The sequence below is a fragment of the Pseudarthrobacter sp. Hb11 genome, assembly GCF_059383655.1.
In genome coordinates, this window is record NZ_JBWZCM010000001.1 from 633,297 (window position 1) to 690,967 (window position 57,671).

Genomic DNA, 57,671 nt, shown 5'->3' on the forward strand with positions numbered 1-57,671 from the left:
CCAGAAGGATTTACCAACCCCATGGCCCGCCGCCAAAGTTCTGCCCCCGCTGTGGATGACAGCTCCCCCTACACGGAGAACATCGTGGACATCGATGTCACCTCCGAAATGGAAGGCTCGTTCCTGGAGTACGCGTACTCGGTGATCTACTCCCGTGCACTTCCGGACGCGAGGGACGGACTCAAGCCCGTGCAGCGGCGCATCCTCTACATGATGAGCGACATGGGTTTGCGGCCGGACCGCGGCCACGTGAAAAGCGCCCGTGTGGTGGGCGAGGTCATGGGCAAGCTGCACCCGCACGGTGACACTGCCATCTATGACGCCATGGTGCGCATGGCACAGGACTTCTCGCTGCGGCTGCCGCTGATTGACGGGCATGGAAACTTCGGCTCGCTCGACGACGGCCCGGCGGCCCCGCGGTACACGGAGGCACGCCTCGCGGCTGCTGCCCTCACCCTCACCAACCACCTCGATGAAGACGTGGTGGACTTTGTCCCCAACTACGACAACCAGCTGACCCAGCCGGACGTCCTGCCGGCGGCGTTCCCCAACCTGCTCGTCAACGGCGCCACCGGGATCGCCGTCGGCATGGCCACCAACATGGCCCCGCACAACCTGGTGGAGGTCATCTCCGCCGCCCGGCACCTGATCGCCAACCCGGACGCCACACTGGATGACCTCATGCGCTTCGTCCCCGGTCCGGACCTGCCCAGCGGCGGGCGGATTGTGGGGCTGGACGGCATACGTGATGCGTACGCCACCGGACGCGGTTCCTTCAAGACGCGGGCCAAGGTGGAGGTGGAACAGCTTTCAGCGCGCCGGACCGGCCTGGTGGTCACCGAACTCCCCTACATGGTGGGCCCGGAAAAGGTCATCGAGAAGATCAAGGATGCCGTCAACGCGAAAAAGCTGACGGGCATCAGCGACATCGTGGACCTGACGGACCGCAAGCATGGCCTGCGCCTGGTCATCGAACTCAAAAACGGCTTTAACCCCAACGCGGTGCTCCAGCAGCTCTACCGCTACTCGCCGATGGAGGACTCCTTCGGCATCAACAACGTCACCCTGGTGGACGGCCAGCCGCAGACACTGGGCCTGGTGCAGTTGCTGACCGTGTACGTGAACCACCGGATCGACGTGGTGCGCCGCCGCACCGTGTTCCGGCTGGGAAAGAAAAAGGACCGCCTGCACCTGGTGGAGGGCCTCCTGATCGCCATCGTGGACATTGACGAGGTCATCCAGATCATCCGGTCCTCCGACGAGGCCTCGGCCGCCCGGGCCCGGCTGATGTCCATCTACGACCTCACCGAAATCCAGGCGAACTACATCCTGGAGCTGCGGCTCCGCCAGCTGACCAAGTACTCGCGGATTGAGCTGGAGAAGGAACAGGACGAGCTGCGCCGGGAAATTGCGGAGCTGGAGGCCATCCTCGGCTCCGAGGAGCGGCTGCGCAACCTGGTATCCGACGAACTGGGCGCCATCGCCGAAGAGCACGGCACCCCGCGGCGGACCGTATTGCTCGAATCCGAAGCAGTGTCCCCCACCATCGCCGCCGACCTAGCCTTGACCGCCGGGAAGAAGGGCAAGGCCGCCCCGCTGGCTCTGGAAATCGCCGACGATCCCTGCTGGGCCATCCTCACCACATCCGGGCAAATAGCGCGCACCAGCAACAGGGAACCGCTGGCCGAGGCGGGGCCCAGGGCCAAGCATGACGTGTACACCTCGGTGGTCAAGACCTCCGCGAGGGGCGAGATTGCCGCTGTTACCTCCCAGGGGCGAATGCTCCGCCTGCAGGTGATGGACATGCCGGTCCTGCCGCCGGTCTCGGGCCTGCCAAACCTTGCCGGCGGCGTTCCTGCCAGGGACTTCATCACCCTGCTGAAGGGGGAAACCCTGGTGGCCTTCGCCCCGCTCGACGAGGTCCTCGCCATCGGCACAGCCCAGGGAGTGGTGAAGCGGGTCCAGCCGGACTACCCGCTGAACCGGGAGGACTGGGAAGTCATTGCGCTGAAGGACAAGGACGTTGTGGTGGGAGTGGCCCCCGCGGGAGCGGACGACGCCGAACTGGTATTCCTCACCAGCCAGGCCCAGCTGCTGAAGTTCGGGGCTGCCGTTGTGCGGCCGCAGGGACGCACGGCCGGCGGCATGGCAGGGATCAAGCTTGCTGCCGATGACCGCGTGCTCTTCTTCGGGGCCGTCCAGCCCAAGGATGAGGCTGCAGTGGTGGTGACGATCGCCGGCACCACGGGCGCCCTGCCCGGCACGGCGCCGGGTACCGCCAAGGTGACGGCGTTCTCCGAGTACCCGGCGAAGGGACGCGCCACCGCGGGAGTCCGGGCACACCGGTTCCTGAAGGGCGAGGACACCCTGCTGCTGGCCTGGGCCGGCCACGGCCCGGCGAAGGCGTCATCTGCCGCCGGGGTGGCGCGGTCCCTCCCCCAGGAGCACGGCCGGCGTGACGGTTCGGGTGTCCCGCTGTCCCAGCCGGTCGAAGTGGTGGGCCCTGCCATGGCCTGGCCTGATCCCGCTTAGACTGCTTCCATGCCTATCGTTCCTGATGAAAAGGACTGGACCTGGGTCCTGACCCGTCCATGCCCGGAATGCTCCTTCGACGCCTCCACCGTGACGCCTTCAACAGTCCCCGGCACCATCGACAGCATGCTCCCACGCTGGCGCGCAGTACTCCGGCGTCCTAACGCCGCCGAGCGCCCGGACGACCACACCTGGTCCGCCCTGGAGTACGCCTGCCACGTCAGGGATGTGTTCAGCCTCTTTGACCAGCGGCTTAACCTCATGCTGGATTCAGACGACGCCCGGTTCGACAACTGGGACCAGGACCAGACGGCTGTGGACAAGGACTACGCCAATGCGGACACCGCTGTGGTCAGCGCCGAATTGACGGCTGAAGGGAAACAGGCGGCGGAGTCCTTTGCCGCCGTCCGCGAAGCAGAGTGGGGACGCAAGGGGCTGCGCAGCAACGGCTCGGAATTCACCGTCCTGACGCTGTCCCAGTACTTCCTGCACGACGTCATCCACCATCTTCACGACGTGGACGGCTGATCCCATGCTCTGAACCCGCACGCCTGGGCTCTGCTCCGAACAAGCGAGCTCTCAGTAGGCGTGTTCCATGGCCGGCGCCAGCACCAATCGCGCATCCTCGGGCTGGATGTCGGCCGGGTTGTGGGTCACGAGTACCACGGTGCGGCTGCGCAACCCCTGCCGCAGGTCCGCCAGCATGGCCCGTGCCGATTCCGCGTCCAGGTGGGCCGTTGGCTCGTCCAGCAGGATCACCTCGGCCCCGGTCATGAGGGTGCGGGCCACCGCCAGGCGCTGACGCTCCCCGCCGCTGAGGAACGCTCCGCCCGGGCCGATCCGGGTGTCCAGGCCCGCCGGCAGCCGCTCCAGCAGGCCGGTCAGGCCTACCGACGCAAGAGCAGCCAGCATGTCGTCGTCGGTGATTCTTCCCCGGCCGGCTGTTCCGGGGGCAGGCCGGCCCAGCTGCAGGTTCCCACGGATCGTTGAATCAAAGAGGTGGGCTTCCTGCGGGCACCAGGTGGCCCGGCCGGTGACGCCGATCCGGCCCGCGGCAACCGGCAGGAAGCCGAGCAGGACCGACAGCAGGGTCGACTTCCCCGAACCCGAGGGACCCGTGATGGCGAGCCACCGCCCGGGCTCCGCCATGGCGTTCAGCCCGGAAAACACCGGAGCACCCCCGGGCCAGGCCGCTGAAAGGCCGTGCAGTTCGACGCCGGGAAGGCCGCCCGGGCGGGCAGGAACGGTCTGGAGACCATCACCGTCGGCCGAGCCGGAAACATCGCGTACGCCTGCCTCCCGCTTGCTTTCCGCCAGAGCCCCGGACTCAGCGACGCGCTGCATGACTGTCCGCAGCGCAGGAAACTGGCGCACCGCCGTCGTCATCGCTGCGAAGGGTTCCACCAACGCCAGGAGCAGCAGGACCACTACGGCAGCCGTCGCCGGGGCGAGCTGGCCTGCGAGCACCGCAGGGCCCGCCAGCGAGGCGGATGCCAGGGCCGCGGCTCCGCAGGCTGCGGTGGTGAGTGCCTGGCCCAACCCGTCAGCCCAGGCCGAACGCTGGGAAGCCCTGGTGGCTTGACGGTCCTCGGCGCGCAGCTCGTCCAGAACGCGGGCAGCGGCGCCGTTGGCATGCAGTTCTGCCCGGGCGTCGAGGGCAGCCGACACGCGGCGCAGGACCCCCGAGCGCAGCAACTGCTCCGCCGTCGCGGACCTGCGGTCGCCCCAAAGGGCCACTGCCGGGGCGATCAGGAGGCCCGCAACGCTGGCGGCGATCACGGCAGGAAGCGCGGCCGGGACCAGCAGTGACGTGGCTACCAAAGCCACTGCGGAAACCGCGAGCGCTGTGACCGGCGGCAGGACAACGCGAGGCAGGAGGTCGCGCACGGTATCGACGTCGTCAATCACCGTTCCGAGGACGTTGCCGCCCTGCAACAGGCGGCGGAGCGGCAGTGCGCGCCGGCTCAACGCCTCCCACAGCCTGCCGCGCAGGCGGGTCAGTGCCGCGAACACGGCGTCGTGCAGGAGGAGGCGCTCACAGTACCGGAGAACAGCCCGGCCGATCCCGAAGAACCGGACGCCAACAATCGCGGTCAGCAGGTACAGGATGGGCGGCTGCTCGCTGGCGCGGATGATGAGCCAGCCGGACAGCCCGGACAGGGCGACGGCGAAGACTGCCGCCAGCGTACCTACCAGGGCCGCGGCCGCGAACTTGCCCTTCACCGGCGCCAGGAGGGCTGCGAGCAGGTGTGCTGGGCTGGATTTCCTGACGCCAGCCATGGCGCCGCCATCCGCGGCAGCCATTGCATTGGCGGTTATGTCCGGCTTGCCGGCAGTCGTCGGACTGCTGGAGGGGGCGACACCAGCATCCGAGGCCGCAGCTGCGTAAGGCTGAACAGTATCCGCGGGCTGTGCAGCCGTGGCGGTCAGGCCGTGTCCATCCACGGGTACCAGGTGTTCCGCGAGGGCGCGGGTGCGTTCCTCATGAGCCACCAGGATGACCGTCACCTGTCCCCGGAGTTTCGCGATGGCGTCTTCCACCAAGGCTGCCGACTCGTCATCCAGGTGTGCCGTAGGCTCATCCAGCAGCAGGACGGTGGCGCCGGCCGCGATCCTTGCCAAGCCGCGGGCCAGGGCAACGCGGCGCAACTCCCCCGGGCTCAGCTCTGCGGGGTGCTTCGCGGCCAGGTGTCCGGCTGCAGCGCGGAACAGGCAAGCCCGGGCAACAGCTTCCATCTCCTGGGGCCGGTGTTCAGTGGATTCCGTGGCGGAGTGGCCGCCCAGGTAGAGCACGATCTCATCGAGGACCGTCTCCGCCACCATGACCGGATGCTGCGGAACCCAAGCGATCCTGCTGCGGTCCATACCGGTGATGGTGCCGCTGACCGTTGTGCCTGCACCGTGACCGATAGTCCCGGCGAGAACCCCCAGCACCGTGCTTTTGCCGGCGCCGCTAGGCCCGTCCAGGGCAGTGATCCTGCCCTGGGGCGCGCTGAAGGTGAGGGGGCCGACGGCGGGCCGGGACCTGCCGTCGTAGCGCACCGTCAGCCCGCTGACAGTAATGGGAGCACCGGGCTTGCCCGCCTTCGCAGCGGGAAGCGGCTGCGGCTCAGGCGCCTCCGTGACTGCCGTCGTCTCGGCGAGCGCCACCCGGCCGTCGTCGCTGGCATGGTGTGCGGTCCCCATTTCACGCAACGGAAGGTAGCAGTCCGGCGCCAGGATCAGGGCCAGGAGGCCTGCCTCCAGCGGCATGTCTCCGTGGACCAGGCGGACACCGATGAAGACAGCCACCACGGCCACGGAGATGGTGGCAATGAGCTCAAGGGCCAGCGCCGAAAGGAACGCGGTCCGCAATGTTCCCATGGTGCGCGCGCGGTACTCCTCTGAGATTTCCTCAAGTGCCCTCCGCTGGGCAGTGGCGCGCCCCAGGCCCACCAGGACCGGCAATCCCTTGGCGAGCTCCAGCATGTGGGTGGAGAGCCTGGCGAGGGAGGCCTGCGCGTGGCGGACATTGTCCTCGGTGTACCGGCCGATCAGCACCATGAACAGCGGCACCAGCGGGACAGTCAGGACCACGACGACTGCACTGACCCAGTCTGCAAAGAGGATCCGCACCCCCACCAGGAGCGGGATGGCGGCGCAGTTCACCAGCGCGGGCAGGAACTGGGTGTAGTAGCTGTCCAGCGCATCCAGTCCGCGGGTGGCCAGTACGGCCAGTCCGCCGTCGGCCGGACCCGTGCCGCGGACACCGTTGCGAAGCGCCCTTTCCAGCAAGCCGGAGCGCAGTTCCTCCTTGATGCCCAGCGCGGCCCGGCGGGCCGCGACTGCCTGCCCCCAGACGGTCAGGGACCTCAGCACCACGCCGGCCATGCCAACGGTAATCTGGTCCGCCCAGCCCGGGTTGCCCGCCGCGAGTCCGGCCAGTACCGAGGCCACAGCCTGGCCGATCAGGACCAACGACAATGCCTTGAGGGCTGCGAGGAGCCCCAGCCAGTAGATGGCTGAACGCGTTGCCGGGCCAGCCGGGAAAGTTGGACGCATGTCAGCCCTTGGTGGTGAAGGCCCTGGCGGCGATGGCCGGCAGGAAGCTGTGGGCTTCCGGAATGTGTGCAGCACTGACCCGCCGGCGGAACACCCAGTAGGTCCAGGCCTGGTACGCGATGACCAGGGGCAGGCCGAACGCCGCCACAACACTCATAAGCCCCAGAGTGTAGTCCGAGGACGAGGCATTGGAAACGGTGAGATCGAAGGCCTCGTTCAGCGTGGAGGGCAGTACCACCGGGAACACGGCGCCGAAGATGGATGCCATGCCCAATGCAAGGAAGGCTCCCAGCGCGATAAATGCCTTGCCCTCCGCCCCCTTTCGCCCCATGGTCCAGGCGGCAGCTGCCGCGGCAACCGCCAGCAGGACCAGCGCCCAGGTCCACGGCTTGCCTTCAAGGAACTGGATGCTGAGTGCCCAGCCGGCAATCGGCAGGAGAAGGGCGGGGAGCAGCCGGACGAACCCCTTCCGCGCGCGGTGCCGCACGTCGCCGTCGGTCTTTAATGCCAGGAAGGCGAGTGCGTGCACCAGCGAGAACCCCACCACGGCCAGCCCGCCCAGCACGGCGTAGCCGCTGAACCAGGCAAGCGGCCCGCCTTCACGGTCCCCGTTGGCGTTCAGCGGAAGGCCGGTGGTGGTCAGGGCCAGCGCCGCGCCCACGCCGAAGGCCGCGAAAAAGGACCCCAGGGCAATGGCCCAGTCCCACCGGGTCCGCCACTGGTCCGTGTCCACCTTGCCGCGGTACTCGAAGGCCACGGCCCGGAAAATCAGGGCAACCAGGACCACCAGCAGCGGCAGGTATAGGGCGGAGAACAGCGAGGCATACCAGAGCGGGAAGGCGGCAAAGGTTGCTCCGGCGGCGGTCAGGAGCCACACTTCGTTGCCGTCCCAGACCGGGCCCACGGTGTTGAGCAGGACGCGGCGCTCGGTATTGTTTCGGGCGAACAGCTTCATCAGCATCCCGACGCCCAGGTCAAAGCCCTCAAGGAAGAGGTAGCCGGTCCACAGCACCGCGATGGCGATGAACCAGATGGTTGGCAGCAGTTCCATTCTTCGTTTCCTCTGCTCTTCGTTGGCGCGGACTAGTAGGCGAAGGCGAGGACGTCGTCGGCGGGTTTTCCGCCGCCCTGGCCTCCCTGGCCGGGGGTGGCGTCCTCGTTTTCGTCAACGGGTGCGTGAACCAGTTCAGGCATGGCGGACACCACGCCGCCCCGGATGTACTTGACCAGCAGTTTCACTTCCACCACGAGCAGTACGCCGTAGATGATTGCCAGCGTGACGAGGGACGCCAGCAGCTCCCCTGCGGTGACGCCCGGCGACACCGCCGCGGCGGTAAACATAAACACCTGGTCGATGCCGTTGGGATCAGGGTTGGGCGCCACCACAAAGGGCTGGCGGCCCATCTCGGTGAAGATCCAGCCGGCAGCGTTGGCTCCGAACGGGGCAAGGATTCCGAAGACGGCGAGGCGCATCAGCCACCTGGATTCGGGCACGGTTCCCTTGCGGGTCAACCACAGTGCCACCAGGGCCGCCAGGGCGGCGATCCCGCCGAAACCGATCATCATGCGGAAGCCCCAGTAGGTGACCTCCATAACGGGAAGGTAGTCGATTTCCTGGCCGGCGCGCTCGCCGTAGATGGGGTTGTCCGGCAGATGGGTTCCGTAGGCCTCCTTGTACTGGGGCAGGAGGCTGTTGACGCCCTGGACCTCGGTGGTGAAGTCGCCCTTCGCAAGGTAGGACAGGATGCCGGGGACCTCGATCAGCGCCACGATGTCGTCGCAGTTCTGCGAGCCCAGGTTGCCGATGCTCAGGACCGAGAAGCCGGTGCCATCGTGGCAGGCAGCTTCTGCGGCCGCCATCTTCATGGGCTGCTGCTCGAACATCAGCTTGCCCTGAAGGTCTCCGGTAAGGGCGGTACCGGCAAAAGAGATCATGGCCACCACGGCGCCGATGCGCAGGGACCGGATCCAGACTTTGTAGTCGTTTCTGTCCCGGCCGGGGACGTCCGCTGCCTCACCTGCGATTACTTTGCCGTCGGCACCCACGGTATCGACGCCGTCGCGCCGCCTGCGCCACAGGTGGTACCAGGCGATGCCAAGCAGGAAACCGCCTGCAACGGCGAGGGCGCCGAACAGTGTGTGGGGAACTGCGACGAGTGCGGTGTTGTTGGTGAAGACTGCCCAGGCGTCGGTCATGACGGGCCGGCCATCGATCATCTCCACCCCTACCGGGTGCTGCATCCAGCTGTTGGCCACGATAATGAAGTACGCGGAAAACACGGAACCTATAACGGCGATCCAGAGGCAAGCGAGGTGGATGCCCGGCTTCAGCTGCTTCCAGCCGAAGATCCACAGGCCCAGGAAGGTGGACTCCACAAAGAAGGCCAGGAGCGCCTCGAGTGCGAGCGGGGCCCCGAAGACATCGCCCACGAAGCGGCTGTATTCGCTCCAGGCCATTCCGAACTGGAACTCCTGCACGATGCCGGTGGCCACGCCCATGATGAAGTTGATTAGGAAGAGCTTTCCCCAGAACTTGGTCATCCGGAGATATTCAGGTTTTCCGGTGCGGTGCCAGGCAGTCTGGATCACTGCCACTACCAGCCCCAGTCCGATGGTCAGCGGGACCATCATGAAGTGGTAAACGGTGGTGATGCCGAATTGCCAGCGTGCGATTTCCAGAGCGTCCAAAGCGTCCAAGGCGGTCCCTACTGTCAGCCGATGCAGGTTTTCTACGTTCTGTAGAAACCCTAACTTCTACAAAGTGTAGAACAACGCGGGGGCGGTGTAAAAACGTGCTGCTTCTCCCTCGACGGATGCCTTCCGGGCCGCGGCCGCTCCTGTTCTACCCAATGTAGAAAGTGAGGCGGAATCGAGGTAAATTGGTTCCTGTAGGTGAAACACACGCATGGAGTCACCGCCGCCTTGCGGCTGCGGTGCGGGGAAACAAAGGAAAAGTGCAATGGCGAGTCTTGGTGAACTGGAACGGGCAGTGATGGATCTGCTCTGGGCGGGCCATGAAGCAGCCACCGCGAACACTTTGCGGGACCGGCTCGCTCAGACGTCGGCGGGCCAGGACGGGGCTGCCGGGCACGAAGGCAAGGAACTCGCCGTCACCACGGTGCTCACCGTGCTGTCCCGGCTGGAGAAAAAGGGTCTGGTGGAACGCGAACGCGGCACCCGTCCGCACCGTTACCAGGCAGTGTCCAGCCGCGAGGACCACACGGCCGAACTGATGCACGAGGTACTGGGGTCGGCCCCGGACCGCGAGGCCGTGCTGGCACGATTCATCGGATCCGTTTCCGAAGGTGAAGCCGAGACTCTGCGCAAACTGCTTGGCCACCTCTAACGGACCATGTTCTGGGCCTCATACCTGCTGGCGGTCCTTGCGATAGTCCTGGCGTGGCCGGTACCTATCCTCCTCTCGAGGGCGCAGTGGCCCGCGCGCTCCCCTTTCACGGCCATGGTGCTGTGGCAGGCCATTGCACTGGCCGGCGGGCTGTCCATGATCGGGGCCATGTTGGTGTACGGACTGGAACCCATCGGCGACAACCTCCTCGCCGGCCTCCGGTCCCTTGCGGGGATGGTGCTGTATAACGCGCCGACTACTGCACTGGGCTTCTGGCACATCTTCGCGCTGTCCGCCGCGGCCCTGCTGACGGCCCACCTGGTATTCACTCTCTTGCTGACGTATTACAAGATCGAACGCCAGCGGCGGCGCCACCGCGAACTCCTCGCGCTCCTGGCTTCACCATCCGCCGAAGGGACCGGGACACTGGTCATCAACCACGATTCGCCCGTGGCGTACTGCCTTCCCGGCGGCGCGCGGTCAGTGACGGTGCTGTCCGACGGCCTCATGGCAGCGCTTGAGCCGGCCGAACTCCGGGCTGTCCTGATCCATGAAAATGCACACCTGAGCCAGCGGCATCACCTGCTGCTGTGGGCCTTCGCCGCCTGGCGCCAGGCGCTCCCCTGGCTGCCCACCACCCGCCTCGCCCAGGAGTCCGTCAACTCCCTGATTGAGATGCTTGCGGACGACGTCGCCCTCAGGACCGAAAGCAAGGCCACGCTTATCAAGGCCATCGCTATTGTGGCCAGCGGATCCCCCGGGGCTGCCCGTGACGCCGAGCTTCAGTCCGGCGGGCCAGGCCTTCCCCTTGCCGGCATCGACTATGCGGCAGGAACGTCCGGCTCGGACTCGGCCCGCACCACAGCCTCGCGCGTCAGCCGGCTGCTCTCCCCCCAGCCGCAGCTGCCCTCCCCGGTCCGCAGCCTGGTGCTGGGCGGCTGCGTCCTCCTGCTGGCGCTGCCCACAGCCCTGCTCGTGGTGCCGGGCCTGCTGGGCTGACACCCGGCGTCGACCGCCAGCCTCTCCGCGTCCCGCCGGCGTTCTGCGGGGCCCTTTTCCCCGCTGCCGTCCCCGTACTTCCGCGGTCAGGCGTCGATGCGTTCCCGGTCCAGGCTGGCTGCGCCGGCGATGATGAAATCCTTGCGCGGCGAAACGTCCGAACCCATCAGCAGGTCGAAGATCTCCTCCGCCTGCTTCGCGTTCTCGATCCCCACCTTGCGGAGGGTGCGGTGCCGCGGGTCCATGGTGGTCTCGGCCAGCTGCTCAGCGTCCATCTCGCCCAGACCCTTGTAGCGCTGGATGGGCTCCTTGTACCGTTTGCCCTCCTTCGCCAGCCGGGCGAGCAGCACGTGAAGCTCGGCCTCGGAGTAGGTGTAGATCATTTCGTTGGCCTTCTGGCCGGCGTTGATCACTTCCACCCGGTGCAGCGGCGGCACGGCGGCAAACACCCTGCCCTCCTCGATCATGGGACGCATGTAGCGGAAGAAGAGGGTGAGGAGGAGCGTGCGGATGTGCGCGCCATCCACGTCTGCGTCCGTCATCAGAATGACCTTGCCGTACCGGGCGGCGGAGATATCGAAGCTGCGGCCTGATCCGGCGCCCACCACCTGGATGAGGGCAGCGCATTCGGCGTTCGAGAGCATGTCCCCCACCGAGGCCTTCTGGACGTTGAGGATCTTGCCGCGGATGGGCAGCAGGGCCTGGAAGTCCGAGGACCTTGCCAGCTTGGCGGTTCCCAGCGCCGAGTCGCCTTCCACAATGAAAAGTTCGGAACGTTCGACGTCGTCCGTGCGGCAGTCAGCGAGCTTGGTAGGCATCGAGGAAGTTTCCAGGGCATTCTTGCGCCGTTGGGTTTCCTTGTGCACGCGGGCCGAGATGCGCGATTTCATCTCGCTGACGATTTTTTCCAGGAGCAGCGCGGACTGCGCTTTGTCGTTCCGGTTGGCGGACGTGAGCTTGGCGTTGACCTCCCGTTCCACCACCCTGGACACAATGGCGCGCACGGCTGACGTGCCGAGGATCTCCTTGGTCTGGCCTTCAAACTGCGGCTCGGCCAGGCGTACGGTCAGGACGGCGGTGAGGCCGGCGAAGATGTCGTCCTTTTCGATCTTGTCGTTGCCGGCCTTGAGCTTGCGGGCGTTGTTCTCCACCGCTTTGCGGAAAGTCTTGACCAGGGCCTGCTCAAAGCCCGACTGGTGGGTTCCGCCCTTGGGCGTGGAGATGATGTTGACGAAGCTGCGGACCGTGCTGTCGTAGCCGATCCCCCAGCGCAGCGCCACATCAACTTCGCAGTCGCGCTCCACCTCGGCGAGCTGGCTGTGCCCCCGTTCGTCGAGTACGGGAACCGTCTCCTTGAACTTTCCGGAACCGTGCAGCCGCCACACATCGGTGACGGCGGGATCGGCAGCAAGGAATTCGACGAACTCGGAGATGCCACCGTCGTGATGGAAGACCTCCTCATGGGGGCCGGCTTCGCCGGGTGTTCCCGGGACCTTGCGCTCGTCGCGGACGGTCAGCTTGAGGCCGGGCACCAGGAAGGACGTCTGGCGGGCGCGGGCGGCGAGTTCCTCATACGAGAACTTGGCATCCGGGGTGAAGATTTGCCGGTCTGCCCAGTAGCGGATCCTGGTCCCCGTGACGCCCCGCTTGGCCTTGCCCACCACGTCCAGCACCGAGTCGTCCACGAACGGGGTGAACGGCGCGGCCGGATCAGCCTTTGAGCCCGTGTCCTTGAAACGGCCCGGCTCGCCGCGGCGGAAGGACATCTTGTACGTCTTGCCGCCGCGGTCCACCTCGACGTCGAGGCGGGAGGACAGCGCGTTGACCACGGAGGCGCCCACGCCGTGCAGACCGCCTGAAGCGGTGTAGGAGCCGCCGCCGAACTTGCCGCCGGCGTGGAGCTTGGTGAAAACCACCTCAACGCCGGTAAGGCCCGTCTTCGGCTCCTTGTCGATGGGGATGCCGCGGCCGTCGTCGTGGATTTCCACAGAGTTGTCCGCGTGGAGGATGATCTTGATGTCGTGGCCGAATCCGGCAAGTGCCTCGTCCACCGAGTTGTCAATGATTTCCCATAGGCAGTGCATCAGGCCGCGGGAGTCAGTGGAACCGATGTACATGCCGGGGCGCTTGCGGACGGCTTCGAGGCCCTCCAGCACAGACAGGTGCCGGGCAGTGTAATCAGAGCTTGGTGCCACTGGTGATGAACTCCTTCAGGGACGGAAAAAGCGGGCTGAGGTCGCTCCTCCAAGGGTAGTCGGCCCGGCATGGCAGCTCCGACTGCCACACCCGGGGCAGGGTGTGCCCCGCGCCACTGGCGCGCTTTCCGGGGGACGTGCGCCTGTCTTGATTCATTCTTGCGGCTACGCGCACAGCGAACTTGCCCCATCCTTGCGATGGTTTTGTTACGAATGCTGGTTATATAGACGTACTGATCTACTAAGGAGGCCGACATGACAACAGCAGTGGCAGACCGCACACTCGACGCACTGGACCGGTGCGATCGTTGCGGAGCCCAGGCATATGTCCGGGTTGTACTGGAGTCCTCCGGCGGTGAGCTGCTTTTCTGCGGCCACCACGCCCGTGCCGTTGAGGCAACGCTCAAGCCTTTGAGCTCCGACTGGCACGATGAGACGGGGAAGCTTCACGAGAAGGCTGCCGTAGAAATCGACTAGCTTTTAGTGAAGTTGTTGGGACCCTGCCGGAAGGCGGGGTCCCAATCTCTTTAAGCAGACCGAACAATTGAGGGCACCAGCCAAAAAGCGGCCCGCCGGCTACCGTGCCCGTCATGGGCGCGGCGGCGGGCGGGCCGCTTTTGTTCTGTCCTGCTTCTAGTCCAGGTAATCCCGCAGCACCTGCGACCGCGAGGGGTGGCGGAGCTTGGACATGGTCTTGGATTCGATCTGGCGGATACGCTCGCGCGTCACTCCGTAGACCTTGCCGATTTCGTCTAAAGTCTTCGGCTGTCCGTCGGTCAGGCCGAACCGCATGGCCACAACTCCGGCCTCGCGCTCCGAAAGCGTATCCAGCACGGAGTGGAGCTGCTCCTGGAGGAGCGTAAAGCTCACGGCGTCAGCCGGAACCACTGCCTCGGAGTCCTCGATGAGGTCGCCGAACTCAGAGTCGCCGTCCTCGCCCAGAGGCGTGTGGAGCGAAATGGGCTCGCGGCCGTACTTCTGGACTTCCACGACCTTCTCGGGAGTCATGTCCAGTTCGAGCGCCAGTTCTTCGGGCGTGGGTTCGCGGCCGAGGTCCTGCAGCATCTGGCGCTGGACGCGGGCCAGCTTGTTGATGACTTCAACCATGTGCACCGGAATACGGATGGTGCGCGCCTGGTCAGCCATGGCACGGGTGATTGCCTGGCGGATCCACCAGGTGGCGTATGTGGAGAACTTGAAGCCCTTGGTGTAGTCGAACTTCTCCACTGCACGGATGAGGCCGAGGTTGCCTTCCTGGATCAGGTCCAGGAACAGCATGCCGCGGCCGGTGTAGCGCTTGGCCAGGGAGACCACCAGGCGGAGGTTGGCCTCCAGCAGGTGGTTCTTGGCGCGCTTGCCGTCGTGGATGATGAACTCAAGCTCGCGCTTGTACTTCGGATCCATGGACCCGTCGTCGGCGTTGATCTTTTCTTCGGCAAACAGTCCGGCTTCGATCCGGAGTGCAAGGTCCACTTCCTGCTCGGCGTTGAGCAGGGCAACCTTACCGATCTGCTTCAGGTAGTCCTTAACGGGGTCGGCCGTAGCTCCGGCGGACATGACCTGCTGGACAGGTGCGTCGTCGTCGTCAGCGTCCGAGTAGACGAAGCCTTTGCCCGAACCGGTTGCTCCCTTGACGGGATCAGCTTCGGCGTCCTCTTCAACGACGTCGGGTCCGTCGAGGGCGCTATCGTCGGGCTCCTCCTCGACGTCTTCTACTTCGTCGGCGTCCGATTTCCCGGCGGCCTCAGCGGCGGCCTTGGCGCCAGGCTTTGGTCCGCGCTTCTTGGGCGCGGGCTTGCCGTCCGCACCAGCTTCACCGGCAGAAGCCTTGTTGGCTGCCCGCGTGGCGGCCCGCTTGGCGTTTGTTGCCGCCTGCTTCTCCTCGGCGGACAGTTCGTCCTGGGCGGCGGGGTCCTTCTTCGTGGAAGACGGGGTCACAGAAAACCTTTCTAGCGGTGGTCTGTGGAATCGCCATACGGGCAACACCACTATGACCCTGTCAAGTCCGTGGTGAAAACCAAGCGCCACCACGGCCGGCAGAGTCTATAAATAGAACTGCCGGAGCGGCCGCAATGTTCCCGGAAAGGGTTCATTACCAGCACTTGATACACGGACCCAACCGGGTCTCGGCAACCATTGTCTCACGGTTTCCCCAAATACGGCCTAACCGGCCGTTCCTGCCGCCCTCACTTCAGGCCGCGTCCGGTCCGAACTTCTGCCAGGCAGCCTCCTTCCGCGCCGCCCAGCCGCACAGCGTACCCCGGCGGACCAACTCGAGCAGCAGCTCCGCAAGCCGGTAGCCGGGCTCTATTTCAAGCGCCTCCCCCAAGTACGCGGCCGAGTACGAGCCCCGCCCGCGGCACCAGGCAATCCAGCCCCTCCCCGTCAGGGCAGCCGCTGCCGAGGGTCCGCCAAGCAGGGCGAGGTGCTCCAGGACGAGATCGAGGGCATCAAGACTGGGCCATTGCGGAACTGCAGGATCATGCCCCATCAGGACGTTTCCGTAGCCAGGAGTTCCAGCCTGATGGCCGGACATCAGCAGGCCTTCGGTGCAGAAGTCAGCTGCCGCGAAGGACAGGGCATCAGGCGCGTCCGCCGCTGATGGCACTTCATCCGGCCCAATCTGTTCCGCCGCAGGCGTCATTGGCTCCAGCCGCGCGTCATCACTGAAGGTCCCGAACTCTTCGGCCCCGGCTGCTGCCGCGGCTCTGCCGGCCGCCGCCATCACCAGGACAGCGTCGCGCCAGGCGGGCACCAGGAGCGTTGCCCGAAGGAAAGCGTCACGGTGCACCGAGAGCCGTTGCAGGTGCTCGGCCGGCCGGGCGAGCATCGCCTCCCACTGTCCCAGCACCGCGGCGAACTGAGCCCGGCTCTGCCGCCGAGGGTCCAGCCGGGCCGACCACACGGCCTCCGCCTCCAGCACAGCCGCGCCGTGGAGTCCCGGAACGGGGCCGGCCGGGTGCCGCTGGTCGGGGGCTGGTCCTACGCTGCTTCCCCGGAACACCATCTCAGTGTTGAGCAGGCTGTCCCGGATTTCCTGGATGGGACGCGCCGGCGGGCAGCCGGCGGAGCCGGTGCAACGGGCGTCCCGCCAGTACTGGTCCCCCACATACCAGGCGTCCCTGACCGGCATTCCTGCCTCACCCAGGGCCAGTTCCAAACCGTCGAGCAGTGCGTCGTAGCAGCCCGGCCCCGCCAGCCAGCCATTGTTCGTAAAGAGGGCCAGCAGGGTGCCGTCAGCATTTTCGTCTGCCTCCAGGTACCCGCACACTGTCCGGGCGAAGATGGTGGGATCGGCAAGGACATCCTGCCCGGGAAGATCCAGCCGCAGCGTGGCGCCGAGCCTTTTGCCCTGCAGCGTCATGGCCACAAGGCTCCGCGACGGCCAGTATCCCAGCGAGTGGGGAATGAAACAGAGGATGTCTTCCGGGCCGCGGACTGTGAGGCGTTCTGGAGGTGTCATGGCTCCAGCATTCGCCGAAGACGGGCTCTTCGACAGCGCTGAATGCGCTAAGTGGACAAGGTGCAGCTATGTGGATAAAGCCGGCCCGTGGAGGACCAGTCAGTCGTCCGGAGCCGCCGCACGGCTCCGCCGGGCAAGGTTCTCCCGGCGCTGGCGGGCCAGCGCGCTGCGGAGGGGCGGGACAACAACACCCTGGGCGGCCATCTGCCTCCGGACCTTGCGGCGGCAGACCAGCACGGCTGCGGTTCCGAGGCCGAGCAGCAGGAACTGGACACTCAGTGCAATCCGGAACGGGTCCAGCCCGTACAGGACTCCGTTGGAGAAGCCGCTGGCATACAGCAGGTCCAGCACCAGGCCAATCAGGAAGATCGCGATCAGCGCGGCGATGAATCCGCCCACGTTGACGATGCCCGTCGCGGTGCCGATCCGGTGCGCCGGGTTGAAGGTGCGGGCGAAATCGAAGCCGATCATTGAGCCGGGCCCGCCGATGGCCAGCACCACCACCAGTCCCGCCAGCAGCCACAATGGCGAACGCCCCGGAGTCAGCAGGACAGCGGCCCAGGCTCCGGCCGTGGCAGCGGCGATCAGCAGGACCATGGTTGAGCGCCGCAGCGGGTGGCGGGAAACGAAGCGGCCAATAAACGGTCCCACTGCCATGGCGGTGGCCACATAGAGGGCCATGAGGGCGGCCACCGTTCCGGCGTCGAGTCCCTGCCCGGAAAGAAGGAACGGGTAACCCCAGGTCATCGCGAAGACGGTGCCGCTGAACTGGATGGTGAAGTGGCTCCACAACCCCAGCCGGGTCCCCGGCTGGCGCCAGGCACGGGCGAGGGAAGCTCCGGTTGCCTTCAGCCCCTGCTGGGCCTGCGGCCGCGGGGCACCGGGCGGCACGTCCTGCAGGAGCAGCAGGACCAGGACGACGGCGAGTCCCGACATCCCGGCGAGCATCAGGAACGCGGGGGTCCAGCCGGAAGCGTGAAGGACGAAGGCGAACGGGATAACACTGAACAGCTGCCCCAGCTGGCCGGACATCCCCGTCAGCTGGGTCACCAGCGGCACCCGGGCGGGCGCAAACCAGAGCGGGATCAGGCGGATCACCGAGATGAAAGTCATGGCGTCCCCGGCGCCCACCAGGACCCTGCCGGCCACGCCGCCGGGCATACTGTCGGCGAAGGCCAGCTGGAGCTGGCCCAGCCCCATCAGCACGGCACCGCCGGCGATCATGGCCCGTGAGCCGAACCGGTCCACCAGCAGGCCCACGGGGATCTGGAGGCCGGCGTAGACCAGCAGCTGGAGGACGGTGAAGAACGAGATTGCCGACGCACTGGCGTGGAAGCGTTCGGTGGCCTCCAGGCCCACCACCCCGAAGGACGTGCGCTGCGAAACGGCTACAAGGTACCCGAAGATGCCAACGGTCCAGATCAGCCAGGCGCGGGGTGCAGTCACCTCTTCATTATGCCCGGACGGCCGTGCCGGCCCCGGCAGCAACCCATTCCACCTGCCAGCCCGCCTGCTGGCCGGGGTCCAGAACCCCCGGACCCTAGTGGCCGGGGTTCTCGCGTGCGAGGTAGGCCTCTACGGCAGCGCCCAGGACGTCCGCGTTGGGCAGCTCGTCATTTTCGTCCGCAAGGAGCGAGCGGCGGACCGTGCCTTCGGCCTTTTCGTCGTACCGGGTCTCGAGGCGGGAAACCACCTGCTGGACTTCCTCGGAGTTATCAATCTGCTCGGCAATCTGGCGGCTGACTTCCCGGCCGGCTTCGCGGAGCCGGTCCGAGGGAAGCATCAGCGACGTGGCGGCACCCAGGTATTCAAGGCCTGCGACGGCGGCAGTGGGGTATTCGGCCTCGGCAAGGTAGTGCGGCACATGAATGACGTAACCGGCCACGTTGCGGCCTGCCTCCACCAGGCGGAGCTCCAGGATGTGACCCACCGCTGCGGGGACTTCCACGGTTGGCTTCCACACGGAGATGCCCTCGATCAGTTCAGGCCTGTTACCGTGCACCGTCACACCCACCGGACGGGTGTGGGGTACCGGCATGGGGATGGAATGGATCCAGGTCACCAGGTTGACGTCCAGCTTCTCCACAATGCCCACCACGGCACGTGCAAACCGTTCCCACTGAAGGTCCGGTTCAAAACCTGCCAGCAGGAGGAAGGGATTACCCAGCCCGTCGATCAACCGGTAGAGGGCGAGCCGGGGCTCCTGGTAGTCCTGAAGGTGGTCTTCGACGAACGTCAGGTGCGGCCTGCGCGACCGGTAGTCGATCAGCTGGTCGGCATCAAAGACTGCGACCGGCTCGGCGTCGAGCGTGTCCAGCAGTTCCGCATTGATCTGCTTCACCACGTGCCCGGCGTCGGCGAATCCGGTGAAGCCCATCACCAGGTTCAGCCCACGGAGGGCAGGGCTGTGGAACAGCTCGATGTTGCTTGCATAAAGCGCATCGGGGTCCAGCAGGGAGCCGGAAAACCGTTCAAGCACGGCGTGTTCCTTTCATCGGTGCGGGGGTCATCTTTTACAACGCCGCAGGACAGCCGCACATTCCTGCCGCTGGTGTGGCGCACCTCTCAGGAAATACACCGGCTCGGGCGGGGACGGGCTACGATCGGAACTGGCCTGCCAGACGGGCTTGCAGACACCCGGACCGCGTCCCGAACGATTGCATCCGGGCATCCATGGCAGAGCGCCGAACATGCATCCCTGCCCGAACATCTCTCGAGAATTGAGGACTGATCCCTGTGGTCAAGAATACTGAAATCAACCTTAGTACCCTCTCAAGGGACCTGAAGAAGAGCCCCAGTGACGCAGTGGTCATAGGTGTGGGAAAAGGCACTGACGGGCCGGTCCTCCTGGAGAACCCCCTCACGGCCAAGTCCGCAGAGGCCCTCGCGGGCTCCCTCAAGTCCCTGGGCGTCACGGGCGCCGCCGACCAGATCGTCCGCCTCCCCGGCCTGCCGGAGACGGGCGCCGGCATCCTGGTCCTTGCGGGCACCGGCAAGGTTTCGGCAGCGGAGCCCCTCACGGGCGAGGCACTCCGCCGGGCGGCAGGTTCAGCTGTGCGCCAGCTTGCCGGCATCGCAACGGTGGTCCTGGCCCTGCCGACGGCGTCAGTTGCCGACGTGGCGGCGGTCGCCGAGGGTGCCGCCCTGGGCGCCTATTCCTTTACCGAGTTCCGGTCGTCAAAGGACGGCCTGAAGGATCCGGTTCGAAACGCAGTCATCTTCACGGAGCACGCCGACCACAACGAAACCGGCGCCGCACTGAAGCGTGCCGCGCTGATCGGCAAGGCCGTCAACGCCACCCGTTCGCTGGTGAACCAGCCGCCCAGCCACCTTTATCCGGAAACCTTCGCCGAGGCCGCGAAGGACCTGGCAAAGGGCCTGCCCGTGAAGGTTACCGTTTGGGACGAGAAGCGGCTCGAAAAGGAAGGCTTCGGCGGCATCATGGGCGTGGGCAAGGGCTCCGCCCGCCAGCCGCGGCTGGTTAAGGTGGAGTACTCCCCTGCCAAAGCGACGTCGAAGATTGCCCTCGTCGGCAAGGGCATCACGTTCGACACCGGCGGCATCTCCATCAAGCCTGCCCTCGGCATGGGCGACATGAAGAGCGACATGGCGGGCGCCGCGGTCGTCCTTAACACTGTCCTGGCCCTCGCCGGACTTGGCCTGCCGGTCAAGGCGACCGCTTGGCTCTGCATCGCCGAGAACATGCCCTCCGGCGCGGCATCCCGCCCGGCGGACGTCCTCACCATGTTCGGCGGTAAGACCGTTGAAGTCCTGAACACCGACGCTGAGGGCCGGCTGGTCATGGCGGACGGCATCGTGGCTGCCAGCCGGGAGTACCCGGACGCCATCATCGACGTCGCCACCCTCACCGGTGCGCAGCTGATCGCCCTGGGCAACCGCACCGCCGGGGTCATGGGCTCCGACAGCGTGACCGGCCCGCTCAAGGCCGCAGCCGACCGGGCAGGGGAGCTTGTGTGGCCCATGCCGCTTCCCGAGGAACTGCGTCCCAGCATCGACTCCCAGGTAGCAGACCTCGCCAACATCGGCGAACGCCACGGCGGCATGATGACGGCTGCCGTTTTCCTGCGCGAATTCGTGGGTAAGGGCAAGGACGGGGAGCAGATCCCTTGGGCCCACATAGACATCGCCGGGCCTTCCTTCAACAACGGAAGCCCCTATGGCTACACCCACAAGCAGGGCACGGGCTGCACCGTGCGGACCTTGGTGGCCTATGTAGAGGACATCCTGGCCGCAGCGGCCTGACTCTTTTGGCCGCGTCCGGTAGCCACGACGGCCCTGTGGTGTGGGGAATGTTCCCTGCACCGCAGGGCCGCGTGACACTGGACACAAGCGCTCCACAAACGCGGCGCCAAGGTGGAGCATGGATAAGTGGTTCGCTAAGGTGAACCACGGTAGTCACAAATGCAAGAGAACCGGCCTGCTGGCATAATCACGGCAGTGTAAGTTCCAAGACCAGATGATGCGCGGAGATCGCGTCATCGTTCACGCGAGGGAGCGTTTAAGTGGCCGATCAGGCAACTGCGCAAGAATTCGACATCCTGGTACTCGGCGGGGGCAGCGGCGGATACGCCGCCGCACTGCGGGCCGTACAGCTTGGCCTTACCGTCGGCCTCGTGGAGAAGGCAAAGCTGGGCGGCACCTGCCTCCACAACGGCTGCATCCCCACCAAGGCGCTGCTGCACTCTGCAGAGCTCGCCGACCACGCCCGTGACTCCGCCAAATACGGCGTGAACGTCACCCTTGACGGCATCGACATCACGGCCGTCAATGCGTACAAGGACGGCATCATCGCCGGTAAGTTCAAGGGCCTCCAGGGCCTCGTCAAGTCCAAGGGCATCACCGTCATCGAGGGTGAGGGCAAGCTCCAGGGCACCGACACCGTTGTGGTGAACGGCACCGCGTATAAGGGCAAGAACATTGTCCTGGCCACCGGCTCGTACTCACGCACCCTTCCGGGCCTGGAAATCGGCGGCAAGGTCATCACCTCCGACCAGGCCCTGACCATGGACTCCATCCCCAAGAGCGTCATCATCCTGGGCGGCGGCGTCATCGGCGTCGAGTTCGCTTCCGTTTGGAAGTCCTTCGGCGTTGACGTCACCATCGTGGAGGGCCTGCCCTCACTGGTTCCCAACGAAGACGCCACCATCGTCAAGAACTTCGAGCGTGCGTTCAAGAAGCGCGGCATCAAGTTCTCCACCGGTGTGTTCTTCCAGGGCGTTGAGCAGAACAACGACGGCGTCAAGGTCACCCTGGTGGATGGCAAGACGTTCGAAGCCGACCTGCTGCTCGTCGCCGTCGGCCGTGGCCCCGTCACCGCCAACCTGGGTTACGAGGAAGCCGGAATCACCATCGACCGCGGCTTCGTTATCACCAACGAGCGCCTCCACACCGGCGTCGGCAACATCTATGCCGTCGGCGACATCGTCCCCGGCGTGCAGCTGGCCCACCGCGGCTACCAGCAGGGCATCTTCGTGGCCGAGGAGATCGCCGGCCTGAAGCCGGTGATCGTTGAGGACATCAACATCCCCAAGGTCACGTACTCCGATCCCGAAATCGCCACCGTCGGCTATACCGAAAAGGCCGCCAAGGAGAAGTTCGGCGAGGACCAGGTCCAGACCCAGGAATACAACCTCGCCGGCAACGGCAAGAGCTCCATCCTGGGCACCTCAGGACTGGTCAAGCTGGTCCGCCAGAAGGACGGCCCCGTGGTGGGCGTCCACATGATCGGCGCCCGCATGGGCGAGCAGGTTGGCGAGGCCCAGCTGATTGTGAACTGGGAAGCCTACCCTGAGGATGTTGCCCAGCTGGTGCACGCCCACCCCACCCAGAACGAGTCCCTGGGCGAAGCCCATCTGGCACTCGCTGGCAAGCCGCTTCACGGCTAGTCTCCCCCCAGCACCACAGGGCCTGGTGCACCCGGCACGGAGTGCCGGGTGCACTAGGCTGGCCAACAAGGCAGCAATCATCCGCACTAAAGATCAATAAGGAGAACGGGGACGACATGTCTGAATCCGTTAACTTGCCCGCCCTCGGTGAGAGCGTCACCGAAGGAACCGTCACCCGCTGGCTCAAGCAGGTAGGTGACCGGGTAGAGGTGGACGAGCCGCTGCTCGAAGTCTCCACCGACAAAGTAGACACTGAAATCCCCTCTCCTGTCGCCGGCGTGATTGAGGAAATCCTGGTTGCCGAGGACGAGACCGCCGAGGTCGGCGCTCCCCTGGTCCGCATCGGCGATGGCTCCGGCGGCGGCGCACCCGCTGAAGAAGCCCCCGCAGCCGCACCCGCCGAAGAAGCCCCCGCAGCCGCGCCTGCTCCCGCACAGGAAGCACCGGCTCCCGCCCAGGAAGCGCCCGCCCAGGAAGCTCCGGCAGCCGGCGGCGAAAGCCACGAGGTCACCCTCCCGGCGCTGGGCGAAAGCGTCACCGAGGGCACCGTCACCCGCTGGCTGAAGGCCGTGGGCGATTCCGTAGAGGTTGACGAGCCGCTCCTGGAAGTCTCCACCGACAAGGTCGACACCGAAATCCCGTCGCCCGTGGCCGGCACCCTTCAGGAAATCCGCGTCAACGAGGACGAAACAGCAGAGGTCGGTTCCGTCCTCGCTGTTATCGGCTCCGGCGCAGCTGCTGCCCCGGCCGAAGCACCGTCCACCGAGGCCCCGGTCCAGGAAGCCCCCAAGGCTGAAGCGCCCGCACCGGCCCCGCAGGCCGCTCCGGCTCAGGCTGCACCGGCACAGGAAGCGCCCAAGGCAGCACCCGCTCCGCAGGCTGCTGCAGCGCCTGCCGCAACCGAGGCCGCAACGGCCAACGGCGGATCCGAGTCCGGCTACGTCACTCCCCTGGTTCGCAAGCTGGCCAACCAGCACGGCGTGGACATCGCCTCGCTTTCGGGCACTGGTGTGGGCGGACGCATCCGCAAGCAGGACGTCATCGCCGCAGCTGAAGCCAAGGCCGCACCCGCCGCAGCCCCGGCAGCAGCGCCTGCCGCATCAGCCCCGGCCGCGTCCAACGCCGCTGTTTCCTCGCTGCGCGGCACCACGCAGAAGGCTCCCCGCATCCGCCAGGTCATCGCCCGCCGCATGCGCGAATCCCTCGAGGTTTCAACGCAGCTCACGCAGGTCCACGAAGTGGACATGACCAAGGTCGCCAAGCTGCGCCTCAAGGCCAAGAACTCGTTCCAGGCCCAGAACGGCGTCAAGCTCACCTTCCTGCCGTTCATCGCCAAGGCAGTTGCCGAAGCCCTCAAGCAGCACCCGAAGCTCAACGCTGCGTACGACGAGGACAAGCAGGAGATCACGTACCACAACGCTGAGCACCTGGCGATCGCTGTCGACACCGACAAGGGCCTGCTGGTCCCGGTCATTTCCGACGCCGGCAACCTGAACCTGGCCGGACTGGCCGGCAAGATCGCCGACGTTGCAGGGCGCACCCGCGACGGAAAGATCGGCCCGGACGAGCTGTCCGGCGGAACCTTCAGCATCACCAACATCGGTTCGGTCGGGGCCCTGTTCGACACCCCGATCATCAACCAGCCGCAGGTGGGCATCCTCGGCACCGGCGCCATCGTCAAACGCCCCGTGGTTGTTGCTGACGAGAACGGTGACGACTCGATCGCCATCCGCTCCATGATGTACCTGTCCCTGACGTACGACCACCGCCTGGTGGACGGCGCCGACGCCGGCCGGTTCCTCCAGACCTTGAAGGCACGCCTTGAAGAAGGCGCCTTCGAAGCGGACCTGGGGCTGTAACAGGCTGAAACGCGCGACGGCGGTGCAGGCAGCGGTGGGAGACCACCGCAAGGCCTGCCCCGCCGTCGGCGTTTAACAGCCCGGGTGGGTCGACGAATCACCGGGATCCAAAACTACTACAAGCTGTAGAAACTCTGGCTACACTGGTCCCATGAACATCGTCTATAACATCGTGGTTTTCCTGCACATCGTTGGCGCCGCCATGATCGTCGGCATCTGGATCGGCCAGATGAAAAATCCCACCGTCCACCCCCGCCAGTTCGACGGCGCCATGCTCCAGCTCCTCAGCGGCGTCGCCCTGATGGGACTGATCCCGGCCCTTGACATGGACGCCAACTACGCGAAGCTGGGCATCAAGTTCGTCATCGCCCTCGCCGTCGGCGTGCTGGCCTTCATCGGCCGCCGGAAGTACAAGAACGGCGAGGACATCAGCAAGGGCCTGGCCCACAGCGTAGGCGGGCTCGCGCTCCTGAACATCGCCATCGCCACCATCTGGCAGTAACTGCCTACACGCTGAGGCCACGACGACGGCGACGCTCCCTTTCAGCGGGGGCGTCGCCGTCGTCATCTCATGCCCCGGTCATAATTCACCAGAAGCGGACAGCTGGTGCACACCCGGGTCGATATCCCTAGGATGGGAAACGGCGGGGCCGGGCATTGGCCTGCCCCGGTTCGAATCAATTTAAGGAGTGGTTATGGCAGCAACACGCACCGCGCACACAGTATGGAACGGCGACCTGATGTCGGGTTCCGGAAACACCACCCTGGACAGCTCCGGCCTGGGCACCTACGAGGTCACCTGGAAGGCCCGCACCGAGTCCTCGGGCGGCAAAACCAGCCCTGAGGAACTGATCGCCGCCGCCCACTCGGCCTGCTTCTCCATGGCCTTCAGCCACGCCCTGGCGCAGGCCGGGCACGCGCCGGAGGAAGTTAACACAAAGGCCGACGTCACATTCGTGCCGGGCACCGGCATCACCGGCAGCCACCTGACCATGTCCGCCAGGATCCCGGGAATCTCCGAAGACGAGTTCCAGAAGATCGCTGCCGAGGCAAAGGTGGGCTGCCCCGTATCCGGCGCCCTTGCCAGCATCGACATCACCCTGGAAGCCACGCTGCAGTCCTAGCCCCTTTGCAGGATTCAGGAAAAAGGCCCTGCCGTACCGGAATGTTCCGGTACGGCAGGGCTTTTTGGCGGCGTTACACCCGCTTGGCTGCCTGCCGGGGCGGCAGCGGCGCGGGACGCAACCGGCGGTAGCCTTCGCGTGCCGGCGGGCGGTCCGTGGGAAGCTCCTGAATCATCTCCTTCAGCGCCCCGATGCCGTATTCGAGCTGCGGATCCCGTCCCGCCGCGTAAGCGTGCGGCGGGTAGGTGACCTCGATGTCCGGGTCCACGCCGTAGTTCTCAACGCTCCAGCCCACACCGCCGCCGAACCACGTTGCGTACCGCGGCTGGGTGACACCCGTGCCGTCGGCCAGGGCAAACCTGTTGTCGATGCCCACCACGCCGCCCCAGGTGCGGGTTCCGATGACCGGACCGATGCCCCGCAGCTTGGACACCTGGGTGATGATGTCGCCGTCGGATCCGGCGAACTCATCGGCCAGGATGATGACCGGCCCGCGCGGGGCGTGGTGCGGATACGTCCGGGGTTTCTCAGCCCGCGGCATGCTCCAGCCGGTGACCTTGCGGCCGATCAGCTCGGCCACCAGCTGTGAGGTGTGCCCTCCGCGGTTCCGCCGCACGTCCACGATGAGGCCGTCCAGCGCCGTTTCGGTGTCCAGGTCGCGGTGGAGCTGGGCCCAGCCATTCGCCATCATGTCCGGGATGTGCAGGTAGCCGAAGGTGCCGCCGGAGGCCTCCCGGACGGTCCGCCGGTTGGAGGCAACCCATTCCTGGTACCGCAGGCGCTCCTCGTCCTTGACGGGTACGACGGCGACCCGCCGCTGCCTGCCTGCGCTTTCGCCATGCGCTGCACCGTTGAGGAGAGTCAGCTCCACTGCCCGGCCTGCCGCCCCCACCAGCTGCACCGCAGGGGTTACGGTGCCGGAGAGCGGGACGCCGTCGACGGCGAGCACGATGTCTCCGGCCTTGGCGCCCACGCCCGGCCGGGTCAGGGGCGACGTTGCCAGGGGGTCCGAGGACTCGCCGGCAAGGATGCGGGTGATCTCCCAGCCCGCCGGCGTGTGGGCAAGGTCAGCGCCGAGCCGGCCCTGGCCATGGCTTCCGTTCTCTGTGACAGGTGCCGGCCGCACGTAGGCGTGGGAGGTTCCCAGTTCGCCGTGCAGTTCCCACAGCAGGTCCACCAGGTCGTCATGGGAACCCAGCCGGTCCACCAGCGGACGGTAGCGCTTGTAAACGGATTCCCAGTCCTGCCCTGCCATGTCTTCAGTCCAAAAGAAGTCGCGCTGCAGCCGCCATGCCTCGTCGAAGGCCTGGCCCCACACGCTGAGCGGGTCCATCATCACCCGGATCCGGCCAAGGTCCACCTTCACCAGCTCGCCTGAGTCCTCGTCGGCCTTTTTGTCCGCCGGTACAACGCTGACCTGCTTGTCGGAAATCAGCACCACCTTGGTGAGGTCACCGGAAAGCCGGAAGCTGTCCAGGGATTCCACCAGGGTGGACTGCTTCCGCCGGGTGAGGTCGAAGCGGGCAAGGCTGGGACGGGCATCCTTCTCGTCCTGGCTGGCTTTGCCGTCACCGGTGACGCCGGCCAATGCCCAGTCGAGCCACAACAGTGCGCCTTCCGCCGCCTTGAGCGACGTGTAGTTGCCCTGTGGCACGGGAACGCCAATGACGCGGTGGGCGAGCCCCTCAGGGTCCACCTTGACCTCCGGCACTGCAGTAGTCTCCTGCTTCGATTCCCCGTCTTTGTCGCCTGCCCCGTCCTCCCCTGCGTCCGGATCCACGGAAGGACCAAACGGCGACGGCGTGTCAGCGGCCAGTGCCACGAGGTACGGCTTGATGGGGCTCGGGAAGGAAAGGTCAAAGGAGTGCCCGTCGTACACGGGGTCAAAGCTGCGGTTGGAAAGGAACGCCAGGAACTTGCCGTCCGGGGTAAAGGCCGGGGAGGTATCGCAGAAGCGGCCATCCGTGACATCCACCGGGCTGGCTTCAGGCTCCGTTACCTTCGCCAGCCGGAGCCGGCTGCGGGAACCGAAGGACGTTACCGGTTCTGACCAGACCAGCCATTGCGAATCCGCCGACCAGGCCAGATCCGAAACGGTGCCTTCACCGATGCTGGCCACCAGTGTCAGTTCCCCGGTCCGGGTGTTGACCGCATAAACCTCGCCGAAGGACGTGCCCAGTGCGACCCAGCCGCCGTCCGGGCTCGCCTCCAGCGAGCTGGTGCGGGTGGGACGGGGGAAGCCGATGCGCGTTGCTGCGGCCGGAGCCGCTGCCCCGGCGGCTGAGGGTGCGTTTTCCGGCGCGACGTCAGCCTGCTGGTCATCCCTCACCGCGGAAGCCTGACCGGCTCCTGCCAGGACCGCAGCCCCGGCGGCCGGAACGGGCTGCGGCAAGGCTGCCGCGGCCTCGTCCTTGCCGGGCGCTGACGCCGTAGCTTCGCCGCCCGGCTCCCCGGCAGGCGGCAAGGATGCCCTGAGCGTGCCCGCGTCCGCTGTGCCGGGCACCGGGGCGGCGACGTCCTTGATGTACAGCGCCTCAACGCCGTCGTGGTCCGCCACATAGGCCAGCCGTCCGTTGCCGAGGGGCCTGGGAAGACGGGCACGGACACCCGGCGTTGCTTCGATAATGCGCGAAGGGCCGTCCTTGTGCCGCAGCCAGTGGATGGTGCCGTGCGCTTCGACGGCGCTGGCCGCTCCAGTGCCGTCCGGAACCGCGGCGCCAAGATGCCGGGTGGTGTTGAGCAGGGCCGGGCGCCGTGACTGCGAGGCTGATCCCAGGCTGATGTCAAGCCGCTCCGGGTCAGAGTTCAGGTGGGCAAGGACCCAGAGCTCACCCGCAGATTCGAAGATGATGCGTTTGCCGTCCGTGCTGGCATGCCGGACGTAGAAGTCCTCATGGTCCGTATGCCTGCGCAGGTCCTTGCCGTTCGGGAGGACCGAGTAAAGGTTGCCGTAGCCCTCATGGTCGGACAGGAATGCGATCCGGCCGTCCACCCACATGGGGTCAGCGAGGTTGCCGTCGAGGTCCGGCAACAGCCGCTCAAATTCACCGTTGCCGTCGTTGTCCAGCCACAGTTTCCCGGCGGTGCCTCCACGGTAGCGCTTCCACCAGGCGGGTTCGCGGGAAAGCACGCTGCCCACCACTACCGGGCGCTCATCACCCACTTCGGGGCCGAAGGCAACCGACTCCACCGGCCCGAAGGGAAGTTCCTCGGCCCAGCCGCCCTCCAGCGGGACACTGTAGGCGTGGGTATGCCGGCTTTCGGCCTGGCGGAAGGCGCTGGTTACCACCACTGAGCCTTTCGCGGTAAAGCCTTTCACCCTGGTGGTGCCGTGGCCAAAGTACGTGAGCTGCCGGTAGTCGCCGCCGTCCACCGCTGCAGATACAACTTCCGGCGCCGTTCCCTGCACCACCGTCCACACCAGCCGTTGTCCGTCCGGGGTGAAGCGGGGATTTCGGGCGGGCAGCTGGAGGGAGGAAACACGCCAGGCGCGGCCTCCGCCCAAGGGCGCAATCCATACGTCGTCCTCGGCCACAAAAGTGACCAGATCGCCGTGCAGGTGCGGGTAACGGAAGTAGCTGGAAGAGGTCATCGTTTGATCATAGTCAACCCCCACTTCGCACTGTTGGAGGTGCCGCCGCCGCGCCCGCCGTGGTGTGATGGACCCCATGCGCATAGTCATCGCCGGCGCCTCCGGGCTGATCGGGACCCACATGTCGGCAACCTTCCGCCGTGCCGGCCACGACGTTGTTTCCCTGGTAAGGCGGGACCCGGCGTCGGCGGCGGAAGTACGGTGGAACCCTGCCGCCGGCGAGCTGGACCCGACGGCGCTCACCGCAGCCGACGCCGTCGTTAATCTGTCCGGAGCCGGCATCGGGGACAGACCATGGACGCGCAGGCGCATTGAGGAGCTCTTCAGCTCTCGGGTGGACTCCACCCGCACGCTCACGCAGGCCATGCAGCAGCTTGATTCTCCGCCCCCTGTTTTCATCAGCCAGTCCGGCTCCGGGTACTACGGCGACGCCGGCAACACGGTGCTTCGGGAAAATGCGCCGCAGGGAGCGGGAACACTCGCCCGTATCTGCGGGGAGTGGGAGGCAGCAGCCGCGGCAGCTCCCCCCGGTGTACGGGTGGTGGTGACGCGCACCGGGGTGGTCCTCAGCCGTTCCGGCGGCGCCCTGGGCAAACTGCTCCCCCTTATCCGGCTGGGTGTTGGCGGCCCCTTTGGCAACGGCCGCCAGTACTGGCCGTGGGTAACCCTGCCGGATGTATCTGCCGCTTTCCTCTTCCTGCTGGAGTCCCCGCTGAGCGGGCCGGTCAACCTCTGCGCCCCCGAGGACGCCGACGTGAACGCCGTGGTGGCTGCTTTGGCCCAGGCTCTGCACCGGCCGGCCGTGCTGCGGGTTCCGGCGCCGGTACTGCGCCTGGTGATGCGCGATCTGGCCGACGAACTGCTGCTCGCCAGCCAGCGCATGGAGCCCGCTCGCCTGTCGTCTGCCGGTTTTACATGGCAGCATCCATCACTCGCCCAGGCCGCGGAGTGGGTGGCCGGCAAGGGGTAGGAGCCACCCCTTCTTGGGACCAGCCCTTGAGACCAGCCCGGCCTCAGGTGCCGGGAAGGATTTCACTGACCCGCCACCTGCCGTCGACCGAGACCAGCACCAGGCGGAGCCGCTGCCCGCCGGCAGCTGCTCCGGTTGCAACCACAGCGCCCTGGTCATCCTTCTCCTCATATCCGGACGAGGCTGAGGTAACAGCAACCACGGCGCGGGCCCCGGCTTTGGCCTCCTCCGTCTGCACGTGTAACAGCGTGGCGGAGAATCCGGAGAGGGTGTGGCCGGATTCCCGCAGCCGCCCGCTGATCCCGAGATCAGCTGCCGCCGCACCAGAACCCTGCTGGTTCACCTCATCAAGGAGTTCCAGCTTTCCAGTGCTGAAGGCCAGCGACCTCAACCGTGCGATGCCCTGGACGGCCACGGCAGGATCGGGAGATGCCGCCTGCTGCCTCGCAGCCTCTACCGCATCGGCCTGCCGGGCAGTTCCGCCAGGAGGGGCTTCGGTGACCGGGGCGGTAGCTGGGCCGGCAACTGCAGCCCCGGACGGCAAACCCGGTCCGGTGGCCGTGCCCGCGGCACCGGACAGCCACCAGGCGGCAGCAACTGCAGCTGCAGCTGCGCAGGCAAGAACGCTTTTCCGCAGCTGCCGGCCACCCCGCGGCTGGGCGTGCCGCCCCCTCCCGTGGTCCTCCTGGTGGGCTGCAGGCATGACCACCTTCGACTCTGGAAAAGGCAGCATCCCCGGGGCAACTAACGGCCCCAACCATTTCGACGTCGAAAGCCGGCGCCGCAGCCCGCGGACCCTCTCGCCGAGCCCGCTGCGGGGAGTTGACGGCGCGTGCAGGCGGGTCACCAGTTCCGGCAGGACTGTGGGATGGACCGCCGGCGCCAGGTCCAGCGGCAGGGGTGCCGCGCTCCGGTAGACGGCTGTAGCCATGGAAGCCGCGGTGGGCCGAAGCCGCCGGTCCTCGTTCAGCCCGGACTCCAGGGCGGCGGCCAATTCCCTGGGGACCCCAGGAAGCAGGATGGACAGGGGCGGCCGGTCCGCAGTTCGCTGTGGAGGCACGCCGGTGAGGCAGAACCAGCCCAGAGCCGCCACCGAATAGACGTCCCGTTCAGGTTGAAGGCCTGCCCGCACTGCGTCCACCGGCGCGGGATCCATAAACCCGGGTGTGCCTGTGTTGGCTCCTGAGGCCGGGTCCCCCAGCATCCGGGCGATGCCGACGTCGGACAGCATCGGCTTGCCCTGGCCGGTGAACAGGACGTTGCCCGGTGAAACGTCGGCGTGGGTGAACCCTTTGCCGTGCAGGTACGCCAGGACCTGGGAGATGGGTGTCAGCACTGTCACTGTTTCCCCCACGCTGAGGTTTCCCCTGGCAGCTATCAGGCCTGCAAGGGACCCGCCCGGTGCGTAGTCCATGATCAACGCGGCGGGGCTTGCCGCGCCGTGGGCCAGTGCCACAGTGTCGTGGGCTTTGATGAGATGCGGATGATCGAGGACGGACAGGATGCGGATCTCGCGTCGAATGCCTTCTGCACTCATCGCTGCTCCCCGCGACGACCTGCGCGCGGCCGGGCGGAAGCACTTCAGGGCAAACTCCCGGCCGCTCCGTTCCTCCGTGACCAGCCATACCGACGAGCTGCCGCCGTGGCCCAGCAACCGCCCAACGGCATAACCGGAGACCGTCAACCCCTGCAAATCTTCCATGACCTATGTCTAGTCGAATCCGGCTGTGCGTGCAGAAGTTATCCACAGGGTCGGAGGCGGCCCGGACCAGGTCCGGACCGCACGGTGAGCTTAAGCACTAAACCGGGCGCGTGGCGGCCCAAGGTCTAAGCTGGATCCCATGACTCTTGAGTTTTCACAGCTGGGTCTTGCCCCGGATTTCGTCGACTACACCCGCGGCTGGGCCATCCAGAGCGAACTCCACGACAACGTCGTCGCCGGACAGGCCCCGAGCACAGTCCTCCTCCTCGAACACGCCCCGGTCTACACGGCCGGTAAACGGACCGAAGACCACGAGCGGCCGTTTGACGGCACGCCGGTGGTCCCGGTGGACCGTGGCGGCAAGCTTACCTGGCACGGACCCGGCCAACTCGTGGGGTACCCCATCATCAAGCTGAAGAACCGGGCAGGGATCCGCGACTACGTCGAACGCCTCGAGTCGGTCATCATCAACGTCCTTGCCGACTACGGTATCCAGGCCGTGCGGATCACCGGCCGGGCGGGAGTCTGGATCGCAGCGGACGCAAAAGGCCCGGACCGGAAAATTGCCGCCATTGGCATCCGGGTCCACGAAGGCGTCACCATGCACGGGTTCGCCATCAACTGCAACAACGATCTCGCCCCGTACACCCAGATCATTGCCTGCGGAATTACCGATGCAGGCGTAACAACAATCGCCCAGGAAACCGGTTATGACGTCGCCCCGGCTGACCTCGTTTCCAGAATCACCGAAGAACTGCACAAGAATGCAGACGCCCTGGTCGCTACCCCCGAAGGAGCTCTACTGTGACATTGGCACCTGAAGGCCGGAAGCTTTTGCGCGTTGAACAGCGCAACTCTGCTGTCCCGGTGGAGCGCAAGCCGGAGTGGATCAAGGCCAAGGTCCAGATGGGCCCGGAGTTCGTCCAGCTCAAGAACCTGGTGAAAAAGGAAGGCCTGCACACGGTGTGTGAGGAGGCCGGCTGCCCCAACATCTTCGAGTGCTGGGAGGACAAGGAAGCCACGTTCCTGATCGGCGGCTCCGAGTGCACCCGCCGGTGTGATTTCTGCCAGATCGATACCGGCAAACCGTCCCCGGTGGACCGGTTCGAACCCACCAAGGTGGCCCGGTCCGTGCAGTCCATGCAGCTGCGCTACGCCACCGTCACCGGCGTGGCCCGCGACGACCTCGAGGACGAGGGCGTGTGGCTGTACGCCGAGACGGTCCGCAAGATCCACGAACTGAACCCCGGCACCGGAGTGGAGCTGCTGATCCCGGACTTCTCCGGCAAACCCGAACACATCGCCGCGATCTGCGACTCCAAACCCGAGGTGTTCGCGCACAACGTCGAAACCGTGCCCAGGATTTTCAAGCGGATCCGGCCCGCGTTCCGCTACGAACGGTCCCTTGACGTCATCACCCAGGGCCGGAACCTGGGCATGGTCACCAAGTCCAACCTGATCCTGGGCATGGGCGAAACCCGCGAGGAAATCTCCGAAGCCCTCAAGGACCTGCACGAGGCCGGTTGTGACCTGATTACCATCACCCAGTACCTGCGCCCGTCCGAGCGGCACCTGCCGGTAGACCGGTGGGTCAAGCCGCAGGAATTCGTGGACCTCCAGAACGAGGCCACCGAGCTCGGCTTCCTCGGGGTCATGAGTGGCCCGCTGGTCCGCTCCTCCTACCGCGCCGGCCGGCTCTGGGCCACCGCGATGCGGAAGAAGGGCTGGGAAATCCCCGCAGAACTCGCCCACATCGAGTCCTCCGGCACCACCCGCCAGGAAGCCAGCTCCCTGCTCGCGGCACACTCCTGACCGAAAAACGCTGCATCCCCGAAGGGCCGGCACCGGAGAACTCCGGTGCCGGCCCTTCGCTTTTGGTCACGTAGAATTGAGGCACTATGGCGAAATCCCCTGATTCCAGCAACCCCACTCCGGCGGGCTCAAGCGCAGTGAAGCGTGGCCTCTTCTCCCGCAAGCCGAAAGAAGCAAAGGCCAAGAAGCCCAGCCGGCTGAAGCAGATCGGCGAGGTCTTCAACATGACCCGCCGCCACGACCCCATGGTTCCGTGGCTTATGCTGCTGGTTTTCCTCGGCGTTGTGGCTGTCAGCTTCCTGGTGGGCTTCTGGCTTGAAAACTGGATCACGGGCCTGATCATCGGCATCCCGCTGGGTCTTTTGGGCGCCACGCTGATTCTTTCCCGCCGCGCCGAACGCGCAGCCTTCGCCCAAATCGAAAACCAGCCCGGCGCTTCCGGCGCCGCCCTGGGAACGCTGCGGCGCGGCTGGATCACCGAGGAACAGCCCGTCGCCGTGAATCCCCGCACGCAGGACGCCGTGTTCCGCGCCATTGGGCGTCCCGGCGTTGTGCTGGTCAGCGAAGGACCCACGCACCGGGTAAAGCCGCTGCTGGACGCCGAGCGAAAGCGCCTGGCACGCATCCTGCCCAACGTCACCGTGCACGTCATTGAAAGCGGCCGCGGCGAGGGCCAGGTCCCCATCAGCCAGGTGGCCAAAAGGATGGGCAAGCTGAAGAAGGAACTGACCAAGCTTGAGGTGAATGCCGTATCCAAGCGGATCGCCTCACTGGGCAACAAGCTCCCCATCCCCAAGGGCATCGACCCCTACAAAGCCCGCCCCAACCGCGGACGCTAGAGCAAACGCCCCGGTTTCCGGCCTCCTGCCGGGACCGGGGCTTTTTTATGGCCAATGCTGCACACCGACTACAGGACAGGACAAAGTGGAACAGGACAAGCTGCAACAGGACCAGATGGAATCTCCCGTGAGGAACGCCGTCCTCCGCGCCTTCCGGATCCTCGCGATCGCAGAAGCGTTCAGCTGGGCGGCGCTGCTGGCGGGCATGTACTTCAAGTGGATTGCGGGCACCACGGAGATTGGCGTTCAGGTGGCAGGACCCATCCACGGCGCCCTCTTTGTGGGTTACGGGATCGCCGCGCTTGCACTTTGGCGGCTCCAGCGCTGGCCCTTCGTGGTGGCCCTGTTCGCCGGCCTTTCCGCCGTCTTCCCCTTTGCCACGCTCTGGTTCGAGCGCTGGGCGGGAAAACGCGGGTACCTTGCGGCCACTGCAGCCAGGATCCCGGCAGCCAGGGAAACCAGCCGCGTCTGAGGGGGACTAGCGGCGCAGGAGCAGCGTGTCCATCGCTTTGTCGTGCAGGCCGCGGTGGTCCGGATCGAAGATGACGGCGGGAACCACCAGGCACAGCAGCAGCGACCTCACCAGCGCAGCGAGCGGCCCCGGCGCTCCCCCGCTGGCCTTCACCACGTGAATGCCGGCGGCGCGGTGCCCGATGCTGTAGCCGAGCGTGCCCACCAGGAGGATCTGTTCGACGGCGAAGATCGCCAGGGTAGCCCATGAGTCGCCCGCGAAGGCGAAGTTGCTGATCAGCAAGGCGATGGCCCAGTCGATCATGAGCGCGATGATCCTGCGGCCGGCCCGGGCAATAGAGCCGGATCCGGACTCCGGCAACCCCAGCCTCTCACCGGGATACTTCGAAATGCCCGAGGTGTCGGGGCCGGTGAGCCAGGAGCCAATATCTTTGCGATCTACCACCGTCCAAGTTTACCGGGTTCGGTTCGCCCACACTGTGGAAGCAGTTAGACCACAGTCTGGACGGCAGATAGCGTTGCCTTAACAGGGCATTCTGTAACCTGCCCGAAACAATGTGGACACGGACGGGAAATGCCGCGTCCATAGGCTGTTAGCAGTTTCAAGCAAATCCCCCGGCAGGTGCTCACAGCAGGGAAACCTTGCGTTTTCCCTGCCTTCGGATTGCGCTGGATCAGATGGCTTTCACGCCAGATATTTACATATGCGTTAGGAGCATAGATGTTCACGACTGCGGACGAAGTCCTCAAGTTCATCAAGGACGAAGATATTAAGTTCGTCGATATCCGCTTCACCGACCTGCCGGGTGTCCAGCAGCACTTCAATGTGCCGGCCAAGAGCGTTGACGCCGACTTCTTCATCAACGGCCAGCTTTTCGACGGATCCTCCATCCGCGGCTTTCAGGGCATCGCCGAATCCGACATGCAGCTGATTCCTGACGTCACCACCGCGTTCCTGGACACCTTCCGCATGGAGAAGACCCTCGCGCTGAACTTCTCCATCGTCAACCCCCGTACGGGCGATCCGTACCACCGCGATCCCCGCGGCGTGGCTGAGAAGGCAGAAGCCTACCTCGCCTCCACCGGCATCGCAGACACCGCTTTCTTCGCTCCCGAAGCAGAGTTCTTCGTGTTCGACAACGTCCAGTACCAGTCCTCCCCGCAGGGCAGCTTCTACAAGATCGATTCCGAGGAAGCACACTGGAACACCGGCCGCGAGGAAGAGGGCGGAAACCTCGGTTACAAGACCCCCGTCAAGGGCGGTTACTTCCCGGTCTCCCCCACCGACAAGCAGGCCGACCTGCGCGACGCCATGTGTGTCGCCCTGGACGAAGCCGGCCTCGAGGTCGAGCGCAGCCACCACGAAGTTGGCTCCGCCGGCCAGGCCGAGATCAACTACAAGTTCACCACCCTGACCCACGCTGCCGATGACCTGCAGAAGTTCAAGTACGTCATCAAGAACACGGCAGACGCCTGGGGCAAGTCAGTGACCTTCATGCCGAAGCCGGTCTTCGGTGACAACGGCTCGGGCATGCACTGCCACCAGTCGCTGTGGAGCAACGGCGAGCCGCTGTTCTACGACGAGAAGGGCTACGCCGGCCTGTCCGACACCGCCCGCTGGTACATCGGCGGCCTGCTGAAGCACGCCGACGCTGTCCTGGCATTCACCAACCCGACGGTGAACTCCTACCGCCGGCTGGTCAAGGGCTTCGAAGCTCCGGTCAACATGGTTTACTCGCAGGGCAACCGCTCCGCCGGTATCCGTATCCCCATCACGGGCACCAACCCCAAGGCAAAGCGCATCGAGTTCCGCGCGCCGGACCCCTCCTCCAACCCGTACCTGGCATTCGCTGCCCAGCTGATGGCCGGCATCGACGGCATCCGCAACCGCATCGAACCGCCGGCACCGATCGACAAGGACCTCTACGAGCTCCCCGCCGAGGAAGCCAAGGACATCCCGAAGGCTCCGGGCACCCTCGAGGAGGCCCTGGAGGCCCTGGCCGCGGACAACGAGTTCCTGCAGGCCGGCGGCGTGTTCACCCAGGACCTCATCGACACCTGGATCGAGTACAAGTACGAGAACGAGATCCGTCCCCTGTCGCTGCGTCCGAACCCCTACGAGTTCGAGCTCTACTACGGCGTCTAGCTAGATCATGCGGCAGAAACGGGCATAGTCCGCACACAGTCCGCAAAAGCGACGATTGCAAAAGACAGAGGGACCCAAGCTATCGCTTGGGTCCCTCTGTCTACATCAGGAACTACCAGCCTTACGGGATCAAGGCAGCCATCACTAGAGGAACGCAAATTTGGGGGGACATATTGGCGACAGAAACAGCCAAGCAGGAACTGACGCCGATTCCGGCCACACTTGGCGACATCCCTAAACTTGCATGGGTGCTCGCCAGAGGTTTTAGCCCAGCATTGAAAGACTACGTTTGGGCTCGTCGGCTTCTTCTCGTACTGCAGTGGCCTACATACGCGCTTGTGTCTCTGGCCTTTCGTGCGTTCGGGGATGTCTACACCGACAACAACAGAAAGACGCACCTCGCCGCAGAAACGAAGACTCTGCGTACCAAGCTGTTGTTGCTAGCGGGCACTGTTCTCGTCATGCTGGCTATATTCTCCGTAATTGCTGCGACGGCATCTGGTCCCAGTTCCATTGTGCGGGCAGGTGCCTCCTTGGTTGTTTGGTTGTTAGCGGTAAGCGCAGTAACTACCTTGGCCTCGTACGTAACCTTAAGTTTCAGGCCGCTGATGCGGCGATGGCGGCTGTTGATAACCGACATTCGACTTTTGAAGCCGCGACGCAAGGCTCCTTCTACAGTTCACAAGCCAGGCGCTTGCCCAAGTAGACGACCCGTAGTCACACTGTCTGCGCTGACTTCTACCCCAGATGGTCCCGGCTTGCACATGCACTATGGCGAGTTATTCACAAACGACTACGGGAACACATGCATTCAGGTTTCAGCGAGGACAAACGAGTACAAGCGTCTATATCTATTACTGTTCGACAAGTTCAAGGTGATGGACACCGTTGGAGCAAACTACTTGTTTGCCCATCCGGATGAGAACAAGTAGGGGCCCAGCCCTTTCGCAGAGGTCCTACGCTTGCTTAGCAGGGATGCTCCTGCGCCCGTCAATGACGTCCGCAATTGCACGCCTGGCGCTTTCCTCCTTATCCGGCCACATGTGACCGTAGGTGTCGAGGGTGGTTTTTGCAGACGAGTGCCTCAAGCTTTTCTGGACCACCTTCACGTCAAGACCTTGGGCGATCAACAGCGACGCGAAGTAATGCCTGAGGTCATGGAACCTGAACCCCTCCGGCAGATCTTTGACCGTAGCCCTAGCTTCCCGGAAATAGTGCTCCAACCTATGCGGCGACATAGCCCGACCCCACTCATTCGTCACAATGGTCTCGCTCCCCCATCGCGTATGGTTGACGGACAATTCGAGGCATAGGTTCTGAGGAATTGGTATGGGTGTCCGTGACTCCTCCGTTTTGAGCTCTACGCCGAGATACTGAATGGCGGGCGAAATGATCCCCCGCATGAAATCCACGTCTTCCACTCGCAAAGCAACGGCTTCAGCAATGCGCAGCCCAGCAAAGGCAGCCAGCAGCACCGCGGGTTGCTGGCCTGGCGGCATCGCATCGTGCAATGCCCATACCTGTTCAGTAGTGGCAACATATGGCCGTTGCTTGCCAGCCTTAGGCGCCGTGCGTCGGCTCAGGGGAGACTTCGGCAAGAGTCCGTCATGTACTGCATCGCCGAATAGCTGCCCGAGCCGGGAATGCAGAGCGTAGACAGTTGAATCAGCCAATCCCTCAGCGCTGAGGCTGGCAGTCCAAGCCCTAACCTCGGACGGACGGATGCTGTTTAGAGCACGAGGCCCAAATGCCTCGTTGATCCGCTTCAGATGCGTTCGCGCCTGACGAACAGTAGAGGGCCTGTTGTTCTCGTAACCGCGCAGCCAGACCTCCGACCACTGCTGCAAAGTAGTTTGCGCTGTTTTCGGATCGACGTAAGTACCGGTGACGACAGTGGCCGTGACCTCATCAAGCCACTTCTTACCGTCAATCTTCCGGGCAAAATGCCTGGCGTGTTCCTTGCCCGCTTGATCCCGGTAGCGGGCCCGCCATCGCCCGTCAGGCCTCTTCTGGATGCTCGCCATTCTTGACCTCCGATGCACTGGCGACTTGACCGAACCACTCCTCAATAGAGCCGAACTCGGCGATAAGATCTGTCGTGTTCAAGCCCCTGGATTGTGCCGCATGCTCTGAGCGACCTCTTAGAACAGCCTTCTCGGGAGTCTTAAGCCGCGCTTTCATGGCGAGGTCTACCCAGTAGTTCGAACTGTCCATGCTTTCGGGCAGGTCCTGAATGACATACCCCAAGAACTCCTGCTGCCCAAGCAGTTCCTCAGTTAGGTCAGCAATTTTGAGGAAGGACGTATCGATGTCTTTGGCCCACATCTGAAGCTGCTCCTCATGCCCCAACGTCTCTGGCGCTTGAAGGATCCGCTCAAGGCTGACCTCAAGAACCCGCGCGAGGTCTTCTGCTTCAGCGAGGCGCAAAGGCCGCTCGCCTCTTTCTACATTCCATGCCGTCGCTTGCGCCCATTTCCAGCCATTTTCTCGCATGCGGTTCGCGACCCATTGCTGGGATCGGTCTCCTCGCAGTCGAACAATGTTCTGGCCGATTTGCTCATCCCTAGTTGCCATAGCCCACACACTACAAGGTTCCGTAGTTGACGACAACAAGATTCAATGGTCATAATGTAATCAGATGGTTCGCAACAAGGAATCCTTATAACGAGGGGGAATGAAATGGCTGCTGCAGTCAATCTACTGACGCTGAGGGAAACGGCCGAGCGGCTCCGTAAGTCGGAAGCCCAATTGCGCTGGATGATCCATAACGGTTCAGCACCACGATCTGCCAAAATTGGCGGGCGGCGTCTATTTCGCGATTCCGATATTGAGCTCTACATAAATCAAGCCTTCGAGGACGTCGCGTAGTTGGGCTCGCTCACCACATGGGCTTCGCCAACAACCGCGCACTGCCAGTGACGGTGTTCGGGCAACTGAACGGCACCAGTGCAATGGCCAGGGGACCACCAACCGCTGAGTGGCGGAACCCAATTCCGACGGTCATTCAGAGTGGCAACGTCCGAGAGTCTGCCGAGCGAGGGCAGCACAAAAACAAAAATGGATCGAACTCTGCAATTTGCACTTGCAGAACCCGATCCGTCCGAAAAAGTAAGCAAAAACAGTTAGGTCTCACACTAATCATGTCTTCGTCAACAACAATAACCTTTGATTCCTCTGATGTCACTTTTTCGTGGTGGCTCGGCATCTTCGACGGGCAGACCAGGGTTACCGCCGACCAGTTGGAACAGTTCCGCGTTCAGGTCAGCAACTCGCGTTACGCCGAGACGATCCTTCGGCTTGCCCGTGCCGGCAAGCTGCGGCCCAAAGTCCTGGCCGACGCCGCCTACACAGCATGGCTTAAGAGCGAAAACCCTAAAAAGGACATGTCGTCCTCGCAATGGACAGAACTGCTCCGTCGTAGTTACCTCCCGGGTCACGAGCTCTTCGCTCGATGAAAAACCTGTGGTGCGGCCCTGGGGATGAGCTCCCATGGCCGCACCACACGGAATGACCGACCCCCACTGGAACAACCTTTAGGACATCATGGTTCAGCTCTTCGACCCCCACTCCGTCAGCCACACCTGGCCCGATCATGAATATTTCAGATTTCTCCGCACGGGCGACCCGCTCCGCACTGACTGCGGACGACACATTGACGCCAAACGAGTCCGTGCAACAACAGTGTGCGGTGTTGATCTGCCTCGCTGCCCGGAATGTTCAGATGCACGCCCAACATGGGATTTCTCTGAAGACCGGCAGTTCTCCGGTTCGCTGCAGCGCCAGCTTCTCGCACTGGATTTCCTGGAACAGGCCAAGGACGACCCACACGTGCGTAAGCACACGCTTTTCGCATATATCGCTGCAGCTAGAGACGCAGGGATCTCTGAAGAGCATATTGCTGCCGCTTTGGGTCGCTCTGAAACAGAAGTCGCTGAGCTTGGGAAGGGACAGCTTTATGGCGCGTGACCGGGCCAGCATCAGCACCACTCTCTGGGCGGACCAGGACTGGCGCGACGTACCCAAGTCAGCCAAGTACCTGTACATGATGCTCTTGTCGCATCCGACGCTGAACTACGCGGGTGTTGCTGACTGGCGTCCTGCACGGCTGGCAGCGATGTCGCCTGATGACTCGGTCGAGGATCTTCTGCAGGATGCTGCCGCCCTGCAGGATGCACGTTTCATCTTTGTTGATGAGGAGACGGAGGAAGTACTCATCCGTTCCTTCCTTCGGCACGACGGGCTGCTCAAGCAGCCCAAGCTTTCAATTTCGATGGTCAACGCGTATGGCAGCATCGCGTCAAAACGGATCAGCCAGATCGTCACCTATGAGCTCCAGCGCCTCCATGCTGAGCACCCGACATGGGCAGCGTTTAGCCAAGAAAAGGTGCTCAACGTGGTCAAGGGTAAGGGTACGGATATTGCTGAATTTACCCTTGGGTTTACCCCTGGAGTTACCCCAAGCGGCGCCCAGGCGTTACCCCTGCCTACTACTACAGCTACAACTACATCTTCTAAAGAAGATATTTCTTCGTCGGAGATTTCTGACGAAATCCGCCGACGCGACGTTGATGAGCTTCTCGACCTGCTCGATTCCTGCCTCGAAGCCAATGGGTTCAAGAAGCCGGCCAGGACCAAAAAGAACCGGGACGCTGCCAGGTTGCTTCTCGATCGGGACGGCTACAAACCTGAGCAGGTCGCATGGATGATCCGCTGGGCCACGAGTGACGAGTTCTGGCGGTCCAACATCCTGTCCATGTCAAAGCTCCGGGAGAAGTTCGACCAACTGAAAGCCAAAGCCGGGGTCGGAGCCAAAACCCCGGGCGCGGGGTTCCACGGCGAAATCGACGTTGAAAAGGTACTCGGCCGTGACATCTGGTCACCGGGCAAACCACCGGGCGGACTCGACCTGGCCGAAGAGATCGAGTGGAAGAAGCAACAACGCGCAGCACACCAAGCTGAGCGTCTGGAAGAGGCCAAGAGGAAATTGGGGGTGGCCGCATGAGCGACAGGACGCCAAGGCAGGACATCGAAGCGGAACGCGCAGTGCTCGGCGCGGTCATGCTGTACCAGCGAGCGCTGGAGGACATCCACCTGCAGGGTGAGGACTTCTACCGGCCCCAGCATGAGCACCTATGGGACTTAATCCTCGCGGAGTCCCGCGCCGCACGGCCGGTCACACCCCTAGCGCTTGTCCAGAAGCTCGTCACAACCCCTATTGCGGGGCTGGAACCTACCTACCTGCACGAGTGCGTGGAAGCTGCTCCGGTCCGTGGTGCAGTCCCGCACCACGCCAACATCATTGCCGGCCTTGCCCGGCTGCGGAGGCTCGCTGACGTCGGGGTGAAGCTGCAGCAGATGTCCCAGACATCCGGTTGGGACGAGACGGAGCAGGTCCTGGACAACGCGAGGGCCATCTTGGATGCCACGGCCAACGAGGCCACCGGGATCCGGGTCCGAACGTTCGCGGACGCTCTCGAGTCAGCCATGGATCTCTGGTCCTCGCCCAAAGGCAAGTCCTACCCCACCGGCTGGTCTGAGCTGGACCGAATGTTTAATGGCGGCTGGCACCCGGGCCAACTCACCATCATGGGTGCACGCCCCGCCGTCGGTAAGTCACTGGTGGCGGGCTGTGCTGCCGTCGCGGCTGCCAAGTACGGGGTTGGGTTCTTCTCGCTGGAGATGAAGGAACACGAGGTGGTGGGACGGATGACGGCAGCCTCAGAGGGTGTAGACCTCCACCACCTGAACTCCTTCGAGCTAACCGAAGGCGACTGGTCAAAGGTCGCGCGGCTGCGCTCCAAATCCGCCGAGTGGCCCGTCTACATCGAGGAACTGTCCCGGACCACCATGGCCCAAATCCGGGCAACCGTTCGCACCTGGAAGCGCCGCGGACCCGTACCGCTGATCATCATCGACTACCTCCAACTCGTGGCACCTGCCGATACACGGGAGCAACGAGAACGGCAGGTCGCCCGCATCGCCGAGGACTGCAAGCACCTCGCTAAAGAGTTCGACACGCACGTCCTCGCCCTCGCACAAGTCAACCGCGGATCAACCCAACGCGCAGACACCAGACCCAACATGGCGGACCTCCGCGAATCCGGCGGCATCGAAGCCCACGCAGACAACATCATCCTCCTGCACCGCAACGACCAAGAGATGGAAGGCGAAATCGAACTCATCATCGAGAAGAACCGGCACGGCGAAACCGGCAAGATTCGTCTCGCATGGCGCCCACACTTCGCATCCGTCAACAGCATGACCCTCGGCCCCAACGATTACCGCTACGGCATCGCATGAGCCCCCGCTCCTCATACCCGATGGCACCAATAACTGCACCAGGAGAAGCATCCATGACCGAGCAGCAGCTCACTGCTACCGTCCACCGCCTCACCCGAGACCACAAAACCACCCACACCGACCCCCACACCGGCGAAGTCACCTACCCGACCGTCCTCTCACTTTTCACCCAGATCCGGCAGGAACAGGCCTCCGGAAACCGTCGCGCCGCTGGCGGCAAGTCCACTGGGTCCCGCTCCCCTATCGCCATCAACGCCGTCACGCTCTGGTCCGAGATCCGCGAGACCCTCTCAACCAAGCACATCGCCCTTTCGGGCAAAGACGACACGACCATGCTTCCGGAGACTAAGCTTCAGAAGTGGGCGGTTGCTACGCTCGCTGACACCACGGGCCGGGAATCAGCGCGATGCCTGCAAACTGCCGCCAAGTGGGCGGCATCTATCGAAAGCCTCATCAGCCCCATTCCACGCATCGAAGTGCAAGGGGCCTGCCCCGCCTGCGCCGCGACACACGCATGGACCTGGGACGAGGACGAATATGTCCGCAACACCGCCATCACCGCAAGCCGACGCGAAGCCCGCTGCGGGGCATGCGGCACCACCTGGGAAGGCTCAGCCATCACCGACCTCGCCAACACGCTCGGGCGGGCAGCATGACCCCACCCAGACTCATGGTCGGCCTGACCGCCTATAGCCTCACCCGAGACCCGGTCAGCCGCTACAGATACCCAGTCATCCCCGACGACCCCGGCGTAATCCACGCCATACGACCCGCCGCCGCCGAACCATGGCTGACCGACCCCTACTTCATCGAAGACACCAACGACTACAGAGCCGGCATCTGCGGCGCCCTCGTCAAAGTCGTGGTCCCCCTCAGCTTCAAACCAACAGAAGCCGGCGCCTGCACCGAGTGCCTCGAAGAAATAGCCAACCCATCCAAGCCACCACAATGGCTCGGCAACCCCTTCCAGACCTCCATGGCCGGCGACACATGGTGGGGCAACGGAAGCTACAAACACCCCGGCTGGCAACGGCGGCGGCGAGAAGAGCGTGCCGCACGCGGACCCATCGGCGACCAAAGAACACCGTTGTAAGTATCCGCAGAAACCTGTTAAACTGAGAGTACAGGCCAAAGGTCTACCCAAAACGTGTTGAAGCCCCGGAGTCCCCCTCCGGGGCTTTGTCATACGGAATCATTAGGATTCCCTATCCGGCGTCCGTCAGCTTGTAGCCCCAGTACGCCATAGGATCAATAGATCCGCTAGGCGATGGTATAAGCGAATCATCTCTTTTTAGGTTTGCGCTAATCCTTACTGATCGGTCTACCCCGCTTACCCTAAAGAATGCGGTGAAGGCGACCTCTTGCTGATCAAGTGTTGGCTTGAACTTCGGCCAGGCTACGTCTTGGGCATAAAATTTCACGTTCAGCACGCCCGGAAATAGGACTCGGAAGCCGTCCTCAGTCTCGACAATTCCGGATGCGGTGTCCCCGTTTCGATTGACAGCCCAACCCGGGGATTGCATCCGCAGCCCCCCAGGTGAAAATTCGGCATTCGCACTCATCATGTGTCGCGCAAACGTCACAGGTCTGTCGTCAGTAGGTTCCACGAAAACTTTTAGCCGTCCTTCAAGCACAACCCCACCTGGATCCTCCGGGTCAGATGGATCTCCGTACTGGTAGCGTTCGATCAGCGTCAAGCTGGCAGCGAGCAACTCCGTCCGTGGGATACGAGCACTCGGTATCAACATCCGTAAAATCTCGTCACGGTGTGCTGTCCGAGTTCTGGCGCCTTCGCGAATGGGTATTTCTCGTGTCTGCGGATCCTTGCCTGTGTTCACGACGTACGGCGCCCGATTGCTGGAAATAGCCAAAGCTCGAACTATGTCGCCTCCGCCAATGTCGATGTTTATGTCGCGAGCAAGTTCGGGTGGGGTCTGGTCGAAACCGCTTTGCACCTTCGGCCACCACTGAGCAATGTCCGGGGAAGAGTAGTTGGTGTAGTTACCCGTCTTGTCATCAACGCCGATGACAAGAATTACCATTTCACCGCCCGCCCTATTCAAACTACCGGCCAACTGGCGAACAAACTTCTCCTTGAGAGCGTCGGGCCACGCGGACTTGAATTCGAGAAAGTCCGATTCTCCCTCGAGTCCCTTCTTTAGGGCATCGACCGCACCCAAAACTCTCATCTCCAGCAAGGCTTCAAGCATTTGGAGAGTCTACGCGACTAAACCGATGCTAATCGGAGCCGTGGTCGGCAAGTAGCTCTCAGCCCGCTTCTGACGCCAGCTAGCAGTTGCAGCAGCGTGGACTGCAACTTGTCCGCCTCGCCCCGGCTGATCTTGCCAGCGCAAGTGTTCCCCGCGCTGGCAACCTCTACAGCGGTAGAGACCGAAAAGTCACACGAGAGTAAAGCGACAACGGAGGTTGCTATATGGCAAGCACCCGTGACGGCAAAGGCCACCGCGCATACAGGCGCAAAGCCAAAGCACTGAGGCGCCAAGGCAAAGACTGCTCATGGTGCGGTAAGCCCATCGACTACACGCTCCCATCCACTGATGCGATGTCCTTCACCGCCGACCACCCAGACGCAGTGAACAACGGCGGTCACCTCTACAAGCAAGAGCTAGCCCCAATGCACCGCAGATGTAACAGCATCAAGTCAGACAGCGCACTACCAACCATCAGACCAGCACAGTAGGAGGCCACCATGGACGAGCTCCTAGAGGCACTGAAGGGCATCATCCGTCTGACGACTGCGGAACAGACGCAGGATGACTACGCGCTGGACGCATGACCCCCGGGGGTACCCCCCTTGGGCTGACCGGATGCCCACCTCCCGCCTGGTCTGGGCGTTTTTTCCTGCGCACCATTTCGGGGATTTCACACCAATTGAGCTTCACACCAGAACGAAGGTGAGTGCATGGCTAGGCCTAAAGCCCCGTGCGGCACTTACTCTGCGTATAAGCGGCATCTGAAGAACGATGAGCCGGTTGATGAGGCTTGCAGGCGGGCTTCTGATGAGCGTGTTGCTGAGCAGCGCGAGTCTCGCAAGGCTGGCAAGCCGAAGAAGCAGTCTCCTGCCCCTCCTGACGACTTTGAGGGCTGGGAGGACTTCGACAGTGAACGTCGGGAGCGTCCTGAGACACCCGCGGCCGGCAAGTCCCGTGAAGACCGCCTCTATTGGCAGTTGGGACTACTGGAAGACGCTCTTGCTTACGTCTCCGGTGATGATCCGGCGAAGCTTGCGCCACTGTCCAAGCGGCATTCAGAACTTCTGGCCGAAATCGAGTCTTTGAGCAGCAGTGGAGCGAAGGAGGCTGACCCGTTTGATGAGTTCTTCAACGGTGACGTCTCAAACGTTGTTGGGTTCCCAACGGCCAAGGATCGAGAAGCGTCCTAGCGCTGTTGGTACTCTAGGCCCGAAGGTTTCCCAGTTCGCGAAGCTGTGTGGCGTGGTTCTGGATGACTGGCAGTCGTACGTTATTGATGCGCTGTTTGCGGTCAATGAGGCTAACGAGTGGGCTGCTACGGAGTTCGGGGCTCTTGTGGCCCGTCAGAACGGCAAGGGCGAAATCCTAGTTGCCTACGACCTCGCTCACCTGTTCCTGTTTCCCAGGCTGGACCGGCGCCGTAAGTCGATCCTGCACACGGCTCACGAGTTCAAGACGGCAATGGACGGCTTTGACCGGCTCCGGGGCGTCATTGAGTCTGTTCCGCGGCTGAATGACCGTGTTGAGCAGATTTACAAGGGCAACACGGCTGAGATTCTGCTGAAGCGGGCGCCCGGGCAGACCAGCCTTGGTAACCGGATCAAGTTCGTTGCCCGTTCCAAGAGCTCCGGCCGCGGGTTCTCCGCGGACATCATCGTGTACGACGAAGCCCAGGAACTTAGTGTGCCGGCGCGTAACGCGCTGACCTACACGCAGTCAGCTATCCAGAACCGGCAGGAGCTCTACACGGGCACTGTCCCCGAAGACGGACTCAACGAATCTGAGGTTTTCGAGGGTGTTCGTGACCGTGGGCGTTCTTCGGACCCGAACCGGACGGGCTGGGCTGAGTGGTCCCCTACTGGTTCGGAGGATCCGGACCTTGCGGAGCTCATCGATTTGGGTAGCGATCAGGTTTGGGCTGAATCCAACCCGGCTAAAGACATCCGCATCCGTACGGAAACCATCGCGGAGCAGTACGAGCGGGATAAGAGCCCTGGCAAGCAGGACTTCGCTCGTGAGCGCTGCAGTGTGTGGCCGGCGCGTCGCGCTGAGCAGGAAGTCATTCACAACGAGGTTGACCTGAAGGTGTGGGGCGACAGCGGCGATTCTCTGGCCTCTCTCGGCCCCGCTCCGGTGCTGGCTGTCAGCCTCGGCCGTGGTGGTGGTTATGCGACCATCTCAGCGGCTTCCCGGGCTGGTGAACGGATCTTTGTGGAGACACGAGACACCCGATTGCAGACTCTATGGGTTCCCGGGGCACTAAAGGCCCTTCTGGAGTCCTTGAAGCCTGCGCTGGTGGTGCTGGATGAGAAGAACTGCGCTCCGATCCTCACTGACCTTACGATGGCCGGCATCAAGTACATGGGTGTGAACGCTGGTGAAGTCGCTGGCGCGTTCGGGCTGATGGTTGAGTCCGTGAACGCTGGCCTGGTGTTGCACCGCGGGCAGGATGACCTTCTGCAGTCACTCAAGAACGCTACTACCCGCCCCTTGGTGGGCGGTGAGACTTGGGACCAGTCAGACCCGCAGGAACCTATCACTCAGATTCAGTCCGTCACTCTCGCTCATTGGGGCGTGAAGAAGAACGAAGCTAACCCGGCCAAAGAAGAAGGCCTCATAACAGGAATCAGGTGAGAGCGTGTGGCACTAAGTAGCACTGAGCTTTCCGCTCTCATCACGGAAACGATGATCAAACCGGCTCGCACGGAGTGGGCTCGGCTGCGGTGGTTGCAGAAGAGTATTGAGGGCGGTCTGAATAAGACTTGGATGCCTGAGAACGCGGACACCGAGTATCGGGACCTGCTGGCTAAAGCCCGTTCACCCTGGCTGCTGTTCGTACGTGACTGCATCGCCCAAGGAACCGTCATCGACGGCTACACCGACGAAAAGGTGTGGGATGAAGTTTGGCAGCGGAACGGCATGGATGCCCGTCAAGGCCCGCTGAATCGTGAAGTGATTGGGCTGGGCTACGGCTACCTGCTGGACCTCCCTGCGGAGGGTGACGGCGTTGTGATGCGGCCTCTTTCGGCGCATCAGACGTTCTCCACGAAGGAAGACCCGTGGGATGACTCCCCGCAGTACGTTCTTCACCGTGTGAATGACAAGCGCTGGTACTTCTTTGACGACGAAGCGCAGTACACCATCACCGGTACCCCGCAGAACATCCAAAAGCTGGACGTCCTTGAACACGGGATGGAAATCAACCCGGTGACGATGATCGCCAACGAGTTCGCTATGGACGGCTTCCCGAAGTCCTCCATTGAGCCGGGCATCCCGGTGTACAAGCGGATTGTTGACGCTACATTCACCCTGCAGATGGTGCAGCGGTACGGCGCTTTCCCGCAGAAGAACCAGTCTGGCGGGAAAATCGCTACGGACGCGGACGGCAATGCGATGATTCGCCCGTCTGTTGACTCGCTGCTGCACTCGTCGGACCCGGAAACGCGGTGGGGTTCCTTCCCGGCGTCGGATATCGGCCAGGTAGCTGCTGCGGTGGATACGCACATCAAGCACCTGTCCGCTGTTTGCCAGGTTCCGCCTCATTACCTGCTGGGCGCCATCGTGAATATGTCCGCTGAAGGCATCGCGGCGGCTGAATCAGGCTACTTCCGGAACATCCGTGACCATCAGGTTGTGATGGGTGAGGGTTACGAGCTCTCCCTCCGGAAGGCGGCCGGGATCCTGAACCTTGAAGCCGCGGCCGGCGACACTTCCTCTCAGGTTCATTGGGCGGACACTTCAACGCGCTCCTTGGCTCAGATCAGTGACGCGGTTGTGAAGCTCAAGACCGTCAACGCTCCCCTCGAGATGCTTTTTGCTCTCATCCCGGGCTGGACGAAGACGGACGCGATGGAAGCCGCCGATTATGCCCGCACCCATGGGCTGCAGGCGGCAGTTCAGGCGAACACCCAAAAGACCCTGCAGGGCTTCAACGCCTTGCAGCAGCAAGAACTACCCGAATAGCGGGGATGCAGTCACGGCGGCTGTCTAAATCGCCGGTCATATCGACGGATTCACGGAAGAAGGAACCAGCATGAGTGAAGGCGCACCCGAAAACGCCGGCAACGGCGAACAGCAGGGCACTGAAGGGCAGTCTGAGAAGACTTTCACCCAGGCAGACGTAGACCGCATCGTTCAGGACCGTGTAGCACGCGTGAAGTCAGGCTTTGCCGACTACGACGACCTGAAGGCGTTCAAGGAATCCTCCAAGTCTGAGCAGCAGAAAGCAATTGATGCCGCCAAGCTCGAGGGCGCCAACGAAGTCGCGGGCAAGTTCACCACGCGGATTGTGAGCTCTGAAATCAAGGCTACGGCCGCGACTCTCGGCTTCGCTGACCCGCAGGACGCCATTGCCCTATACGGCGACATCTCCAAGTTTGAGATTGCCGACGACGGACCTGATGCGAAGGCAATCAAGGAACGTCTCGAGCAGATCGCCAAGGACAAGCCGTACCTGCTGAAGGGCGACACCGCCCGCAAGGTTGCCACCCGTCCCAAGCCCAAGTCTGGTTCCGAATCGACTGAAACCAATAAGCCCGCGGGGAAGTCCCGTGCGGCTGCGGCGCTCCGCGAATTCAGCGGCGCCCGCTAATCCCTCTGTTCTTGAAGGAGAACTACCATGGCACCGATTACCCGTGCTGACATCGCCGCCCTGATCGAGGAAGAGTACAGCCAGACTCTTCTGAACCGGGCAACGGCCACTTCTACCGTCCTGTCTGCCTTCACCACCGTCCCCATGGGCGCGAAGGTTCAGAACATGCCTGCCCTCGCTACCCGACCCACTGCGTCCTTCGTAGGCGAGAGCGCCGGCACCCGCACCAAGCCGAACACCAAGTTCTCCTTCGAGAACAAGGTTCTGACGGCGCAGGAAATCGCGGCCATCATCGTTCTGAATGAGGAAGACCTCGAGGACGCCACTGACGACCTCCTGGCAAACGCTGCAGCGCTCGGCGGTGAGGCTGTCGGCCGCACCCTGGACGCGGCTGTTCTCTTCGGTGACGACAAGCCTGCCGCGTGGACCTCCCCGGACCTGTTCGCCGCCGCTACCGCAGCCGGTCAGGTCTACCAGATCGGCGCTGGCGAGGATGACCTTGTTGGCTCCATCTTCCAGGCTGCTGAGTCTGTGGATGATTCCGGCGCCAACCCGGACGCTTTCCTTGCCCGCGGTGGATTCAAGTTCAAACTCGCCAACCTCCGCAACACGGACGGCACCCCGATCTACCTGCCGTCCCTGTCTTCGGCTCCCGGGTCCGTGGACAACGTGGCCGGCCTTGACGCCTACTGGAACAAGAACGGCGCATGGGACCGTGCGAAGGCTCTCGGCCTCGTCGCGGACTCTTCTTCGGTGCTGATCGGTGTCCGCACCGACATTCAGGTGAAGTTCCTGACAGAAGCCACCATCGGCGGCGTGAACCTGGCTGAAAACGATCAGGTTGCCCTGCGTTTCCGTGCCCGCTACGCCTACACGCTGGCTGACGTTGTTGGCTCTGACGGTGAGCGCGTTTCGCCCGTTTCTGCCATCACCGCGGCTCCGGTGGCACCGTAACCATGGCAAACGTTGACCTGACACACCCGGAAAGTAAGCGGAAACTCGTCGTCAATTCAGCAGTTGCCTCCTACTACGAGGAACACGGCTGGAAGCAGACCGTGAACGTCAAGGAAGAGGGCAGCAATGGATCTGACTCTGGCGAAGGTGAATCCGCTCCTGCCAAAACCCGTACCCGCAGGGCAAGCGCCAAGAGTTGAGGGCTGGCTGAAGGGCATCGCCGTTCACCTGAACAACAGGTACGGCGATGCCCTGACGCTCGCTATCGAACCGCTGTTCCTTGTCTATGTCGCTGATGCTGTGCAGCGGCGGCTGGACAAGGCTAAGCAGATGGTTGACTCAGAGGGCGCCGGCCCGTTCAACGTCCGCTGGAACGCTGCCAGCGCCCTGGGTGGCTGGTTCCTGCAGTCGGAAGTTGACGAAATGGACGAAGTGACCGGGATGGGCGGTACCCGGACTTACCGGACGCCCGCCCCGGACCACATCCGCCTGAACAACCGGGTGAGCTCCTATGTGAGCGAAGACCTTGACGTGATCGCCAATGACGCCATCGGGAGGGACCATGTTTCCACTGACGAATGGTGAAACGGTTGTCCGTGAGCGCCGGAAGATGGTCCTTGACCCGTACTCGGAAGAGTTGACGCTTGGGGACTGGTCTGACCCGGACACGCTGACTGTGGAGGGCGTTGCGATTGCCCCGTCCTCCACAGTGGAGCCGGTGAATGACTCACGTTCCCAGGTCATCACGCAGATGAGTATCTATTGCGGGCCGGGGGAGGACATTCTTCCGGCTGACAGGATCCGTGCCCGCTCTGGCCTGTGGGATGTGCAAGGCGAACTGATGGACAGTGTGAACCCGCTGACTGGTTGGAATCCTGGTTCTGAGTTCGCTATAAGGAAGGCGGCGGGCTGATGTCTGAAGTCAAGATTGAAGATGCCTTCTTTGAGCAGTTGGGCAGGGACCCGGGCGTTACTCAGCTTTGCACGCAGAAGGCTGAAGAGGTTGCTCGTATCGCCCGCTCAACGGCCCCGCGGGACAGCGGCGACTATGCCGGCGCCATCCATGTGGAAGTTGTGGCTCGCAGCCGCAGGAACGCGGCGCTGGTGGTTGCTGACGACTGGAAGACGATGCTCATTGAGTCCAAAACCGGCAACCTTGCCCGGGCGCTGAATCAGGTGAAGAAGAGTGGCTAGCCGCGTTATCTTCTCTGACCTTGAGCTGTTCCTGACGGGGTTCCTCCGGACGGAACTGGCGGCGCGGGGCAAGAATGGCGGGTTCATCTCTAACGAGTTCTCCCCGCCAGACAAGGCCCGGCCGGCGTGGCAGGTCATCGTCCGGGACGACAGCGGGCCACGCTCGAGCATCGTCACGAAGTCACCCACTGTGGGTATCACGGTTTTGGGTTCTGACTCCTTCAACAAGGTGCAGGCAACGGACCTAGCCTTGCTGGTATTCGCACTCATGGAGGGTTCAGCCCGTGTCGCTCCCGGCAACCCGGTAGCCGCGGTCCTGGACGCTAACGGCCCCTACAAAATCACCGACGATACCGGCTACCCCAGCCGGTACATGACGTTCGAACTGTCTGTAACGGGCAGCGCGTTCACCTAACCCCCTAATCAAATTCATTCCAGCCGTTCGCTTCTGCGGGCGGCTTCTTCTTTGGAGGAAACATGCCCGCAGACAGCCTTGGTAACGACGTAGCCGCAGTAGGCGTACCGGTAACCGGACACATGGGCGTAGCGCCGTTCGGCACCGCTGTGCCCACTCCGGTTGAAGGCGGTGCCGATTCCTACACCCTCCCTGTCGCCTTCAAGCTCCCCGGCCTCCTGACGGAGGATGGCGGCTTTGAGTGGTCCATGGAGGCGGACGGCGACCCGATTGTGTTCTGGCAGGAAGGCTTCTCGATTCCTTCCGGCCTCGCCAATGTGACGCTGACCGTGAAGTACGCGCAGACGGACGAAACCGTTCGCGGCATCATCCGCGGCAAGACCGCCGACGCGAACGGCTACATCACCATCGACGGCGGCGGCACCAGCGCCAAATACGTGGTGTTCACGGAGGAAATCTTCAAGAACGGCCTCATCCGGCGCCGCGTGGCCGCGAACGTCAGCATTGAGTCCGTCTCGGAAGACAAGTCCGAACGCGGCTCCGTCCTCGGCTACACGGTGGTCTACAAGATCGATCGTTCCCCGGACCTGGCAAATGACCACATTGGCGAGTGGCTGATTCCCGTCACCCCGTAGCCTTCCCCGGCTCCTTATTCCTGTGCCCGCGTGATCCTGTGATGGGTGGTCACGCGGGCACAGTCAACCCATCACGTACCCATCAGAATGCGAGACACCCCCATGACTGCAAAGACCCCTGCGCCCAAGCCCAAGTTCCTGGTTGTGGAGAGCACCTTGAAGTGCCAGACCGAGAACGGCGAGCTGTCCCTTCCGTTGTCTGTGAAATTTGGCATTGTCCGTAAGTTGATGGCCGAAGAGCCGAAGACGCAGTTCGATGAGTTCGTGCTGTTCATGTCTCTCTTCAACGACGAGCAGAACGCGGCCATCGACGAGCTGGACGCTGAGGAAGCCACCGAAATCCTTACGGAGTACGGGGAAGCGCTGGCTCGGAAGATGCAGGTCAGCCTGGGAAAATCTGGTGGCTCTGTCGAGTCCTCGACGGACACCGCGCCGCAGTAGCGTACGACTTCCGGGCGCGCTTCAGCCTGTCGATAGAAGACATCGGCCAGAGCGTCCCCGTTTGGGAAGCCGTGGACCTTGTAGAGCAACTTCTGTTGGACATGGGCTCCCACCTGTTCGCGGCGGTGAACAAATGGGCATACCCCATGGATCGCCATGAGATGTACACGGCCGGTCTATTGGCGCGGGTGATAAGCGCTACGTCCGGTAAGGGCGAAAAGCCTTGGGTCCCCGAATGGCCGTGGGCCGGCGAGCCGAAGCCAGAAGACGTAACCCCGCAGGAACGCGCTGAGCTCAAAGCCCTTCTCAAATCAAAGAGCGCCTTCGGGCAGAAGCGAACGGAGGCGTAAGCCAATGGCCGAAGTCGGATCCGCCTCAATTGCCATATTCCCCACCTTCAAGGGGTTCCGCTCCAAAGTGGGCTCCGAAGCCGGGAGTGCGGGAACTGCAAGCGGTAAGTCCTTCAGTTCGGCCTTCAACGCTGGCGCTGGTGACCCTGCGCAAGCGCTGGTAAAGAAGCTCAACGCCCAGATCGCATCCGGCGCTAGTGCCCTGTCCAAGGCTCGGCTCGCTGAGCAGGACGCAGCGGGTAAGGTCCGTGCTGCTGAGGCCGCGCTGACTGAGGCCAGGACTAAGGGTGGTGCCGCGTCGTCCCGTGCTGTCGCGGCTGAGGAACGGCTTGCGTCTGCCCAGCGGAAGGCTGCTGAGGCCAGCACGAGGACTAAGACGGCCTCCGACCAGTTGCGGTCTTCACAGTCCAAGCTTGCTGAGGCTACCGCTGCTGCAGCGTCCTCCGGGGAGCAGGGCGCAAGCCGGTACGCTACCGGCTGGGCGTCGCTGAAGCAGAAGCTTTCCGGCATGGTTCGCGGCGCTGTGGATGATGCTGGGGATTCCGCTAAGGCCGCTGCGGACAGTGCCGGCAAGCAGAGCGGCAGTAGCTTCGCCAGTGGCTTCAAGGGTGTGATGGGTCCTGCGCTGGCTCTCGCTGGGACTATCGGGTTCTCCGGGCTCATTGCTGAGGCCGCTAGGGCTTCTGATGCTACGGACAAGTTCAAGGCCACGATGGACTTCGCAGGTCTGGACTCTTCGGCCATCACGAAGGCTACGGCGGCGGCTAAGGACTTCGCTGACCAGACCGTTTATGACCTTCCAACCATTCAGAACACCATCGCCCAGCTCGCATCGAACGGCGTCAAGGACTACACGGGCCTGACTAAGGCTGCTGGCAACCTGAACGCTGTTGCGGGCGGTAACGCGGACACGTTCAAGTCCGTGGCAATGGTCATGACGCAGACGGCCGGCGCGGGGAAGCTGACCACGGAGAACTGGAACCAGATGGCTGATGCCATCCCAGGTGCCGCGGGTCCGCTGATGAAGTCGCTCGAGAAGGCCGGCGCGTACACGGGGAACTTCCGTGACGCGATGGCTGAGGGTGAAATCACGGCGGATGAGTTCAACGCGGCGCTGATGAAGCTCGGCAATGATCCTGTGGCTGTTGAGGCCGCGAAATCTACCGCCACGTTTGAGGGTGCTATTGGCAACCTGCAGGCCACGATCAACTCCGGGCTGATGTCCGCGCTGGATGCTCTCAAGCCTGCTATTACGGGCGTGATTGGGCTGCTGTCCGGTGGCTTGGCTGCGTCGTTCGAGTTCGTTGGGCAGGCTGTGACGGGCCTTTCTGACTTGTTCGTGCGCGGAGACTTCACGGGCGCCCTGCGGGAAGCGTTCAACGTTGAGGAAGATTCAAAGTTCGTTGACTTCCTGTTCCGCATGCGTGATACCGCGCTCAAGGTTAGTGAGGGCTTCCAGCATGTCTGGGCGGGTTTCAAGATGCCGTCCGAAGTCGCGGCGAGCATCGGCGCCAACATAAACCCGCTCCTTGCTTTCGGGCAGTCGATCAAGGGTGTTGCTGACCGCATCGTGTTCACGGCCAAGACGCTGTGGGCGGGCTTCAACATGCCGCCTGATGTGGTGGCAAGTATCGGTGCGAACATCAACCCGCTTCTGGCTTTCGGAGCCAAGATCCGGGAAGCTTTCACAACCATCAGTTTCACGCTGAAGACGTTGTGGGCCGGCTTCAGGATGCCGCCCGAAGTTGTGGCCGGCATCGGTGCGAACATCAACCCTCTGCTTGCTGTGGGCGCTGGCATCCGTGCCCTGTTTTCGACCATAGCCGCTGCAGTCGCCCCGCTGATACCGCAGATATTCGCACTGGTTACTTCACTGAGCCCCATGCATATGCTGTTCTCGGCGCTAATGCCGGTGCTGCCGCAAATCGCTATGGCGTTGACGAGTGTTCTCAGCCAGGTAATTCCTCTGGCAGCATCACTCGTTGGGCAGCTCATACCCGTTGTTACGCAACTTGTGGGTGCTGTCCTTCCGCCCCTGATTTCGATGTTCGGGAACGTGGTCACCGCCATAGCCCCTCTCGTTACGGAGATTGCGGCCGTACTCATCCCTGTCATCCAGGCTCTCCTGCCGGTTGTCGTAACGGTGTTCAAGGTTGTAGCTGAAGTCATCACCGCCGCGATGCAGATTGTGCAGGGAGTCATCCAGGTTGTCACCGGGATTATCTCCGGGAACTGGGCTCAGGTCTGGACCGGAATCCGGAACATAGTCTCCGGTGTTTGGAACACAATCGTCGTCTTGGTCCGCGGTGCGCTGCAGACCATCGGGCAGGTTGTGATTTCCGGGCTTGGCCTGGTCGGGAACTTCGTGCGCTCCACTCTTTCGGGTATTGGCCGGTTCTTCGCGGATACGTGGTCAAACGTGATCGGCGGCGTTGGTGGGTTCATTGACCGGTTCATGGGGTTCTTCCGGAACCTGCCGGGACAGATCATGGGCGCTCTTTCTGGTGCCGGCTCTTGGTTGCTTGGGATCGGTCAGAACGTGGTGCAGGGCCTGATCAACGGCATCACTGGCATGGCGGGGACTGTGGCGCGGGCAATCGTTGGCCTTGTTCCTGCGGCGATTCGTGGGCCGATTGAAGCAGCTCTTGGCATCCATTCACCGTCTCGTGTGGCGATGTGGTGGGGCGAGATGATCGGCGAGGGCCTTTCTGGCGGCATTGACGGTTCGCAGCGAAAGGTTGCGGCGTCGATGGATTCGCTTGTGTCGGTGCCGAACATTCCGGGCGCGGCTGGTTCTACGGGCGCTGGTTTTGCCGGCGCTGGGCAGGTCAACTACTTCACGGTTGAGCAGGTAGACGACCCAATTGGGACCTCTTACGCAATCGCTCGGCGTCTCCGCGCCGTCTCAGTCTAGGAGGCTCCATGCCGTACCCAAGTCCGGTAACTTACCCGTCCGCGCTGCTGTTTCCTGGCGGCGGCGTGGGCGGGATCGGCTTCACGTCGCTGGTGTCTCTTGGCGATCTTGTGCTGAACACGATTGAGGATGACGGGACCGCCTGGGCGATTGCCGACTTTGAGGGGTGGGAGGGTTCACCCGGATCCACCTCGCAGGCCACGCAGCGTTCACGCGGGCACGGCTCCACGAGCTCTGAGGCGTTCCTGACGCACAGGACAATGACCATCAACGGGACCGTGAAAACCGCTTACGGGCAACTTTCCTACGCTGAGGATCGGCTGAACGCGGCGTGTTCATTGCGGCCGTTCCTGCTGGCCGTGGTGGAGTCGGGCCGGATCCGAACGGCAACGGCCAAACGACAGGATCAGGTAGTTTTCAAGTCCCGGCCAGGGTCTAAGACCACGGCGGATTTCAGTATCCAGTTCCGTGCTGATGACCCGCTCAAGTACGGGGATCTTGTTTCAGAGTCCACATCCCTCCCGTCTTCTTCGGGCGGGCTTGTGTACCCAGTGACGTACCCCGTCACTTATACGGGCGTATCGGTCACTGGTGTGTTGCGGGTGAACAATCCCGGGAACGAGCAAGCCCCTGTCTGGTTGCGCGTAGACGGCCCTATCCCAGCGGG

At 63.6% G+C, this 57,671-nt stretch carries 51 protein-coding genes (1 of these 51 only partly in view); 37 read left to right on the forward strand and 14 right to left on the reverse strand.

Features of this window, described 5'->3' with window-relative positions; translation table 11 throughout:
* Positions 1–21: 21 nt before the first annotated feature.
* Both AC50X7_RS03005 and AC50X7_RS03010 read left to right on the forward strand, forming a co-directional pair.
* Positions 22–2,532 carry a DNA gyrase/topoisomerase IV subunit A gene (locus tag AC50X7_RS03005; protein WP_494977677.1) on the forward strand — a complete coding sequence of 837 codons (2,511 nt, stop codon included), beginning with the start codon at positions 22–24 and terminating at the stop codon, positions 2,530–2,532.
* A 9-nt stretch (positions 2,533–2,541) separates the two neighbouring features.
* The gene (locus AC50X7_RS03010) at positions 2,542–3,060 is read left to right on the forward strand and encodes a DinB family protein (RefSeq protein WP_494977678.1); all 519 of its coding nucleotides are present in this window, start codon (positions 2,542–2,544) and stop codon (positions 3,058–3,060) included.
* Positions 3,061–3,111: 51 nt separating this feature from the next.
* Here AC50X7_RS03010 and cydD read toward each other — a convergent pair whose 3' ends face one another.
* From cydD to AC50X7_RS03025, 3 genes are read right to left on the reverse strand one after another with little or no spacing between them, the layout of a single operon-like run.
* The gene (gene cydD / locus AC50X7_RS03015) at positions 3,112–6,573 is read right to left on the reverse strand and encodes a thiol reductant ABC exporter subunit CydD (RefSeq protein ID WP_494977679.1); all 3,462 of its coding nucleotides are present in this window, start codon (positions 6,571–6,573) and stop codon (positions 3,112–3,114) included.
* Between the two features lies 1 nt (position 6,574).
* Positions 6,575–7,624: a cytochrome d ubiquinol oxidase subunit II gene (cydB, locus tag AC50X7_RS03020; RefSeq protein ID WP_494977680.1), complete on the reverse strand. Its 1,050-nt coding sequence runs from the start codon at positions 7,622–7,624 to the stop codon at positions 6,575–6,577.
* Positions 7,625–7,656: 32 nt separating this feature from the next.
* A complete protein-coding gene (locus AC50X7_RS03025) occupies positions 7,657–9,261 on the reverse strand; it encodes a cytochrome ubiquinol oxidase subunit I (protein ID WP_494977829.1) in 1,605 nt (534 codons plus the stop codon).
* A 271-nt stretch (positions 9,262–9,532) separates the two neighbouring features.
* On the opposite strand from AC50X7_RS03025, the gene AC50X7_RS03030 reads away from it, so the two are divergent.
* Positions 9,533–9,919, forward strand: a complete 387-nt coding sequence (locus AC50X7_RS03030) for a BlaI/MecI/CopY family transcriptional regulator (RefSeq protein ID WP_494977681.1) — start codon at positions 9,533–9,535, stop codon at positions 9,917–9,919.
* 6 nt (positions 9,920–9,925) lie between these two features.
* Entirely contained in the window at positions 9,926–10,918 is a 993-nt protein-coding gene (locus tag AC50X7_RS03035; RefSeq protein WP_494977682.1) for a M56 family metallopeptidase, read from the forward strand.
* Between the two features lie 86 nt (positions 10,919–11,004).
* On the opposite strand, the gene AC50X7_RS03040 is transcribed toward AC50X7_RS03035, so the two are convergent.
* Positions 11,005–13,113: a DNA gyrase/topoisomerase IV subunit B gene (locus tag AC50X7_RS03040; protein WP_307095408.1), complete on the reverse strand. Its 2,109-nt coding sequence runs from the start codon at positions 13,111–13,113 to the stop codon at positions 11,005–11,007.
* 255 nt (positions 13,114–13,368) lie between these two features.
* On the opposite strand from AC50X7_RS03040, the gene AC50X7_RS03045 reads away from it, so the two are divergent.
* Complete coding sequence (locus tag AC50X7_RS03045; RefSeq protein WP_142058093.1) at positions 13,369–13,590, forward strand: DUF7455 domain-containing protein; 222 nt, start codon at positions 13,369–13,371, stop codon at positions 13,588–13,590.
* 156 nt (positions 13,591–13,746) lie between these two features.
* Here AC50X7_RS03045 and AC50X7_RS03050 read toward each other — a convergent pair whose 3' ends face one another.
* The 4 genes from AC50X7_RS03050 to AC50X7_RS03065 form a co-directional block, all read right to left on the reverse strand.
* Positions 13,747–15,051: an RNA polymerase sigma factor gene (locus AC50X7_RS03050; protein WP_494977683.1), complete on the reverse strand. Its 1,305-nt coding sequence runs from the start codon at positions 15,049–15,051 to the stop codon at positions 13,747–13,749.
* A gap of 253 nt (positions 15,052–15,304) precedes the next feature.
* The gene (locus AC50X7_RS03055) at positions 15,305–16,576 is read right to left on the reverse strand and encodes a DUF4192 family protein (protein ID WP_494977684.1); all 1,272 of its coding nucleotides are present in this window, start codon (positions 16,574–16,576) and stop codon (positions 15,305–15,307) included.
* Between the two features lie 99 nt (positions 16,577–16,675).
* On the reverse strand, positions 16,676–18,022 hold the full coding sequence (locus tag AC50X7_RS03060; protein ID WP_494977685.1) for an MFS transporter: 1,347 nt from the start codon (positions 18,020–18,022) through the stop codon (positions 16,676–16,678).
* 94 nt (positions 18,023–18,116) lie between these two features.
* The gene (locus tag AC50X7_RS03065; protein ID WP_494977686.1) at positions 18,117–19,055 is read right to left on the reverse strand and encodes a proteasome assembly chaperone family protein; all 939 of its coding nucleotides are present in this window, start codon (positions 19,053–19,055) and stop codon (positions 18,117–18,119) included.
* 257 nt (positions 19,056–19,312) lie between these two features.
* On the opposite strand from AC50X7_RS03065, the gene AC50X7_RS03070 reads away from it, so the two are divergent.
* The 5 genes from AC50X7_RS03070 (at position 19,313) to AC50X7_RS03090 (ending at position 25,465) form a co-directional block, all read left to right on the forward strand.
* On the forward strand, positions 19,313–20,839 hold the full coding sequence (locus AC50X7_RS03070; protein WP_494977687.1) for a leucyl aminopeptidase: 1,527 nt from the start codon (positions 19,313–19,315) through the stop codon (positions 20,837–20,839).
* Positions 20,840–21,099: 260 nt separating this feature from the next.
* On the forward strand, positions 21,100–22,482 hold the full coding sequence (gene lpdA / locus AC50X7_RS03075) for a dihydrolipoyl dehydrogenase (protein WP_494977688.1): 1,383 nt from the start codon (positions 21,100–21,102) through the stop codon (positions 22,480–22,482).
* 116 nt (positions 22,483–22,598) lie between these two features.
* The gene (sucB, locus tag AC50X7_RS03080; RefSeq protein ID WP_494977689.1) at positions 22,599–24,341 is read left to right on the forward strand and encodes a 2-oxoglutarate dehydrogenase, E2 component, dihydrolipoamide succinyltransferase; all 1,743 of its coding nucleotides are present in this window, start codon (positions 22,599–22,601) and stop codon (positions 24,339–24,341) included.
* A 151-nt stretch (positions 24,342–24,492) separates the two neighbouring features.
* Positions 24,493–24,843 carry a hypothetical protein gene (locus AC50X7_RS03085; RefSeq protein ID WP_494977690.1) on the forward strand — a complete coding sequence of 117 codons (351 nt, stop codon included), beginning with the start codon at positions 24,493–24,495 and terminating at the stop codon, positions 24,841–24,843.
* A gap of 193 nt (positions 24,844–25,036) precedes the next feature.
* Complete coding sequence (locus AC50X7_RS03090; RefSeq protein WP_494977691.1) at positions 25,037–25,465, forward strand: OsmC family protein; 429 nt, start codon at positions 25,037–25,039, stop codon at positions 25,463–25,465.
* A 73-nt stretch (positions 25,466–25,538) separates the two neighbouring features.
* Here the strand turns inward: AC50X7_RS03090 and AC50X7_RS03095 are convergent, their stop codons facing one another.
* Complete coding sequence (locus tag AC50X7_RS03095) at positions 25,539–29,057, reverse strand: S41 family peptidase (protein ID WP_494977692.1); 3,519 nt, start codon at positions 29,055–29,057, stop codon at positions 25,539–25,541.
* Between the two features lie 76 nt (positions 29,058–29,133).
* Here AC50X7_RS03095 and AC50X7_RS03100 point away from each other — a divergent pair, with 76 nt between their 5' ends.
* Positions 29,134–30,027 (forward strand): TIGR01777 family oxidoreductase, encoded by an 894-nt coding sequence (locus AC50X7_RS03100; RefSeq protein WP_494977693.1) that lies wholly within the window; start codon positions 29,134–29,136, stop codon positions 30,025–30,027.
* Positions 30,028–30,070: 43 nt separating this feature from the next.
* Here AC50X7_RS03100 and AC50X7_RS03105 read toward each other — a convergent pair whose 3' ends face one another.
* On the reverse strand, positions 30,071–31,729 hold the full coding sequence (locus tag AC50X7_RS03105) for a serine/threonine-protein kinase (protein ID WP_494977694.1): 1,659 nt from the start codon (positions 31,727–31,729) through the stop codon (positions 30,071–30,073).
* A 139-nt stretch (positions 31,730–31,868) separates the two neighbouring features.
* On the opposite strand from AC50X7_RS03105, the gene lipB reads away from it, so the two are divergent.
* From lipB to AC50X7_RS03125, 4 genes are all read left to right on the forward strand, one after another.
* Positions 31,869–32,537 carry a lipoyl(octanoyl) transferase LipB gene (lipB, locus tag AC50X7_RS03110; RefSeq protein WP_494977695.1) on the forward strand — a complete coding sequence of 223 codons (669 nt, stop codon included), beginning with the start codon at positions 31,869–31,871 and terminating at the stop codon, positions 32,535–32,537.
* Entirely contained in the window at positions 32,534–33,541 is a 1,008-nt protein-coding gene (gene lipA, locus AC50X7_RS03115) for a lipoyl synthase (protein WP_494977696.1), read from the forward strand. Before lipB ends, lipA begins: the two co-directional genes overlap by 4 nt.
* A gap of 86 nt (positions 33,542–33,627) precedes the next feature.
* Entirely contained in the window at positions 33,628–34,380 is a 753-nt protein-coding gene (locus tag AC50X7_RS03120; RefSeq protein WP_494977697.1) for a DUF4191 domain-containing protein, read from the forward strand.
* 115 nt (positions 34,381–34,495) lie between these two features.
* Positions 34,496–34,852, forward strand: a complete 357-nt coding sequence (locus AC50X7_RS03125) for a DUF3817 domain-containing protein (protein WP_494977830.1) — start codon at positions 34,496–34,498, stop codon at positions 34,850–34,852.
* 6 nt (positions 34,853–34,858) lie between these two features.
* Here AC50X7_RS03125 and AC50X7_RS03130 read toward each other — a convergent pair whose 3' ends face one another.
* A complete protein-coding gene (locus AC50X7_RS03130; RefSeq protein WP_494977698.1) occupies positions 34,859–35,296 on the reverse strand; it encodes an RDD family protein in 438 nt (145 codons plus the stop codon).
* A 276-nt stretch (positions 35,297–35,572) separates the two neighbouring features.
* On the opposite strand from AC50X7_RS03130, the gene glnA reads away from it, so the two are divergent.
* Positions 35,573–36,997: a type I glutamate--ammonia ligase gene (gene glnA, locus AC50X7_RS03135; protein WP_494977699.1), complete on the forward strand. Its 1,425-nt coding sequence runs from the start codon at positions 35,573–35,575 to the stop codon at positions 36,995–36,997.
* Between the two features lie 956 nt (positions 36,998–37,953).
* Here the strand turns inward: glnA and AC50X7_RS03140 are convergent.
* Together AC50X7_RS03140 and AC50X7_RS03145 are read right to left on the reverse strand one after the other, a co-directional pair.
* Positions 37,954–39,021, reverse strand: a complete 1,068-nt coding sequence (locus AC50X7_RS03140) for a tyrosine-type recombinase/integrase (protein WP_494977700.1) — start codon at positions 39,019–39,021, stop codon at positions 37,954–37,956.
* Positions 38,996–39,571, reverse strand: coding sequence for a helix-turn-helix domain-containing protein (locus AC50X7_RS03145; RefSeq protein WP_494977701.1), 576 nt, complete (start codon positions 39,569–39,571; stop codon positions 38,996–38,998). Before AC50X7_RS03145 ends, AC50X7_RS03140 begins: the two co-directional genes overlap by 26 nt.
* Before the next feature lie 105 nt (positions 39,572–39,676).
* On the opposite strand from AC50X7_RS03145, the gene AC50X7_RS03150 reads away from it, so the two are divergent.
* The 7 genes from AC50X7_RS03150 to AC50X7_RS03180 all read left to right on the forward strand — a co-directional run bounded on the left by AC50X7_RS03150 (position 39,677) and on the right by AC50X7_RS03180 (position 44,390).
* On the forward strand, positions 39,677–39,865 hold the full coding sequence (locus AC50X7_RS03150; protein WP_494977702.1) for a helix-turn-helix transcriptional regulator: 189 nt from the start codon (positions 39,677–39,679) through the stop codon (positions 39,863–39,865).
* 272 nt (positions 39,866–40,137) lie between these two features.
* The gene (locus AC50X7_RS03155) at positions 40,138–40,452 is read left to right on the forward strand and encodes a hypothetical protein (protein WP_494977703.1); all 315 of its coding nucleotides are present in this window, start codon (positions 40,138–40,140) and stop codon (positions 40,450–40,452) included.
* A gap of 88 nt (positions 40,453–40,540) precedes the next feature.
* A complete protein-coding gene (locus AC50X7_RS03160; protein ID WP_494977704.1) occupies positions 40,541–40,963 on the forward strand; it encodes a hypothetical protein in 423 nt (140 codons plus the stop codon).
* Complete coding sequence (locus AC50X7_RS03165) at positions 40,953–41,999, forward strand: phage replication protein O (RefSeq protein ID WP_494977705.1); 1,047 nt, start codon at positions 40,953–40,955, stop codon at positions 41,997–41,999. The genes AC50X7_RS03160 and AC50X7_RS03165 overlap by 11 nt, the downstream gene beginning before the upstream one ends.
* Entirely contained in the window at positions 41,996–43,297 is a 1,302-nt protein-coding gene (locus AC50X7_RS03170; protein WP_494977706.1) for a replicative DNA helicase, read from the forward strand. The genes AC50X7_RS03165 and AC50X7_RS03170 overlap by 4 nt, the downstream gene beginning before the upstream one ends.
* 53 nt (positions 43,298–43,350) lie before the next feature.
* Positions 43,351–43,953, forward strand: a complete 603-nt coding sequence (locus AC50X7_RS03175) for a DUF7340 domain-containing protein (RefSeq protein ID WP_494977707.1) — start codon at positions 43,351–43,353, stop codon at positions 43,951–43,953.
* Complete coding sequence (locus AC50X7_RS03180; RefSeq protein ID WP_494977708.1) at positions 43,950–44,390, forward strand: hypothetical protein; 441 nt, start codon at positions 43,950–43,952, stop codon at positions 44,388–44,390. The genes AC50X7_RS03175 and AC50X7_RS03180 overlap by 4 nt, the downstream gene beginning before the upstream one ends.
* Positions 44,391–44,502: 112 nt before the next feature.
* Here AC50X7_RS03180 and AC50X7_RS03185 read toward each other — a convergent pair whose 3' ends face one another.
* Positions 44,503–45,507 carry an ATP-binding protein gene (locus AC50X7_RS03185; RefSeq protein WP_494977709.1) on the reverse strand — a complete coding sequence of 335 codons (1,005 nt, stop codon included), beginning with the start codon at positions 45,505–45,507 and terminating at the stop codon, positions 44,503–44,505.
* A gap of 224 nt (positions 45,508–45,731) precedes the next feature.
* Here AC50X7_RS03185 and AC50X7_RS03190 point away from each other — a divergent pair, with 224 nt between their 5' ends.
* The 14 genes from AC50X7_RS03190 to AC50X7_RS03255 all read left to right on the forward strand — a co-directional run.
* A complete protein-coding gene (locus AC50X7_RS03190) occupies positions 45,732–45,998 on the forward strand; it encodes an HNH endonuclease (RefSeq protein ID WP_494977710.1) in 267 nt (88 codons plus the stop codon).
* A gap of 222 nt (positions 45,999–46,220) precedes the next feature.
* The gene (locus AC50X7_RS03195) at positions 46,221–46,700 is read left to right on the forward strand and encodes a hypothetical protein (RefSeq protein WP_494977711.1); all 480 of its coding nucleotides are present in this window, start codon (positions 46,221–46,223) and stop codon (positions 46,698–46,700) included.
* 52 nt (positions 46,701–46,752) lie between these two features.
* Entirely contained in the window at positions 46,753–48,144 is a 1,392-nt protein-coding gene (locus tag AC50X7_RS03200) for a terminase large subunit domain-containing protein (protein WP_494977712.1), read from the forward strand.
* 132 nt (positions 48,145–48,276) lie between these two features.
* Positions 48,277–49,473, forward strand: coding sequence for a phage portal protein (locus tag AC50X7_RS03205; RefSeq protein ID WP_494977713.1), 1,197 nt, complete (start codon positions 48,277–48,279; stop codon positions 49,471–49,473).
* Between the two features lie 70 nt (positions 49,474–49,543).
* Positions 49,544–50,101, forward strand: coding sequence for a hypothetical protein (locus AC50X7_RS03210; RefSeq protein WP_494977714.1), 558 nt, complete (start codon positions 49,544–49,546; stop codon positions 50,099–50,101).
* A 27-nt stretch (positions 50,102–50,128) separates the two neighbouring features.
* Positions 50,129–51,055, forward strand: coding sequence for a phage major capsid protein (locus tag AC50X7_RS03215; RefSeq protein ID WP_494977715.1), 927 nt, complete (start codon positions 50,129–50,131; stop codon positions 51,053–51,055).
* Between the two features lie 126 nt (positions 51,056–51,181).
* Complete coding sequence (locus tag AC50X7_RS03220) at positions 51,182–51,640, forward strand: hypothetical protein (RefSeq protein ID WP_494977716.1); 459 nt, start codon at positions 51,182–51,184, stop codon at positions 51,638–51,640.
* Positions 51,618–51,968, forward strand: coding sequence for a hypothetical protein (locus tag AC50X7_RS03225; protein WP_494977717.1), 351 nt, complete (start codon positions 51,618–51,620; stop codon positions 51,966–51,968). Before AC50X7_RS03220 ends, AC50X7_RS03225 begins: the two co-directional genes overlap by 23 nt.
* Positions 51,968–52,249 (forward strand): hypothetical protein, encoded by a 282-nt coding sequence (locus AC50X7_RS03230; RefSeq protein ID WP_494977718.1) that lies wholly within the window; start codon positions 51,968–51,970, stop codon positions 52,247–52,249. Before AC50X7_RS03225 ends, AC50X7_RS03230 begins: the two co-directional genes overlap by 1 nt.
* Complete coding sequence (locus tag AC50X7_RS03235) at positions 52,242–52,664, forward strand: hypothetical protein (protein ID WP_494977719.1); 423 nt, start codon at positions 52,242–52,244, stop codon at positions 52,662–52,664. Before AC50X7_RS03230 ends, AC50X7_RS03235 begins: the two co-directional genes overlap by 8 nt.
* A gap of 62 nt (positions 52,665–52,726) precedes the next feature.
* Positions 52,727–53,299 (forward strand): phage tail tube protein, encoded by a 573-nt coding sequence (locus AC50X7_RS03240; protein WP_494977720.1) that lies wholly within the window; start codon positions 52,727–52,729, stop codon positions 53,297–53,299.
* Between the two features lie 102 nt (positions 53,300–53,401).
* Positions 53,402–53,740: a hypothetical protein gene (locus tag AC50X7_RS03245; RefSeq protein WP_494977721.1), complete on the forward strand. Its 339-nt coding sequence runs from the start codon at positions 53,402–53,404 to the stop codon at positions 53,738–53,740.
* A gap of 354 nt (positions 53,741–54,094) precedes the next feature.
* Positions 54,095–57,004 carry a tape measure protein gene (locus AC50X7_RS03250; RefSeq protein ID WP_494977722.1) on the forward strand — a complete coding sequence of 970 codons (2,910 nt, stop codon included), beginning with the start codon at positions 54,095–54,097 and terminating at the stop codon, positions 57,002–57,004.
* Positions 57,005–57,012: 8 nt separating this feature from the next.
* On the forward strand, positions 57,013–57,671 hold the 5' portion of the coding sequence (locus AC50X7_RS03255) for a phage distal tail protein (RefSeq protein WP_494977723.1). Its footprint extends 259 nt past the window's final position; only the first 659 of its 918 coding nucleotides appear in the window; the start codon lies at positions 57,013–57,015; its stop codon lies beyond the right edge, outside the window.

Excerpts from the sequence above, each read along its gene's own strand:
- AC50X7_RS03005 (WP_494977677.1), top strand. The coding sequence starts at position 22 with ATGGCCCGCCGCCAAAGTTCTGCCCCCGCTGTGGATGACAGCTCCCCC.
- AC50X7_RS03010 (WP_494977678.1), top strand. The coding sequence starts at position 2,542 with ATGCCTATCGTTCCTGATGAAAAGGACTGGACCTGGGTCCTGACCCGT.
- cydD (WP_494977679.1), bottom strand. The coding sequence starts at position 6,573 with ATGCGTCCAACTTTCCCGGCTGGCCCGGCAACGCGTTCAGCCATCTAC.
- cydB (WP_494977680.1), bottom strand. The coding sequence starts at position 7,624 with ATGGAACTGCTGCCAACCATCTGGTTCATCGCCATCGCGGTGCTGTGG.
- AC50X7_RS03030 (WP_494977681.1), top strand. The coding sequence starts at position 9,533 with ATGGCGAGTCTTGGTGAACTGGAACGGGCAGTGATGGATCTGCTCTGG.
- AC50X7_RS03035 (WP_494977682.1), top strand. The coding sequence starts at position 9,926 with ATGTTCTGGGCCTCATACCTGCTGGCGGTCCTTGCGATAGTCCTGGCG.
- AC50X7_RS03045 (WP_142058093.1), top strand. The coding sequence starts at position 13,369 with ATGACAACAGCAGTGGCAGACCGCACACTCGACGCACTGGACCGGTGC.
- AC50X7_RS03055 (WP_494977684.1), bottom strand. The coding sequence starts at position 16,576 with ATGACACCTCCAGAACGCCTCACAGTCCGCGGCCCGGAAGACATCCTC.
- sucB (WP_494977689.1), top strand. The coding sequence starts at position 22,599 with ATGTCTGAATCCGTTAACTTGCCCGCCCTCGGTGAGAGCGTCACCGAA.
- AC50X7_RS03085 (WP_494977690.1), top strand. The coding sequence starts at position 24,493 with ATGAACATCGTCTATAACATCGTGGTTTTCCTGCACATCGTTGGCGCC.
- AC50X7_RS03090 (WP_494977691.1), top strand. The coding sequence starts at position 25,037 with ATGGCAGCAACACGCACCGCGCACACAGTATGGAACGGCGACCTGATG.
- AC50X7_RS03095 (WP_494977692.1), bottom strand. The coding sequence starts at position 29,057 with ATGACCTCTTCCAGCTACTTCCGTTACCCGCACCTGCACGGCGATCTG.
- AC50X7_RS03100 (WP_494977693.1), top strand. The coding sequence starts at position 29,134 with ATGCGCATAGTCATCGCCGGCGCCTCCGGGCTGATCGGGACCCACATG.
- AC50X7_RS03105 (WP_494977694.1), bottom strand. The coding sequence starts at position 31,729 with ATGGAAGATTTGCAGGGGTTGACGGTCTCCGGTTATGCCGTTGGGCGG.
- lipB (WP_494977695.1), top strand. The coding sequence starts at position 31,869 with ATGACTCTTGAGTTTTCACAGCTGGGTCTTGCCCCGGATTTCGTCGAC.
- AC50X7_RS03120 (WP_494977697.1), top strand. The coding sequence starts at position 33,628 with ATGGCGAAATCCCCTGATTCCAGCAACCCCACTCCGGCGGGCTCAAGC.
- AC50X7_RS03125 (WP_494977830.1), top strand. The coding sequence starts at position 34,496 with ATGGAATCTCCCGTGAGGAACGCCGTCCTCCGCGCCTTCCGGATCCTC.
- glnA (WP_494977699.1), top strand. The coding sequence starts at position 35,573 with ATGTTCACGACTGCGGACGAAGTCCTCAAGTTCATCAAGGACGAAGAT.
- AC50X7_RS03140 (WP_494977700.1), bottom strand. The coding sequence starts at position 39,021 with ATGGCGAGCATCCAGAAGAGGCCTGACGGGCGATGGCGGGCCCGCTAC.
- AC50X7_RS03145 (WP_494977701.1), bottom strand. The coding sequence starts at position 39,571 with ATGGCAACTAGGGATGAGCAAATCGGCCAGAACATTGTTCGACTGCGA.
- AC50X7_RS03150 (WP_494977702.1), top strand. The coding sequence starts at position 39,677 with ATGGCTGCTGCAGTCAATCTACTGACGCTGAGGGAAACGGCCGAGCGG.
- AC50X7_RS03155 (WP_494977703.1), top strand. The coding sequence starts at position 40,138 with ATGTCTTCGTCAACAACAATAACCTTTGATTCCTCTGATGTCACTTTT.
- AC50X7_RS03160 (WP_494977704.1), top strand. The coding sequence starts at position 40,541 with ATGGTTCAGCTCTTCGACCCCCACTCCGTCAGCCACACCTGGCCCGAT.
- AC50X7_RS03165 (WP_494977705.1), top strand. The coding sequence starts at position 40,953 with ATGGCGCGTGACCGGGCCAGCATCAGCACCACTCTCTGGGCGGACCAG.
- AC50X7_RS03170 (WP_494977706.1), top strand. The coding sequence starts at position 41,996 with ATGAGCGACAGGACGCCAAGGCAGGACATCGAAGCGGAACGCGCAGTG.
- AC50X7_RS03175 (WP_494977707.1), top strand. The coding sequence starts at position 43,351 with ATGACCGAGCAGCAGCTCACTGCTACCGTCCACCGCCTCACCCGAGAC.
- AC50X7_RS03180 (WP_494977708.1), top strand. The coding sequence starts at position 43,950 with ATGACCCCACCCAGACTCATGGTCGGCCTGACCGCCTATAGCCTCACC.
- AC50X7_RS03185 (WP_494977709.1), bottom strand. The coding sequence starts at position 45,507 with ATGCTTGAAGCCTTGCTGGAGATGAGAGTTTTGGGTGCGGTCGATGCC.
- AC50X7_RS03190 (WP_494977710.1), top strand. The coding sequence starts at position 45,732 with ATGGCAAGCACCCGTGACGGCAAAGGCCACCGCGCATACAGGCGCAAA.
- AC50X7_RS03195 (WP_494977711.1), top strand. The coding sequence starts at position 46,221 with ATGGCTAGGCCTAAAGCCCCGTGCGGCACTTACTCTGCGTATAAGCGG.
- AC50X7_RS03205 (WP_494977713.1), top strand. The coding sequence starts at position 48,277 with ATGCCTGAGAACGCGGACACCGAGTATCGGGACCTGCTGGCTAAAGCC.
- AC50X7_RS03210 (WP_494977714.1), top strand. The coding sequence starts at position 49,544 with ATGAGTGAAGGCGCACCCGAAAACGCCGGCAACGGCGAACAGCAGGGC.
- AC50X7_RS03215 (WP_494977715.1), top strand. The coding sequence starts at position 50,129 with ATGGCACCGATTACCCGTGCTGACATCGCCGCCCTGATCGAGGAAGAG.
- AC50X7_RS03220 (WP_494977716.1), top strand. The coding sequence starts at position 51,182 with ATGGATCTGACTCTGGCGAAGGTGAATCCGCTCCTGCCAAAACCCGTA.
- AC50X7_RS03225 (WP_494977717.1), top strand. The coding sequence starts at position 51,618 with ATGTTTCCACTGACGAATGGTGAAACGGTTGTCCGTGAGCGCCGGAAG.
- AC50X7_RS03230 (WP_494977718.1), top strand. The coding sequence starts at position 51,968 with ATGTCTGAAGTCAAGATTGAAGATGCCTTCTTTGAGCAGTTGGGCAGG.
- AC50X7_RS03240 (WP_494977720.1), top strand. The coding sequence starts at position 52,727 with ATGCCCGCAGACAGCCTTGGTAACGACGTAGCCGCAGTAGGCGTACCG.
- AC50X7_RS03245 (WP_494977721.1), top strand. The coding sequence starts at position 53,402 with ATGACTGCAAAGACCCCTGCGCCCAAGCCCAAGTTCCTGGTTGTGGAG.
- AC50X7_RS03250 (WP_494977722.1), top strand. The coding sequence starts at position 54,095 with ATGGCCGAAGTCGGATCCGCCTCAATTGCCATATTCCCCACCTTCAAG.